This window comes from Asticcacaulis biprosthecium C19 (assembly GCF_000204015.1).
Classification (GTDB): Bacteria; Pseudomonadota; Alphaproteobacteria; order Caulobacterales; family Caulobacteraceae; genus Asticcacaulis; species Asticcacaulis biprosthecius.
Map to the genome: position 1 here is coordinate 1916027 of NZ_GL883077.1, position 46246 is coordinate 1962272.

Sequence of the window (46246 nt, forward strand, 5' to 3'; positions counted from 1 at the left end):
CAAGGCTCCTCGCATAAGCTCGGGCGGGCAGTCGCCCTTTGGTATTAGAACGCTTCCGACAAAATGTCTCCCTCGCCACTGAACCAGGCGCGTTTCATGCCCTGGGAGCGGAAGGGAACACTGACGTGACCGGTGGCATTGACGGCAATTAAGCCGCCTTCGCCGCCCATCCCGGCGATCCGGCCCAGAACCGCATCGGCGGCTTCGTCCAGAGGCTCGCCAGCCATGTGACGGAACGCCAGTTGGGCGGCGGCATTTATACGGATGAAATATTCGCCCTGGCCGGTGCAGGAGACGGCGGTTTGCAAATCCGCCCAGGTGCCGGCGCCGATCAGAGGCGTATCGCCGACCCGGCCGGGCAGTTTGCCAAACACGCCGGCGGTCGAGGTCGCTGCCGCCAGTTCGCCATAAGAATCGAGACAGACGCAGCCGACCGTGCCGTGGCTCAAAGTGCCCGGCGGATGGTTGGACTCAAAACGTCCGGCGCGGGTGAACCAGGTCTCGCCGCCGGGCAGGGGTGTCATGCCCTGGTCGGTTGCGAACTGGGCGGCACCGTCGCCGGTCAGCATGACATGGGGTGTCTTTTCCAGAACGGCGCGGGCAACGAGGATCGGATTCTGGAAGTTCTGCAGGGCCGCGACCGCGCCGCAGGCCTGGTCGGCGCCGCGCATCAGGCTGGCGTCCAGCTCGAACTGTCCGGCGGCGTTGGGAGAGGCACCGCGGCCGGCGACATAGAGTCCCGAATCTTCCAGAGCGACAACGGCCTGGGTGACGACATCAAAGGCGCGGCCACCGGCACGAAGGCTTTCACGCGCGATCGTGGCGACTTCGCGCATGTGGGCGATTTCAGTCGAATAGTCGCGGCCGTGGCGGGCGCCGGCGCCGCCATGCAGGGCAAGGGCAATCATGCGTGACTCCGTTTCGTCCGCAACCAGCTATGCGGCAAGCGGGAGGCGGAAGCAAGCGGTCGTCAGACGGCGCGCAGCGATTTGACCAGGTTGAAGACCATCGTCTTGGCCTGTTCGTCGTGGCCTTCCTGGGACAGGCCGTACAGGGTCTGCATGATCTCGTCGCTGACGGCGTCGACTTGGGCCTGATTGACGACCTCATAGATGCCGGGCTGGACCTGCTCGCGGATCTCGTTGTCGTCGACCAGGGCCTCGGTGATTTTTTCGCCCTCGCGCAGGCCGGTAAAGGTGATCTTGATGTCCTTGTCCGGGCGCAGGCCGTACAGCTTGATCATCCGGGTGGCCAGATCCATGATCTTGATCGGCGTGCCCATCTCCAGGATGTACAGGCCCGATTTGTGGTCCGGCGTCTGGGCATTGTACATGGCCGAGGTCAGGACCAGTTGGACCGCCTCGAAAATGGTCATGAAATAGCGTTCGACGTCCTTGTCGGTCAGGGTGATCGGGCCGCCGCGCTCGATCTGCGACTTGAACAGTGGCACGACCGAGCCGGTCGAGCCCAGGACATTGCCGAAACGGACGACGCAGGCCTGGTGGGTATCGGAGATCTGGGTGCGAATCAGGTGTTCGGCCAGGCGCTTGGTGGCGCCCATCAGCGACGACGGCGCCACGGCCTTGTCCGACGAGATCAGGACCAGTTGCTTGACGCCCGCGGCCTTGGCGGCATCGATGACATACTGCGTCCCAAGGACGTTGGTCAGGACCGACTCGCACGGATTGAGCTCGACCATCGGCACGTGTTTCAGCGCAGCGGCATGGAAGATAAAATCAGGCCGGGCCTCGGCGACGACGGCGGCGAAACGTTCCTTGCGCCGGATCGAGCACAGGACCGGCCGGGCCGTTACGTTGGGAAAGTCGCTGCGGATGGCGCGGTCGATCTCATACAACGCCAGTTCCGAGTGGTCGACCAAGGTAACGTGGCCCGCGCCGAGCGACAGGGCCTGTTTGCAGATTTCCGAACCGATCGACCCGCCGGCACCGGTGACCAGGATACGCTTGCCGCTGTAGAAAGCCTTCAGGGCCTCGGTGTCGAGGTAAACCTGCGGCCGATGCAGCAGCACCTTGAACGACGCCGGATCAGACGGGTCGGGCAGGGGGAGGGGGTTGGATTTCTTGCCGAAAAGCCGGGCCAGGAATCGCAAAAGCCGGTAATTGGAGAGACTCATGGAAATCCGGTGGGCAGGCTTGGCTTGATTGGCGGTTATTGAACCGGTTATGGATCGTTTATCAAGCGCTTATACTGGGTCGGGTGTAGAATTTTGCGGATGATTGACGCAAGGTTCGGGTGTTGTTGTGTTGGGATCGATTTCATGGCGAAGGTTGAGGTTCTGTTTTTTGGCCGAATGGCCGATGTTGCGGGTGCCCGGCGCAAGACGTGTGACGCCGTCAGGCTGTTGACCCTGCGCGAAAGTTTCTTCGGCGCCGATGTCGCTGCCGTGCGGATGAGCGTCAACCAGGTCCAGGTCTTTGCTGACCAGGCTCTGAACGACGGCGACGAGGTGGCGTTTTTCTCGGTATTTTCTGGAGGATAGGATGGGGATACTGCTTTTGGAACAGCCGCTCAATGCCGCGGCCGCCCATGCCGAGTTCCTGGTCGAACATGGCCATCACGGTGCTGTGGCAGCCTTTACTGGCGTTGTGCGCTCCGAGTCGGGCGGGGTCGATTATCTCTATCTCGATTGGTACCCCGGCATGACAGAGGCGTCGATCCGCGCCATTGCCGACGCGGCCAAGGCGCGGTTCGACATTCGGGAGGTGGCCGTGCTGCACCGTTGCGGCCGGGTCGAGGCCGGCGAGCCGGTAGTGTTCGTGGCGGCCGCCTCCGAGCACCGGCGGGCGGCTTTCGAGGCGGTGGACTATATGATGGATCGGCTGAAGTCCGAGGCGGCTCTATGGAAGCGTGAGGTCGGCGATGGCGTCGATCGCTGGGTCGAGCCGCGCGGTGAGGATGCCGTCAGTTTGAAGAGGTGGTCATGAGCGACCTGTCGCATATCGATGCCGCCGGGCGGGCGCGCATGGTCGATGTTTCGGATAAGCCGGTCACGGCACGCACGGCACGGGCTGTGGGTCGGCTGGTGTGTGCGGCGGCAACATTGGACTTGGTCCGTGAAGGCAGGACCCCCAAAGGCGCGGTGGCGTCGACGGCGGAACTGGCCGGGGTGATGGCGGCCAAGAAGACGTCGGACCTGATTCCGCTATGTCATCCGCTGGCTTTGAACAAGGTTAAGGTCGAAATTGTGGAAGATTCGGGTTTGCCGGGTTTTGCCATCTCGGCGGAGGTCAAGACGACGGGGCAGACCGGCGTCGAGATGGAGGCTCTGACCGCGGTCAGTGTCGCCGCGTTGACGCTGTATGACATGCTGAAGGCGGTTGACAAGACGATGCGGATTGAAGGCGTCGAAGTCGTCACCAAGATCGGCGGCAAGGCGGATTTCGGAATTGCCTGAAGCCTGAACCACGAATGGACACGAATAAACACGAACAAATTGAGCGCCAATGGCGCTCATGCCTCGGCTTTTTTCCTGTCGCGGGACTGAACCTCAAACCATTCGTGTTTATTCGTGTCCATACGTGGTTTCAAAAGAACGGAATTGGCCGCTTGGAGATATGTTCCAATCTACCCAAAATTCGAGGTTCATTCGCGGTTCCAAACAAAAAAGACCGCGGAGAGTTGGAGTCTCCGCGGTCCATATCGGGAATGAGCTATCAGGCAATGGCTTAAAAGAACATCTGCACTCTTGCCCCATCGCCTGTCCGGCACAACCCCCTGTTCGCGGGGGTTGCCAGCTTAAAAGACGCGTGCGTTGACGCCAAGCCACACCCGGCGGCCCGGCTGACCGTAGAAACTGGCAGTTTCATAGCGGCTATCGCCGGCATTTTCGATCCGGCCATATAGACGCAGCCGATCATTCACAGTGTAAGACGCGCGCAGGTCAACGAGGTCGTAAGCCTTCAGAAGACGCGTGTTGGCAGCGTTGTCGAAGCTGTCGCCGACGTGGCGCAGGCCAACGCCCAACGACAGGCGCTCGGTGGCGCGGTAGTCGATATCCACTCCGCCGGACTGTTCCGGGGCATGGGCCAGGGCCTTGCCGGGCAAATTGGCCGACTCATTGCGCGTGTTCAGGAAGCTGTAATCACCGCGGATCGTCCAGGCGCCGATGCCATAGGCCCCGGTCAGTTCGACGCCGCTGGCCCTGGAGCGGTCGATACTGCCGTAGCAGCCGTAAACTTGAGTCGGCGTACAATTGTCGTACTGGAAGGCAATCAGGTCGCGCACCGTCCGGGTGAAGACGGTGATGCCGATGCGGCCGTTGGCAGTGATATAGTCGGCGCCGGCATCGATCGTGACGCCATTCTCCGGCACCAGGCCTGCGTGGCCGTAGTCACTATAGAGCTGGTACAGGCTGGGGGCCTTGATCCCTGTGCCGGCACTGGCGTGCAGGCGGAACGGACCGACCGGGGCGGCAACGGAAGCCTGAACGATATCGAGCGCGCCGAAGCTGGAGCTGTCGTCGTGGCGGGCACTGACGGCGATGGTGGCCGGACCGACGTTCTGGGTGATTTGGCCGTAGACGCTTGAGGTCGTCACTGAAACGCTCAGCGGAGTCGGGTTGGGATCCCACGAGGCCGGGCTGGCAATGCGCATGGTGTCGCGCTCATAGGCGACGCCGCCCAGCAGACGGGTGGCGTCGCTGAGGCGATAGAGCAGATGATAGTCGGCCGACTGAATGCCGCCGCGGGCGATGAATTGCGAGCCGTCGTTGAAATAGTCGTGGCGGTTGGCTTGGCTTTCGCTGAGCGACAGGACCTGCTCGCCCTTGGCGAAGCGGTGCTCCAGCGCAACGGCGCTCAGGCGCGTGGCGGTGCGGCCGAATTCGTCGGTATCGGCAAAGGCATAGAGCGGCGCCGGATAGCCGTCATAGTCGTTGCGGCTGCGGCTGTAGGTGGAGAAGGCGCGCACGGTGACGTTGTCGGTCACAGCCAGGCTGCCCTTGGCCGCCAGGTTGGTTTGGGTGAAGGCATCGGCTTCACTGCCGCCGGCAAAGGTCGAGATGCCGTCATCGGTGACGGCGTTGCCGAACAGCCGCCAGGTGAGGCGGCCGGTCTTGCCGCCCACGGCGGCGCGGACGGAACCGTAGTCGTCATAACCTTCGACCGCGACCGTGGCTTCGAGCGGCGCCTGGCTCTCGCGGCTGGTTATGCTGATCACGCCGCCCAGGGCGCCGGAGCCCCACAGGGTCGACAACGGGCCGCGCAGGACTTCGATACGGGCGGCGTCATCGGTGGCGACCAGGCCCAGATTGGTGCCGCCGCCGACCTGGGACGGATCGTTCAGGCGGATCCCGTCCAGCAGGTAGAGGGTGTGGTCGGCGCCGGCGCCGCGAATCGAGGCGCTGGCCGCCGAACCTGGGCCGCCGTTGCGGGTCAGGGTCAGGCTGGGGGTGTGGGTCATGAGGTCGGCGAGATAGACCGACTGATAGGTTTCGATATCCTTGTCGTCGAGGACCGCGACGGCCTGGCCGACCTTGGAGACGGGCAGGGGCTGGCGGGTGACCGTGATGATGACCTCGGTGGTGACAGCGTGGGTCGCGGACGCCAGGGCCGCGAGGGCGGTGGAGAGGAGGAGGGTGCGCTTGATCATGTAAGCGGTCTTTCAGTCAGAAACGAAAGCCGTCGTGCGCAAACACGGCGGCTGACAAACACATCGTCTCTCAAGGGGATTCCCGAGCTCGTCCCGCTGGTCCCGGCGGTAACAAAGGACGACAGCCGCGGGCAGGTCTCCTGACTCGCGCCTCAAACGTCGTCCGCGCCTTCCCGGGTGTGACCGGTGGCGATGCGGAACAACTCGGCGCTTACAGTTGCGGGCACAGTCCAGGATTCTCACCCGGTTCCCTATTCTCTCCCGCCATAACGGGAGCACCTTCGGCACGCCGCCGCCATAGAGGCAAACAACGGCCTGGGTCAAGCGGTACAAAGCAAATCGCGGCTATCGTGCGACTGCGGCAACAAAATGCACTGGTATTGCGGCGGGAACGTGCTATCCCGCGTGCGGCCCAAACTGAAGCAAGGCGTGTAAGATGACAGGCGAGCAGGTCAATCCCATCCCCAATATCCTGACCATGATCCGGCTGGTTGCCGGCGTCGTGATGTTCTGTCTTCTGGCGGCGTCCGCGGGCGGCATACCCTTCCTGGCTGTGAATTCCATGGCGCTGGAACCGTTCCAGCGCTGGGGCTTCTACGTCTTCGTCATCGCCGCCCTGACCGACCTGTTCGACGGTATTCTGGCGCGCAAGCTGAATGCCGAAAGCCAGTGGGGGGCCATTCTCGACCCGATCGCCGACAAGATCCTGGTTTGCGGCACCATCCTGGGCCTGTTCACCATCAATACCGGTGATCCCTATTTCGCCCTTCCAGCCGCCTTCATCCTGTTCCGTGAGTTTGCCGTCAGCGCTTTGCGCGAAACGGCCGCGGGCAAGGGCGTCAAGGTACCGGTGACCTTTCTTGGCAAGGCCAAGACGACGATTCAGCTCGTGGCCCTGGGGGCCATGCTCCTGGCCCAGAGCTGGCCCGCCTTCAACCTGCCGCTGGACTGGACCGATGAGGCCTATGTTCTGTCCTATGCCCTGTTGCTGATTGCCATGGTGGTGACCCTGTGGTCCGGCCTGGCCTATTTCATCGCGGCTAAGAAAGACCTGTAGCCGCGGTAATTTTCAAAATTCACAGTGCTTTATGAAAACCCGCAGTGCCACATTGCGGGTTTTGCCTTTCATGGCTATGGCACGGCGGCCACATTGCCAATTCGTAACGCAAGTTACGATGATTTAATTAGACCTTTGCAAGAAACTCGTAAAAGGTGCCTCGGCACATGCCGTGCAACTTAATGTGATCAAATGTCCCTAGCCCTATCGACACTTCTTTACGAATGGCGCCGCTATTTCGCCGCTGTCATCGCTCTGGCGGTCGCCGGATTGCTGGTCCTGGCCATGACCGGCATGTTCATGGGCATGGCCAAGTCCTTTACTGCCACGGTCGACAAGTCGCCGGCGCACCTGCTGGTGCTGCCGCCGCAGGCCGAAGGCATCTTTGGCGATTCGGGTCAGCCGCGCCGCATGATCCCCATGGTGTATCAACACCCGGAAGTGATCGAGGTGCAGCCGATGCAGATCAACTGGGCTATGTGGTCCAACTTCCCCAAGGACGGTCAACCGCCCAAGGGGGATGGCGTTCGCGTGGTCGTGGTCGACCCGATCAAGGGCGCCGTGACCCTGCCCAGCGATTTTTCGGATCAGATTATCGAGGCGCTGCAGGAACCCTATGCTGTGGTGGTTGATCGCTCCAGCCTTGGCAAGCTGGGGGTTCAGGTGGGCGACAAGGCCAAGATGAACGGCCGTACCGTGACGGTTGCGGGCGTTGTCGATGGTTACCCCAACATGTTCAATACCCAGGTCTTCTCCTCATTCCAGACGGCCAAGCTGCTCTACGTCGCCGATGACGGTCCTCGGGTCGGGCCGTTGCTCGTCAAGCTGCGCGATCCTTCGCGCGCCAAGGAAGTGGCGGCGGAACTCGACGCTATCGGCGCCGGTCAATTCCGGGCCTGGACGCGCGACGAACTGTCGAAAAGCTCCCAGACGGGAATCATGAAGGAGGGCGGAATCGCCATCATGGTCGGCTTCATGGCCTTGGTTGGCGTCTTTATCGGCATCGTCATCACCTGGCAGACCCTGCAAGGTGCCATCATGGCCAATATCAAGGAGTTCGCCTCCCTGCGCGCCTTGGGCGTGTCGATGGGGTCGCTGCGTCTGATCATCATGGAACTCAGTTTCTGGGTCGGTGTCGCCGGTCTGATGCTGACCGTGGTCCTGGTTGCCGGTGTTGCCTTCCTGGCCAAGTGGGGCGGGGTGCCCATGGACTTCCCCCTTTTCATCGATATTCCGGTTGCCATCATGCTCATGGTCATCGCCATCCTGTCGGGCATGTTCTCGCTCGGCGTCCTGAAAAAAAGCCAGCCTGCGGATTTGTTGCGATGAGCGGAAAACTAGCACTGGACGCCAAGGGGCTGTCAAAAAGCTACAAGATCGGCAAGCTGAAACAGTCGGTTCTGAAGTCCGTCGATTTCAATGCCTTTCACGGTCAAGTGACCATGGTCATGGGACCTTCGGGTTCCGGTAAATCGACCCTGATCGCCGCCCTGTCGGGGCTGATGAAGCCCGACGAAGGCGAAGTCATGGCGCTGGGGGAAAACCTGTGGAAGAAGAATCGCGGCAAGGTCGACAAGTTCCGGCTGGATCACTGCGGCTTTATCTTCCAGGGCTTCAACCTGTTCCCGGCGCTGAACGCCACCGAACAGGTCGAGCAGGTGCTTAAGTATTGCAAAGTGCCCAAGGCCGAGGCGCAACGCCGTGCCAAGGCGGTTCTGGAGTCGGTTGGCCTGGGCCATCGTCTGAAGCAGTATCCTTCGGAACTGTCCGGGGGGGAGAAGCAACGCGTGGCCATCGCCCGGGCCCTGTCCAAGCAGCCGCAGCTTCTGTTTGCCGACGAACCGACCTCGGCGCTCGATTCGGTTTCCGGCCAGGTGTGCATCAAGCTGTTGCACCAGGCTGCCAAGGAACGCGGCGCGGCGGTGATCGTCGTGACCCACGATCCGCGACTGGAAGCCTATGCCGATCGCGTCATTCACATGGAAGACGGCAAGATTCTCAGCGACACCATGGTCGCCGAACCGCCCTATCTTGCCTGAGATAAACGTTCCTTGTTTAAGATTTTGAACCAGAGAAAACAGATGTCCCGCAAATTTCTCCGCTCCTCAGCCCTGGCCCTGGCCCTGATCGCCGCCGGCACGCTTGCGGCCTGTAACCCGCAGCCCCGCGGCGGTGCCAAGGGGGATCCCAAGGCCGCCGTCAAGGCGCCTCCCAGTCCTTACGCCGCCCTGGCGGCCGGCAAGGTCGACGTCGAAGGCGGGGTCATCGAAATCGCCGCCCGGCGTGCCGGCATTGTCGAGGAGGTCTATGTCCAGGAAGGTGACATGGTCACCAAGGGACAGATCCTGGCCAAGCAGGAAGACCGCGACTCCATCCTGGCGGTCAACAGTTCGCGGGCGGCTGTCACCCAGGCGGAAAGCCAGTTGGCCCTGACCCAGGTCACCATCACCACCGCCCAGCGCGAATACGACCGCCTGGCCAAGTTGGCGCCCAGCAACTTCGTCGCTCAGCAAAAGCTGGACCAGGCGCGCGACGCCATCGCCACCGCCCAGGCCACCCTGGGCACGCAACAGGCCGCTGTCGCCACCGCCCGGGCGCAACTGGCCCAGTCCCAGTACAATCTGGAACTGACCACGGTGCGCGCGCCGATGGACGGCAAGATCATCCGCCGGTACGCTCAGCCGGGCGTCGGCGCTTCGACCCTGAACGTTTCGAACATGTTCGACCTGGAACCGTCCATTCCGCATATCGTCCGCTCGGAAATCGTCGAAAGCGCCATTCCGCTGGTGGCGGTCGGTCAGGAGGTCGAAATCATCCCCGAAGCCGACCCGACCAAGCTGTATGTCGGCAAGGTTCTGCGTATTGCGGCAACGTTCGGCGCCCGCAAGCTCAAATCGGATGGCGGCAACGAAGCCAGCGATGAACGAGTCGTCGAAGTCGTGGTGTCGGCGGACGGTACGCCGTTCTTGATCGGCCAGCGCGTTCTGGTCAAGTTCATGAAGTCGGGCGAAAAGGCAGGGATCAAGCGCGACGCGCCGGCACCTGCGGCGCCGCCGAAGTAGGTCAAGCCGTCTGCGAGCACCGCCTCAGCCAACCGCCTCCGGCCAGCCGGAGGCGGTTTTTTGTTGGGCTGTTACTGCAATTTAACGCCGCTGCGGTATGCAGGGAGGGTGAAACCTATTTCCATGACCCTGCCGTTCGCCTCCACCGTCACGCCCGCCGATATCCCGGCGCGGCGCGGGGGCGCCAGCCTGGACGTCCTGCGCTTCCTGGCGGCGGCCTTTATTCTGCTGTTCCACTTTGGCCCATCGGCGCCGGTCAATCTGCGCCTCGTCAGCCCGATCTTCGAACAGGGCTGGCTGGCGACGGATTTTTTCTTGATGCTGTCGGGATTTGTGCTGTCGCGGGCCTATGGCGACCGACTGACACAATCTCAGATGCGTCCGACTCACTTCTTCCTGAAGCGGTTTGCCCGGCTGTGGCCGTCGCATCTCGTGGTGCTGCTGACCTTTGCTGCCTTTGTCGTGGCCGCGACTTTGCTGGGCTTTGCACCGAAACACGGCGATCATTACGGACTGAACGCGTTGTTCGCCCAGGCCTTCATGGTCCATGGCTGGGGGATTATCGGGACGCCAACCTGGAATATTCCGACCTGGACCCTGTCAGCCCTCCTGGTCTGTTACGGCCTGTTCGCGGTCTATGCCCGCTGGATCCACAATCGGCCGGTGGTCGTGTTGGCGGGGGTGGCCATTACGGTCCTGGTGATCGGTCATGTCCTGGCCGAGACCCTGGCGAAGCACGCCTTCGCCGATCTGCCGCTGGCCTGGGGGCTGTTGCGGGCCATTCCCTTGTTTATCCTTGGCAATCTGATCGAACGCGCTACGGCCCGATTGCGGCTGGGCCAGGCTGCGTTCTGGCCGTTGCTGACGTTCGCCCTGACCGCTGCCACAGGCCTCGCCCTGTTGCCGCGTCATTTATTGCTGGATACAGTCATCCTGCTACTTCTGGGGACGGTCCTGGCTGTGTCCGGAGCAGCGACGTTCCGCGAAACTGCCGTGACGCAACGCGTCGGGCGGGCGTCATTCGCCCTGTTCCTGACCCATTCCCTGGTCGGCGCCGTGTGGTTCAGCCTGACGCCGAAAGTGGTCGCCGCGCTGGGGCTGGGCCAGCCGGCGCAGTGGGCGCTGTGGGCGACGGCCTTGCTGGCGGCGATGATCACGGCCTTCCTGTTCGATGCCGTTATCGACAAGCCGCTTAGCACCTGGGTGTCAAAACTCAGCTTTGTGCGCGGTGGGGTTTAGGCACGTATGGCGGATGCGAAAAAATCCTGATAAGCCTTGTGTGAACACTTTGGCGAGGGGAAAGTACGTGTTTCGAACAACTATTGCCCTGATTATTCTGACCTTATCCGGCAGTTTGATGGCCTCGGCGTCGGTTGCCGCCACTGAGATCTATGTCACACAAAGTTCTGCCGGCCGATGGTGTGCATATCGCGACAATGCCGCCTTCCGCCATAATGCTGACGACGCGCCCCTCATGGCGGTGATCAGCTTGGACGCGGGGGAGTTGCGACCAGTCGTTGTCAATATCCAGCGTGGACCCGAATCGTCGTTCAAGGATCGATACAGTTTCACCAGCAGCGATGCGTACAAGGTGAAGCGCACTCTCTCGATCATTGGGGAAACGGATACTGACTATGTCTATGAATTTTCTGGCGACACACTTGTGAAAAGTCCAGTGCCGAATCGGGAATCTCCCAATATGCTGAAACCTGACCCGTATCCGCTGAGTTATTTTGAAGGGCTGGAAGATTTCCTGATTCAGGTACTCGCCGGTTCTGACGCGACAGGTTGCCAGTAAGACGGCGCCCGGCAGGGCGCCGTAGTCTCAAACCGCGTCGAGGCCGATATCGAAGTTCGGCGCCGAATGGGTGAGGGCGCCGACCGAGATCACGTCAACCCCGGCTTCGGCGATGGCGCGGACCGTATCGAGATTGACCCCGCCCGAGGCTTCCAGAATGGTCTTGCCGGCCGCCAGCTTCACCGCCTCGGCGTACATGTCGATCGAGAAGTTATCGAGCAGCAATACGTCAGGCGCATAGGGGAGGGCCTGTTTCAGTTGGGCGATCGAGTCGACTTCGATCTCGATCTTCATGGTGTGGCCGACGCCGGCCTTGGCGCGTTCCATCGCCTGGGCGACGCCGCCACAGATGGCGATGTGGTTGTCCTTTATCAGGATGGCGTCGTCCAGGCCATAACGGTGGTTATGGCCGCCGCCGCACTTGACGGCGTGCTTCTGCAGGGCGCGCAAAAGCGGCAGGGTCTTGCGGGTACAGGCGATCTTGGTTTTAAGCCCATCGACCGTCGCGACATATTTCGAGGTCAGAGTGGCGACGCCTGACAGGTGACACAGAAGGTTGAGCGCCACGCGCTCGGCGGCCAGGATGGCGCGGGCCTTGCCTTCAACCCGGGCGATCACCGCGCCAGGGGCGACCTGGCTGCCGTCGGGAAGCAGGATTTCGAAACGGGCCTGCGGGTCCATGAACGACATGGCCAGGCGGGCGCAGTCGATACCGGCGGAGATGCCTTCCTCACGCGCCTTGAACTCGGCCTTGAAGCGGGCATTGGGGGCGATGACCGCCTGGGCGGTGACATCGCCGGCCAGGCCCAGATCCTCCCGCAAAGCGTCCTTGATTACGGGTTCGACGAGCAGATCGGGCAGACCGGTCAGGTACATCAGGCAAGTTCCCCTTGTGGAGCGCGGACGTCAGTCCAGCGCGTAAATGTGCGCTTGGCCGTAGCCGAGGTGTGCGGATAATCGCTGCGGTAATGAGAACCGCGACTCTCGGTCCGTTGCAAGGCCGAAACCGCAATCAGGCGTGCACTGATCAGAGGTAATGCACCGGGATAGCGCGTTTCCAGCGCTTCGATCAGGCTTATCAGTTCGCCGAGGCCTCTGGCGTCGCGGACCAGGCCGGCATGCAGGCTCATGGCTTCGCGCAGGCGCTGGAGGTCGGCGGCGCCCACCAGGGGCGGCACGGCCGGTATGATGGCGTCCTTCGGATCCGGCGTGCGCAGTTCGGTAATCGCGGTTTCGCCCACGCGCTCGCCAAAGGCCGCGGCTTCCAGCAGAGAGTTGGAAGCCAGGCGGTTTGCGCCATGGACTCCCGTCGAGGCGCATTCGCCGGCAGCGTAAAGGCCTTTGAGGGAGGTGTGGCCGGAGATGTCGGTGGCGATACCGCCCATATGATAGTGGGCCGCCGGGGCGACGGGCAGGGGCATGGTGCGCGGGTCGACGCCTTGCGCCATGCACGAGGCGAAGACGGTCGGGAACTCCGCCGGGAAGTGATCTCCGATGGCCTGACGGCAATCGAGAAAGGCACCTCGGCCGGACGCGTTCGCCTTGTGCACGGCGCGGGCGACGATATCGCGCGGGGCCAGTTCGCCGTCGGGGTGGTCTTCGAAGGCAAAGCGGACGCCATCCTTGTCGACGAGCGTGGCGCCTTCGCCGCGTAAGGCTTCGGTGGCCAAAGGCGCCGGGTCGAGGCCAAACTTCAGCCCCGTCGGGTGGAACTGGACGAATTCCGGATCGGCGATAACGGCGCCGGCCAGGGCGGCCATGGCCATGCCTTCGCCGCGCAGATTGGCCGGGTTGGTCGTTACGGCGAACAGCCCGCCCGATCCGCCACTGGCCATGATCACGGCCTGAGCAAACACATGGACGCGCCGTTCGCCGTGCTGCACCACGGCGCCGATCACATCTCCCTCGTGCGATGTGATCAGTCCGAGGGCAAAAGCCGGTTCCCAGATCTCGATATGCGTGGCGCCCTGGGCGGCATTGACCACCGCCTCCAATATCGCCTTGCCGGCCAGGTCGCCGCCGACGCGGGCAACGCGGGCCAGGCCGTGGGCGGCCTCGCGGTTGAGGACGAAGTCGCCATTGGCCGCGTGGTCGAAAGGCGCGCCCATATCGTTGAGCTTGCGCACCGTTTCTGGCCCCATATCGGTCAGGGTCCTGGCGGCCAGTTCGTCGACAATGCCGGCGCCGGCGGCGATGGTGTCCTTAGCATGGGCTTCAGGGGAATCTTCATCCGACAGTGCCGCGGCGATACCGCCCTGGGCCCAGGCAGAGGAACAGGCAACGCCCAGCGCCACAGGGGCCAGGACAAGGGTCTTGTAAGGAGCGGTGTTGAGCGCGACCGAAAGACCGGCCAGACCGGCGCCGATGACCAGGGGACCGTTGTGGATATAGGTTTCAGCGGCCATGATAGGCCTCCTTCCAGCTTCGCGAGGCGAAGGATTAAGAAATCATCTCGACATCGACATGGTGTCTGGCCTTGACCATGTCGTAGCGGGCGGGCTTGGCCAAAGGCGGCATGTCGATCATGCGCTGCACAGCCTGGGCGGCGCGCGGGATCAGCTCAGGATCGACCGTGACCTCATATTGGTGCTTGACCAGGCTGTCATAGATGCCCTGCAGAGTGATCCGCTTCATGTGCGGACACAGGTTGCAAGGTCGCAGGAACTCGACGCCTGGCGCGTCGGCGGTGACATTGTCGGCCATCGAGCATTCGGTGATCAGCACCACCTGCTTTGGCTGGTTCTTCGTCACATAGTCGGCCATGGCCGTGGTCGAACCGGTGAAATCCGAAGCGGCGATAACATCGGGCGGGCATTCCGGGTGGGCCAGGACGACGGCGCCGGGATGGGCGGCGCGGACATCGGCGATGTCGCTGGCGTTGAAGCGCTCATGCACCTCGCAGGCACCGGCCCAGGCGATGATCTTGATATCGGTCTGGCGGGCGACATTCTTGGCCAGGAACTGGTCAGGGATCAGGATGACGCGGTCGGTTCCCCATTGCTTGGCCGCCCATTCGACGACCTGGACGGCATTGGCCGAGGTGCAGCAGATGTCGGTCTCGGCCTTCACGTCGGCTGTGGTGTTGACATAGGTGACGACCGGTACGCCGGGATAACGTTGCTTGATCAGGCGGACATCGGCGCCGGTAATCCCAGAGGCCAGCGAGCAGCCGGCACGCAGATCGGGGATCAGAACCGTCTTTTCCGGCGCCAGGATCTTGGAGGTTTCGGCCATGAAGTGGACGCCGCCCTGGATGATGATGGCGGCTTCCGATTTGGCCGCTTCGCGCGCCAGACCCAAGCTGTCGCCGACATAGTCACCGACCCCGTGGAAAATCTCAGGCGTCATGTAATTATGGGCCAGGACGACCGCGTTCTTTTCTTTTTTCAACCGGTTGATGGCGGCGATCAAAGGCGCATGGAGCTGCCATTCCAGTTCGGAGACCTTGCCGGCCAGACGTGCGCGGATGGCCGCGGTTTCGGCTTCAACCTGAGGGGTGAACTCTAAGGGAAATGCAGTGTCCGGCATCATCTCGATCCTTTTCGACCCTTATGCTCATTTTCAGCATAAGGTGCTTTTAAAATAGCCACATCGGTGCAGGATGCAATATGGACCTCTCACAAACATGATCACGAATTATGACAATTGACGGCATTACATTTAGTCATTAAGCTAAATGACGAATGGAGGGGACCATGACTGAGGACAAGCCGGCCGGCCGTATATACTTTAGAAAGGCCTTGTTGTGGGCTATCCTGGCGGGACTGGGCATCTTCCTTCCCTACTACGCGATCCTGTTCCTGAAGGATCGCACTTTCAACCCGTTCTCGGGCGAAACGCCGTCGTGGCTGTATAACGGCAGTATCCTGCTTTTGCTGCCCCTGGCGCAGGGCTTTGCCGCTGCGCTGGGCCTGGGGCGTGACAAGGTGAGGGGCGGCGAGGGCTTCGGCCTGATCTTCTGTGTGCTGATCGTCGACTGCCTGATTGCCGTTTTGCCACTGCGCGAAGGGGTGATCTGCCTGATCATGGCCTCGCCCCTTCTGCTGGGGCTTATCGCCTTCGGCTATGTCGTCGGCCGCATCGTGGCGCGGAGGGGCAAAAGCCGATCGGCTTCGGTCAGCCTGGCGCCTCTGGCCCTGGTTCTGGTGATTGGAGAAACCCTTGGTCCTGTCCCTGATGTCGCGCGCGAGGTCTCGAGCAGCGTGATGATTGACGCGCCTGCGGACGTGGTCTGGCGCTACGTCGTCAGCTATCCCGAGATCACCGAGACGCCCGACTACTGGGTGTGGCAGATGGGCCTGCCGTCGCCGACACACTCGGTCGCCGAAGCTCCCGCCGTGGGTGCTCGCCGGCAGTGCCGCTTTACCGGCGGCCATGCCTTTGACGAGCGGATCACTGTTCTCGAGCCCAACCGGCGCCTGGTTTTCGCCGTCACCGGCCAGATGCAGCATCCGGAAATCTTCGGCCACCTGACCTTTGACGAGGGCGAGGTCGTGCTGACGCCGCTAAGCGATGGCCGCACCAAGTTGACCATGACCGGCCGCTATCGGTTGAATGTTCGTCCGGCGGCCTATTTCGCCGGCTGGGCCGAGGACGTGACGCGGCAGATCCATCGCCGGACCATGGCGCAGATGAAGCAACTGGCCGAAGCCGACACGTAAAAAAACGTCCGGGTCTTTAAAAAGGTTCTGGCCTGTATTGAATCCTTACGATGCGGGCCATATCTCGTTACCATCATTCTGAGGAGATTTTTCATGGCCGATGCTGCTGTTTCCACTGAAGTCGATCACGACAAGACCGTGGGCAAGGAACTGTCGAAGGTCCTCGCCGACAGCTATAACCTTTACCTGAAGACCCACGGCTATCACTGGAATGTCCGCGGTTTGACCTTCCGTTCGCTGCACCTGCTGTTCATGGATCAGTATACGGAACAGTGGACGGCGCTGGACGAGATTGCCGAGCGCATCCTCGCCCTGGGCCAGACCGCGCCGATGACCGGTACGGCCTTTGCCGGACTGACCTCGGTTCCGGAAGGCGATCCGAAAAAGACTGCCGAGGATATGGTCCGCGATCTGGCGGATGGCCACAAGCAGGTGATCGCGACGTTGAAGTCGCTGGTCGCCGCCGCTGAAAAGGCTGGAGACGGTCCGTCTCAGGACCTGGCCAATACGCGTTTGGCAGCCCATGAGAAGCATTTGTGGATGCTGAACGCCACGCTCGGCTGATCGGGTTTTGACAGTTGGATTTTGAGAAGCCTCCGGTTGGTTCCGGGGGCTTCTTTTTTGTGTTGCCGACCACCTCCGGAAAACCAGTAGAATCAAACGAGACGCGGTAGGGACGATCGGTAACGATCGTCCCTACCGCGTCTCGTTGAATTCTACCGGCCAAACCGAGAAATTCCTGATCAGCTCGATCGCCTCCCATGGACAAACTGATTTGAACGTAGTTCAATGCTCGTTCGGGAGGGATCTCACATGAAACTGGTGTGGCCGCGAAAAGGCTGGATATGGAAAGGGCCGCTGGCCGTTCTCGTCCTGCTGTTCGCCATGACGGTCGTTACTGCGCGTCATGGCAACCAGGCGCTCTATCCAGCGGCCAATGACACCGTCACTGTCTATATCCTGAACAACGGCTTCCATACCGACATCGTCTTGCCGGCCAAAGAGGTCTGGGCCCGTGGCGGTGTTCTGGCCAAGGCCGGGCAGGCGGCGGGTGATAAATCCTGGCTTATCTACGGCTGGGGGGATGCCGGCTTTTACAGCGCCTCAGGTACATCCATCGAACGCGCCTTCGACGGTATGCGCGCGCTGTTTGCGCCCAACAATCCGTCGGTCATCCGGGTGTGGGGAATTGATAGTGACCCCGGCCAGGCTTGGAAGGCGCCCGATGTCGTGGCGATCCGCATGTCACGCGCCGGTTTCAACGCCATGGCTGACAGTATGGATGCCTCTTTCGTTACCAAAGATGGCGCGCCGGTGACGGACAAGGTCACCACCCCCGGAAATCCGTTCTTCACCAGCCATCAACATTTCTCGATCATCCGGTTGTGCAACAACTGGACGGGGGATCAATTGCATGCGGCCGGTCTGCCGACTACGCCGATGATTGACGGGTTGGCGCCGCTTCTGGCGCTCGACCTGTCTCTGCGCGCCAAGGTCCGCTAGACATCCGCCACGGTCTCGGTCAAAAGGCGGCATGGTCTTCATCACGCCCAAAATTTCGGTTCCGGACGACGAACTGCACGAAAGCTTCGTGCGGGCGTCGGGGGCTGGCGGGCAGAATGTCAACAAGGTATCGACGGCCGTCGAACTGCGCTTCTCGATCGTCAACAACTGGACCATCCCCTATGACGTCAAGGAGCGCCTGACCAAACTCGGCGGACGCAGGGTCACCAACGACGGCGAGTTGGTATTATTCGTCCAGGTCCATCGCACCCAGGAGATGAACCGCAAGGCAGCGCTGGAGCGTTTCGTCGAACTGGTCAGTAAGGCTGCAGAACCGCCGCCGCCGCCGCGCATCCGCACCAAGCCGACCCGTGGCTCCGTGCAACGTCGCCTTGTCGGCAAGTCCATCCGCGCAGGTATCAAAGCCGGTCGTGCCAAGCCGGGAGACGATGATGACACCTGATATTCGCCGTTCGACTGCGGACGACCTGGAGGCGGTCATGGTCCTGTATCGGGCTGCCGCGGCCTCGGGCGGGTTGTCGCGCAAGCCCGACGAAATTACGCACGCCTATGTCGCTGGCTTTCTCCATCAAGCGGTTGAGGCCGGTATCAGCCTGATGGCCGTGCGCGACGGACAGGTCCTTGGCGAGATTCACGGTTGGCCGATGCCGCAATCGCAGTTCGCCCATGTCTTCGGCGACATCACCATCGCCGTCCGCCCGGAGGCGCAAGGGCAGGGCGTTGGTCGGGCTCTGTTTCAAGGCCTGATCGCAGATATCACCACAATGCTACCCCAGATCCGACGCATCGAACTGGGCTGCCGCGAAAGCAATGCACGCGCCATAGCGCTGTACGAAAGCCTGGGATTTGTTGTCGAAGGCCGACTGAAGCAGCGGGTCTTTGACGAAGGTGGTTTTTACGAGGACGACTTGGCTATGGCGCTTCTGGTGCGGTGATGCGCACCGGCGACGGCGTGGAAATTGGATCAGACTGCAGCAGTTCACGGCGGACACGGCCCCACATCAGGCTGTAGAGCAGGATCACCGCCGCCAGGCAGACGAAGCGGATATCGGTTTGATACACAAGGTCAATGGCGCGGGCCACCAGACCGACGCCGCTGCTGATCGCGCACAGGGCCCAGATCCGCACCGAAAGCCGGATATGGCTGGAGTCGCGGCGTTGCAGCCACAACTGATACAGATGTTCTTTATGCGGCCGCATGACGTCCTTGCCCTGGCGCAGACGGGTAATCAGGGTCAGGACGACGTCGACGATCAGCGGCGCCAACAGGAAGCCGCCGAACCACACCGAACCGACACCATAGGCCTTCACGACGAGGCTGGTCCCCGTGATCAAGGCTCCGCCAAACAGAGCGCCGGCATCGCCCTGGAAGGCCTTGCCGGCCAGGTTGAACGGCAGAAATCCCAGATTTGCTCCGGCGGCGCAGGCGCAAATCAGAAGAATGACGCCGAGGTCACTGCCCAGGGGCACGACCGGTGCCAGCAGCATGATCAGGCCCGCCAACACCAGGAGCGCCAGGGTCTGGGTGCCCGAAGCCAGGCCGTTCGCGCCGTCCATGAAGTTGATGGTGTTGATGCCCAGGACCAGCCACAGTGCGCAGCCCAGAGTGCTTGTGAACGGATCCAGCCGCACCACCAGGCCGGGACCGAAGGTCAGGGTGTCGACATGGAATAGCCAGGCGAACAGCAAGCACAGCCCAACCTGGAAGCCCAGGCGAAGGGTTGGCGGCATGTCGATCAGGTCGTCCAGGGCGCCGGACAAACCCATCAGGCTGGCAAAACCGAACAACAGGGCGCCGTCGCGCCATTGGCCGGGAATGGCGTCGCCGGCGAACCACAGGATGATAGCGCAGACCACGCCGCAGGCCGCCATGATGGCCAGGCCGCCGCTGGTTGGGGTAGGGACGGTATGGGCGCCGCGTTCCCGCGGCCGGTCGACCGGTCCGCCCTTGAGCACCAGCAAGCTCAAAAGGGCGGCTGCAATGGCAGAACCGGCCAGTCCGAGGAGGACCAGGGCAGACGGAATCAGCCAGGAATGCGACGACAGGTTCATATCGTGGAAGTCTTGCCCGGTTTTGTCCCGCGGGACAAGAGCCGGCGCTCCGCAGTCAAGCGAAAAGCGCCGGTGCGTGTCCAAATCGCCGCCCGGTAAGGAATTACTTCAGCGAGGCGCAGAAGCGCTGGATGCGCGAGCAGGCCTCGGTCAGCACGATCTCCGACGTGGCATAGGAAATGCGGAAGAACGGCGACAAACCGAAGGCGGCGCCATGGACGACGGCGACCTCTTCCTGTTGCAGCAACTCGCCGGCAAACTCCTCGTCCGAGGTGATGATCTTACCCGAAGGGGCCTGTTTGCCGATGCAGCCGGCGACCGATGGATAGACGTAGAAGGCGCCTTCCGGCGTCGGGCAGTGGATGCCCTTGGCGCCATTCAGCATGGCCACAACCAGGTCGCGGCGCTTCTGGAAGATGGCCGAACGTTGCGGGATGAAGTCCTGCGGCCCGTTCAGCGCTTCGACGGCGGCCCACTGGGCGATCGAGCACGGGTTGGAGGTCGACTGCGAGATGATCTTGGACATGGCCTTGATCAGGGGCTCCGGGCCCGCGCAGTAGCCGATGCGCCAACCGGTCATCGAATAGGCCTTCGACACGCCGTTCATCGTCAGGGTGCGCTCGTACAGCTCCGGCACGACCTGAGCGATCGTGGCATAGGTCATGCCATCGAACAGAATGTGCTCGTACATGTCGTCGGTCAGGATCCAGACGTGCGGATGGCGCTTCAGAACTTCGCCCAGGCCGCGCAGTTCATCGGCGGTATAGACGGCGCCCGACGGGTTGGACGGCGAGTTGAGGATCAGCCACTTGGTCTTGGGCGTAATGGCCGCTTCCAGGGTCTCGGGCTTCAGCTTAAAGCCGGTTTCCATCTCGCCGATGGCGAAGACGGGGGTGCCGCCGGCCAGCAGCACCATGTCGGGATAGCTGACCCAGTAGGGCGCCGGGACGATGACTTCGTCGCCGGGGTTCAGAGATGCCATCATGGCGTTGTAGATGACCGGCTTGCCACCGGGCGACACCGACACCTGGGTCGTCTTGTACTCCAGGCCGTTTTCGCGCTTGAACTTGTCGACGATGGCCGATTTCAGCTCGGGGATGCCGTCAACGTCGGTATAACGGGTCTCGCCGCGCTTGATCGCCTTGATGGCGGCATCGCAGATATTTTCCGGGGTGTCGAAGTCGGGCTCGCCGGCCGACAGGCTGATGACCTTCTTGCCCTGACGTGTCAGTTCGCGCGCCTTGGCCGAGACGGCCAGGGTGGGCGACGGCTTTACGCGCTTGAGGGTATCGGATTCGGAAAACACGGCCATGACGGGTCCTCTGGGGTCGGCTGCGGAGGCGGAAAAATGCAGGCCTTTCTTTACCCGGTGGCGCTCGTTTGTCCATGGTTCATCGTGCATCTGTGTCAATTTCTCTTGCTTGGATGTAAGACTTGTCGGAAGTGTAGTTTCTAGGCCATAAGCGTGTGCGATGCACAATAAACTACACCAGACATGGGAAAAGGTTTCCGGATTTTTTCTCAACCTTGATGCCAAAATGGTACGCGCCATATGGGTCAGCCTGTTGCTGCTGGCCCTGGTGGCGGGTGTCATTGTGATCGGCCGTTCGCCGTGGGGCCAGGAGATGATGGCCGGCCTGGAACACTGGATGGCCCAGTATGCCCGCTCTCCGCTGGCCATTCTCATCGTCACCGTCGTCTTTTGTCTGTCCGGCCTGGTTGGGGCGCCGCAGTTTGTGCTGATCGCCGCCAGCGTGGTCGCCTTCGGGCCGGTTTGGGGCGGGTTCTACAGTTGGTTCGCCACCCAGATCGCGGCGGCCATGCAGTTCTATATCGGCCGCTTCGCCGGTTCCGGCCTGTTACAGAAACTGGGCGGCGATCGGCTGAATAAGCTGTCGACCTATGTCGGCAAGAATGCCTTTTCCGCCTCCTTCATTGTGCGCAACATTCCGACCGCACCACCGATCGTGGTCAATATGGCGTTCGGTGCGTCGCACGCGTCCTTCTGGGGTTTCATCGCCGGCTGCGCTCTGGGCAGCCTGCCGAAAATTGTCCTGGTTGCGCTGATGGGGGGCTCGCTGACAGCATTTACCGGTCAGGGACACTGGAAACTGGCACTGTCGATGGCGGCGCTTGCGGCCGTCTGGCTGGCCCTTATGCTGCTGGCGCGGACCATGTATCTGCGGGCCAAGAACAAGGGCTGAATCGGGCGGGTACAGGGGGATGACAATTTGTGTGATCGTTTGTTATCTCAGCCCGGTTTCATAAGGGAAAACAAGCTGTTAACCATTTCCCCCGTGGGTTGAATACAACTTTTTTTTTGCAAGCCTGACAACCCTCTTGAAATTGGGGTCCATTAAGGGCAAGTGAAGCCATTCCGGCAGCTTCGACCCGTTGATTCAAGGTGAAAACCTTGGGAAGGCGGGAGGTGTATCCGGAATATCCCAGGCATCGAATACTGACGCGGCATAATCGCGTCCCAAGGCAGTTTCCTCCATGTTCAAATCCTTCTTCGGCGGATTTTCCAATGACATCGCCATCGATCTCGGTACGGCCAATACCCTGATCTATATGAAGGGCAGGGGCATCGTCCTGAACGAACCGTCCGTCGTTGCGCTGCGCAATATCGGCGGGCGCAAGGTGGTCCACGCTGTCGGCATCGAGGCCAAGCAGATGCTGGGCCGTACGCCGGGCCACATGGAGGCCATCCGGCCGATGAAGGACGGCGTCATCGCCGACTTCGAAGTCGCCGAAGAGATGATCAAGCACTTCATCCGCAAGGTTCACAACCGCCAAGGTTTCGTGAACCCCAAGGTGATCGTGTGCGTGCCCTCGGGCGCCACCGCGGTCGAACGCCGCGCCATCAACGATAGCTGCCTCAATGCCTCGGCGCGCCGGGTCGGCCTGCTGGACGAGCCCATGGCTGCGGCCATCGGCGCCGGCCTGCCGATCCATGAGCCGACCGGTTCCATGGTCGTCGACATCGGTGGCGGTACCACCGAAGTGGCCGTTCTGTCGCTGTCGGGTATCGTCTATTCCAAGTCGGTGCGCGTCGGCGGCGACAAGATGGACGAAGCCATCACCAACTTCATGCGCCGTAACCACAATCTTCTGATCGGCGAAACGACCGCCGAGCGCATCAAGAAGGACATCGGCACCGCCCGCGTCCCGCACGATGGCGAAGGCATGGCGATCGACGTCAAGGGGCGCGACCTGATGCAGGGCGTGCCGCGCGAGGTCCGCATGTCGGAACGTCAGGCGGCGGAAGCTCTGGCCGAGCCGGTCGCGCAGATCATTGACGCCGTAAAGGTGGCGCTGGAAGCGACCCCGCCCGAACTGGCGGCCGATATTGCCGACAAGGGCATCATGCTGACCGGAGGTGGCGCCCTTCTGCGCGGGCTCGACATCGAGATTCGCGACCAGACCGGTCTGCCCGTGTCGGTCGCCGAAGATCCCCTTAGCTGCGTTGCTATCGGCTGCGGCAGGGTGCTGGAACATCCGCGGTGGATGAAAGGCATTCTCGACGCCACCATGTCATAGAATCGCACTATTCCTTGATTACAGAGGCGGCGGGCCTGACTAACATATAGTTCTCCGGCATTAGGGGATGAGTAGCGTGTCGTACGGAGACAACAAGCATTTCGAACATTTGAAGCTGCCCATGACCTGGGCCGTGATGGGTGTTGTCGGTCTGGTTTGCATCGTTGCAGCCCTGATGTTGCTCGGTGACCGCAGCGAGCAGGTCGAGGCGGACGCCTATGCCCGCCGCCAGGGCTTCGACAGTGCGGCCGGGCCGGTGAACAACGTCCTGTCCTGGCCGGTGCATAAGGTCGGTGACGGTACCAACTGGCTGGATGACTATCTCTTTGCTGTCAGCGAGAACCGTATCCTGCGCAAGAAGGTCGCCGAACTGTCGCAGTACGAAAACATGTACAAGCAGGAACGCGACCTCAATTCCCGCTACGAAAAGCTGCTCAACCTGCGCACCGAGCCGGAGCTGCAAATGGTTGCAGCGCGATCGGTGTCGGTATCGCGCGGTCCCTTCGCCAATAACCGCCTGATCGATGCCGGTTCGAAGAAGGGAATCACCTTCGGTAATCCGGTGATCACGGACCAGGGTCTGGTCGGCCGCATCGTCGGCGTGTCGTCCGACGTTTCGCGCGTGTTGATGGTGACCGACGTCACCTCGCACGTTCCGGTCATGGTCATGCGTTCCGACGCTCGCGCCATGATGAATGGCGACGGCAATACCGGCTATACCAAGCTCGACTTTGTTCGCGGCAAGGACAGTGTGCGCGAAGGCGACCAGGTCCTGACCTCGGGTGACGGCGGCATCTTCCCGCGTGGCCTGCCCGTCGGTGAGGCGGTCAAGGGCGTCGACGGCGTGTGGCGCGTGCGGCTCTATTCCAACCGGGCGCCGATCGACTTCGTCAAGGTCGTCAAGTTCCAAGACTTCTCGCAACTGCCCGACGCATCGACCCTGTTGCGCAGCCCGCCGGTCAGCGACATTCTGCCGCCGCCCGCCATGCCCAAGGTCGACCCGCAATCTCAAATTTCGCCCCAGACTTCGGCCCAGATTTCGGCCTCGGCGGTCGCCACCTCGGCATCCGCCAGCAGCAGCGCGGCACCGGCTTCCGTGACACAGCCTGCGAGCCGCGCGCCGTCTTCGTCCGCGTCCTCTCGGGCGTCTTCCGCCGCGCCGCGTCCGCGCCCGGCGGCACCGGCTTCGGCGTCAGCCTCAAGTTCGTCGGCGCCTGCGCTCAGGCCGTTCACGCCGGAAGCGACTCCGGCGGCGGCTTCGTCCTCAACACCGGCGGGGACGCAACCATGAAACCCCTGATGAAGCGCGGCCTGTTCGAACGCAGCCCGCTGAACCGGGGGATGCGCGGCGGCATGGCCGCCAAGATCGTCGGCCCGTGGGACTGGATCATCGCTCCCGCCCTTCTCAGCGTGGCGGCGACCATCGTCCTGGCGACGGCCTTCCAGCCGTTCGGCTGGTATTTGCCTGAACCCGTGACGCCGTTTCTGCTGGCCTTTGCCTGGCCGCTGATCCGACCGTCCTATATCGCGCCCTTTGTCCTGGGGGCGCTTGGGATGTTCCTGGACTTCTTCTGGGGGGCGCCGCTCGGCTTCTGGACGCTGAGCCTGATGCTGGTCTATGCCGTCCTGGTGTTTGCCCGTACCTATCTGATCGGTCAGGAATGGATTATCGTGTTCGGCGTCTTCGTCCTGACCGAGATCGTCTTCTTCAGCATCTGTACCGTCTTCATGACCCTGGATACGGGCAGTGTGCCGCGGATTTTCGGTGTCATCGAACAAGCCATTGCCACCGGCGTCTGTTTCCCGGCGGTGTGGTACCTCATGGAGAAATATCTCCATGCCGATGTCCGGTTCCAGTAGGAGCGCGCGGTCATGGCGGAAATGTCGATCGTCTTCAACGATATCAACAAGAGCCAGGGGGTGTTCACCCGGCGTGCCTTCCTGATGGGCGGCCTGGTGGCGTTTGGCCTGTTTGCTCTGGGTGGACGGCTGGCGCAGCTGCAGATCCTGCAGGGCGGCAAGTACACCAAGATGTCGGCGGGCAACCAGTTTAATTTCCGGGTCATCCCGCCGCCGCGCGGCGATATCCTCGACCGTAATGGCAAGATGATCGCCGGTAACCGGCCGTCCTTTCGCGTGATGATCGAGACCAATGAGGTCAAGGATATCAACTCGACCCTGGATCAGGTCTCCTACATCCTGCCCCAGACGGTCGCCATGCGTCGCCGCATCCTGCGCGATATCAACCAGAACAAGCGGTCGGTCCCGACCCTGATCGCCGGCGATCTGAGCTGGGAGGACTTCTCCAAGGTCAGCCTGTACGCTGCCGACATACCGGGCGTCGTCGCCGACATGGATCAGTTGCGGGCCTATTATCACGGCGGCGCCTTCAGCCATGTCGTCGGCTACGTCTCCAAGATCAATGCCACCGACATGAAGATCGAGGAGATCAAGCCGGACGCCGACATCAATCTGCTGCACCATCCCAGCTTCCGGATGGGCAAGCAGGGCATCGAAAAGTCCTACGACAACATCCTGCGCGGCACGGCCGGTGGCAGCAAGATGGAGGTCGACGCCGGCGGCAAGGTGGTTGGCGAAGACGGCGATGGTTCGATCCCGCCCAAGCCCGGCACCGACGTCACCCTGACGCTGGATCTCGATATCCAAAACCGCGCTATGGAGGCCTTCGGCACCGATTCCGGCTCGGCTGTGATGATGAACATCCACACCGGCGAAGTCATCTGCATGGTGTCGGCGCCCAGTTTCGACCCCAACCTGTTCGTGTCCGGGATTCCGACCAAGGCCTACCGCCTGCTGGCCGACTATGAGCGCAAGCCGCTGCTCGACAAGTCAGTGGGCTCGACCTTTGCGCCGGGTTCGACCTTCAAGATGGCGACCGCCCTGGCCATTCTGGATGCGGGTATCGATCCTGAGGAACAGGTCTTCTGCCGCGGCGGCTACCAGTCGGGGAACCGTTTCTTCCGCTGTCACGGCGTCCATGGCTCGGTCAATATGCGCAACGCGCACAAGTTCTCGTGCGATACCTATTTCTACGCCATGTGTAACCGCGCCGGCGTCGACCGCATCGCCAAGTTTTCGCGCAAGCTGGGGCTGGGTCAAGCATTCGAAGGGTTCGAAATCGCCGGCCAAAAGAAGGGCCTGATCCCGGACGAACAATGGAAACGTGAGTGGTTCAATGGCTCGAGCCGGGCCCGCCACCTGGATCCCAAATGGCACCCCGGTGAAACTCTGTCGGTCGCCATCGGTCAGGGCTATGTCAACGTCTCGCCGTTGCAGTTGGCCGTCTATGCCGCCCGCATCGCCAACGGCATGAAGGCGGTCGAACCGCACCTGGTGCGCAAGGTCGGTGACAAGGTCATCGACCACACCCGCGAATATGCCGATCTCGGTATTCCCAAGGCGCACCTGGACATTGTGCGCGGCGGCATGTGGGCCGTTTCCAACGAACCGGGCGGTACCGGCCGGACCAATTCTCAGCTCGACCTTGGGCCCAATATCCAGATTTCCGGCAAGACCGGCACCGCTCAGGTGCGTGGCTACGACAAGGCCGGGACACGCAAGGCGGCCGAGTGGAAGAACAAGGACCACGGCCTGTTCGTCTGTTTCGGCCCGTCGGATGCGCCCAAATATGCCTGTGCCGTCGTGGTGGAACACGGTGTCGCCGGCGGCCGTTTCGCCGCACCCAAGGCACGTGAGATCATGCGCCTGGCCATGATCAAGGATCCCGAAATCCAAAAACGTATCGTCGGTCCCGTCAGCACTGCGCTCGACAAGGCGGCACTGGAGCGCGGCGAAGCGGCCGGCGCCAGCGATATGCCCAATGAAGGCCTACCGGCCGAAACCCCGCCGGGGGATTAGAGAGTACAATGGTCCAGAGCGCCCTTTCACGCCCCGGTCAGCGGGAACGTTACGACAGCAAGATCGGCCAGATCGACTGGGTTTTCGTCGCCCTGCTGATCATGCTGGCCGGCATCGGCGCGCTGATCCAGTATAGTGTCGGCGGGATGAGCTGGGAGCCGTGGGCCTATACCCAACTGCGCAACTTTGCCCTGTTCCTGGCCATGGCGTTGATCCTTGCCGTGGTCGACCTGCGTTTTTGGCTGTGGATGGCCTATCCGGCCTACGCTGTGTCGCTGATCCTGCTGGTTCTGGTTGAGCTGATCGGGGACACCCGCATGGGTGCCCAGCGCTGGCTGGAGTTCGGGCCGGTGTCGTTCCAGCCGTCGGAGTTCATGAAATTGGCCATCGTTCTGGCGCTGGCGCGGTTCTACCACGAACGCAGGCCCGAGGACGCCAACTGGTCGTGGTGGCTGCTGGTGCCGGCGCTGATGATCGCGGTGCCGTCGGGCCTGGTCATGCACCAGCCGGACCTGGGCACGGCCATGTTGATCCTGCTAACCGGCGGGGGGGTGATGATCCTTGCGGGGTTGAACTGGAAGGCTATTGCCGCGGCGGCCGCAGGCGCGGTGGCTTCGATCCCGCTGGCCTTCTTCTTTGTGCTGCACGAGTACCAGCGCAACCGCATCCTGACCTTCCTCAATCCGGAAGGCGATCCGTCGGGCGATGGTTATCACATCCTGCAGTCCAAGATCGCCATGGGCTCGGGTGGGCTGCTGGGCAAGGGGCTGGGCCTGGGGTCGCAGTCGCAGCTTAACTTCCTTCCGGAAAAGCACACCGACTTCATCATGGCGGCGGTGTGCGAAGAACTGGGTTTGGTCGGTGGTGCCATGGTGCTGCTGCTCAGCGGCCTGATTATCATCATGGCCCTGCGCATGGCGGCCTTGTCACACTCGCACTTCGGCCGTCTGGCAGCGTCGGGCGCTATCGCCACCTATGCCTGTTATGTCCTGATCAACGGCGCCATGGTGATGGGGCTGTTCCCCGTGGTGGGGATTCCGATGCCGCTCGTGTCCTATGGCGGCTCGGTCATGCTGACGGTGATGGCCGGCTTCGGGCTGATCCTGGGCGTGAAGGTGCACCGATATCAGGAACTGCCGAAGCAGTCGTCTATGCTTGCCAACCTGATGGAGTAAGGGAAAATCCCCATCCTTGGGCCTTTGGGGGCGTCGGCGGCGCTTGCCACCTGTCACTGACCTCAAGGCTGCGAATTTTCCTTGCGCGAAACTTTGGTGCGGTTGGCACCAAGGTTCAGAAAGCGGAAACTTACGTCCCCAGCGCTACCAACGCCTCATCTGCAGCCGCCACCAGGCCTTCCAGGATACCCTGGTCGCTGGACGAGTGGCCAGCCTTCTTGACCAGGTTGAACTTCGCTTCCGGCCAGGCCTGATGCAGTTCCCACGCCGTCGTCATCGGCGTCACCACGTCGTACCGCCCTTGGACGATCCACGCCGGAACATCCTTTAACGTGCGGATATTCTCCAGCACCCAGTTGTCGGTCTCGAAGAAGCCGCCGTTCTTGAAGTACCAGCTCTCGATACGGGCAAAGGCCAGGGCGAATTCGGGGTCGGAGAATTTCGATGCCGCCTCGGACGGGCCTTCGATCGACAGGGTATCGCCCTCCCAACCGCTCCAGGCGAGGGCGCAGCGCGTCGCCAAAGCCCGGTCGGCACCGTTCAAACGCCGGACATAGGCGTTCAGCATGTCGCCGCGTTCGTCCGCCGGGATCGGCGCGATGAATTTCTGCCAGATGTCGGGAAAGAGGTGCGACGCTCCCGCCTGATAGAACCAGTCCAGCTCGGATTTGCGCACCAGGAAGATGCCGCGCAGGATCAGCGCCGACACCCGGTCGGTATGTTTCAAGGCATAGGCCAGCGACAGGGTCGATCCCCATGAGCCACCAAACACCACCCACTTGTCGATGCCCAGCTTTTCGCGCAGGCGCTCGATATCGGCGACCAGGTGCCAGGTGGTGTTGTCGTCCAGCGAGATGTCCTGCGAGGCATGCGGCGTCGACTTGCCGCAACCGCGCTGGTCCAGCATGATGATGCGATAGCCGTCGGGATTGAAGTAGCAGCGCAGGTTTGGTGAGGTGCCGCCACCCGGGCCGCCATGCAGAACCACTACGGGAAGGCCGGCAGGATTGCCGCTTTGTTCGTAATAGATACGGTGCTTGCCTTCCGTCGCCATATGACCGCTGTCGAACGGCTCGATATCGGGATAGAGGCCGCGCGGCGCGGACCTGGGCTTGGAATTGGCAGAATCGGTCATGAGCTCTAAGAGAGGAGGGCGGTACGTTCCGGTAACACTCTAAAGCCCAAATGGCGCAGCCCACAACCTTTTTCACGATCCAGACGCGGCAGGCGCTGTTTTACGTTCTGCTGTTTTCGATGACGGGCGCCAATCTGCCCTTCATGCCGGTGTGGCTCGATCACCATGGCATGACGGGGGAGCAGATTGGTATGATCCTGGCTGTGCCATTGCTGTTGCGCGCTGTTTCCGGACCGGTCAGCGGTCTGTGGGCCGACCGGTTTACGCTGTATCGCACGCCGATGATGGGGCTGGCCGCGGTCGCCGCCCTGTTCTACGCCCTGATGGCGCTGTCGGAGGTGTACGGGCCGTGGCGGTTCGCCGCTTTTCTGATCCTGTACACGTGCGCCTATACATGTTCGACCAGCCTGTCGCCGATGCTCGATTCCATGACGTGGCAATTGTCGCGCAGCCAGGGCTTCAACTACGCGGTGCCTCGCGCGATCGGCTCGTTTGCCTTCGTGGCCGCCGAGGTTCTGCTGGGGCTGTTGCTGGTCTGGGCGTCGCCGGAGCTGATCCTGTGGTGGGTGGTGGCGTCGGTGGCCATCATGGCGGTGTCGGGCCGCTTCATCCTGCCGCCTGAGCCGCGCCAGGACCTGCGCCATCTGCAGGGCACCGAGTCAGGCTGGCAGAGGCTGCGGGTGCTGCTGGGCAACCGTGGCCTGTTCTGGCTGCTGCTGGCGGTGGGCTGCCTTCAGGCGTCGCACAGCTTCTACTATGCCTTTTCGACCCTGATCTGGAAAGGTAGCGGCCTGTCGACGGCGACTTGCGGTTATCTGTGGGCGGTGGGCGTGGTGGGGGAGATTGCCTTCATGATGTTCGGCGATCGTTTTCGTCGCCGGGTCGGGCCGTGGCGGATGCTGATCCTGGCGGCTGTTCTGGCGGTGGCGCGTTGGGGCGTGATGGCGTTCGGACCGCCGCTATGGCTGTTGTGGCCGTTGCAACTGCTGCATATTTTCAGCTTTGCCGCGGTGTATTTTGCCGGATTGGAACTGATCTACCGCCTGACGCCGAAGGGCTATGAGGGCCTGGCGCAAACCGTGAATGCGGCCTATGCGAACGGGGTGATGATGGGGATAGGTACTATGGCGTCAGGGGCGGTGTTCGCGGCCTTTGGCGTCGGTGGCTATGGTCTGATGGCGGGTCTGGCCGGCATCGGGCTGCTCAGCGCGTCGTGGCTGTATCTGAAACGCGAGCGATTTGTGGTGCCGTAAATTCGGATGAGCGCGCTGAAGCGAAGCAAGATTTACCACGGAAGGCACCGAAACGCCGCTGCGCGGCGACACGGAAAGACACGGAATTCCGGTAGCTGAATCTCCGGCGCGAAGCGCCTTTAAAAATTATGCAGACGGGTTCCGATCTCGCGCGTTAACACGACCGGCATTGCACCGGAACCTCGGCAAGACTTTAGTCCACAGATAAGACAGATGAACACAGATGGACGGTGTTAACGCGGAACTTTCTACAAGACGTAAAACGAATTGAGGCGCTTCGCGCGGGAGACGGCTTAACCGGAATTCGGTGTCTTTCCGTGTCGTCGCGCAGCGGCGTTTCAGTGCCTTCCGTGGTTCCCTCTTAAAGTACTTGGCCCCACACCCTGACTTTGGCGGCCGAGCCTAGAACATGCCCGCAATCATCGCCCAGCCTTTGTCCGCAACAACAGAAAGTTCGTGGCGGATAACTGCGAATTTTTCCAGGATTATAGCGGGCATACACTCAAAAGACCTGGGATCGAATTCAGGACGAATCCTATCAATCGCCGCCACAAGCGCGTCCGACGTGACATGGCTGTAAGCTTCGGCCATGATGCGCAGAACTTCTGCTGAATAAAAGTACTGGATCCCCATACCGGCTTCCGCCACGGGTTGCGAACCGTGAACAATCGTGCCTAACGCGACGAGTTCGGGGTTTCCTTCCGCAAGAACCTCAAGCACGCGATGCATCTCGTAATTGTCCTCGCGCCATAAATCAAAATCCGGCTGAGAGCGAATGCAATCTATATCACCTACGTCGCTTTCATCGTCATTTAGCATGGCTACGACTTTGGCTTGATCGGCTGGATCGAAAGCCAAGGCAAGATGTGCGGTCTGTCCCAAGATTCCCCCTTAACTCGTCAGCCCCACAAAGCCGGCTTCGGTGGGTGCAGCACCGAACCCGTGATCTCCAGCCCGTTCTCGCGGTCCTGGGCCAGTAGCAACGGCCCGTCCAGGTCGACGAAGTCCACGCCTTGCGCCACGATCATGGCCGGCGCCATGCTCAACGAGGTCGCGACCATGCAGCCGACCATGACGCCCATGCCGGCTTCCTTCGCTCGTTCTTTCAAGGCCAGCGCTTCGGTCAGCCCGCCGGTCTTGTCGAGCTTGATATTGGCCACCGCATACAGCCGAGACACTCGGTCCAACTCGCCGCGCGTATGCAGGCTTTCATCGGCGCACAGAGGGACAGGGCACTCATAGTTCAGAAGCTGCTCGTCTTCCGATGCCTTCAAAGGCTGTTCGATCAGCTTGACGCCCAGACGTTTCAGTTCCGGCGCTACCCGCTGCAGGTCGTCGAACGACAGGCCCTCATTGCCATCAACGATCAGCCGGGCATTGGGCGCATTGCGGCGTACAGCCGCGACCCGGTCGATGTCGTCAGCGCCACCGATCTTCAGCTTCAACAGCGGCCTTCGGGCATTGGCCTTGGCCTGCTGTCCCATGGCTTCCGGGGTGTCGAGGCTTAGGGTATAGGCTGTCTTCAGCGGGTCGAGTCGGCGCAGACCAGCCGTCTTCCACGCCGGGATGCCGGTCTTCTTGGCGTTCAAATCCCACAGAGCGCAGTCGATGGCGTTGCGCGCCGCACCGGCCGGCAGGATGTTGTAAAGCTCGCCGAAGGTCAGCGAGGTTTCGATACGATGCCGCGCGCCTTCCAGTTGTTCCAGGCAGGTTTCCAGGCTTTCGCCATAGCGGGCATAGGGCACGGCCTCGCCGCGTCCGATCTGATCACCACCATGCAGTTCGACATAGATGACCTTAGCTTCGGTCTTCGAGCCACGTGCGATGGTAAAGGTCCCGGCAATGGGAAAGGTTTCGTCGCGTACAATAAGCCGCATCAGATCAGGTCACTGATCGCCGCGTCCAGCAGCAGGTAGGCGCGGCCGGGTTCGGTCGCCAGCACATCATTCAACGCGCGCGACGGCTCCTTGGTCATCAGCGCCATATTGATCTGCTGGTCATAATAGGTCGCGAAATCATTCGCCTGTTGACGCAGGTTGGCATCGGTCAGCAACCGCCGGCTCAGGCGGCGGATTGCGGCCGGGGCAACACGGCGGACGACCATGCGCGCGCCCTCATTGTCCTCGGCCATGATGGCGGAGATGGTTTCTTCGATGCGCGAACGCGACAGCAGGGCGGCGGCGTCGACACCCATGGAAGCGACCTCATTGATCATGATGTCATCAAGGCTGTCGAATTCCGGATCATGCGGCGGCTGCGGCGCCAACGGTGCCGGTTCATAGGTCTGGACCGAGGCTTCGGCGCGGCTTTCGGTGGTGCTGTCCATGCCGTTCAGCAGGTCGCGCCACGACCAGCCGTCGACGCCGGCCTTGTTGGCGGACAAGGGAAGTCCCTGCGGTTGCGCGGTCGGTTGGGGCGCCGGCCGCGGCGCAGTCCTTGCTGTGTCCTGGGGCTGCGGGCCAGGGGAGGGACGCGTTTCGCTAATCGGCGACAATCGTAGCCGCTGGGCCGCTTGCCCCACCGGCGTCGGCGGTGTCTGGCGCAGGACGGGGGCTGGCTGAGGCGCTACCGGCGGTTCGGCGGGTCGTCGGGCCGGCAGGTTGCGACCATAGTCACGGTCGCGCACCTGGGTGTCGACAGTGTTCTGCGGCAGGGGCTGTTCCCCCGAAATCACGCCCATCAGACGGACGGCCTCGTTCAGCATGTCGTAATTGCGCTTGACCCTGTCCTGGAAAGCCTGATCGACGGCTTCGGTCTCAACGGCCGCGCGCTTGGCGGCGGCGGTCATGGCCGAGATACCGTCCTCGACGGCACGCCGGATTTCGTCCAGCCGGTCGCGCGCCATGATCGGCAGTTGGTCGGCCGAATTGGTCAATTCGTTCAAGGCCGCGGCGACCTCGGTAATGGCCTCGCGGGCGTGGGAGAAGCTCTGGTCCAGCTTCTCGGCCGTCTGGTCGCCTGCCTCGGCGATGAGTTCGGCCGAGTTCTCGATCAGTCGGCGGGCGGCATTGAAGCGCGTGTCGAAAACCTCATCGGCCTTCTTGCTGGCTTCGAAAATGGTCTCGTTGAGCCGGTCGACGCGCGACTGGGCGGTCTGGGCGGCCTGGTCGGCAGCCTTGCGCGCTTCGGTTGCCGACGAGGTCAACTGATCCAGGGCGCGGCGGGTTTCCGAGACCAGGTCGTCGCGGGCGTCGGCGGCCATGATCGAAATGTTGGACAAGGTGGCGTGAATCCGCGTTTCGAACGCTGTACGCTCGTTTTCGGCGGCGCCCATCACGGCGCGGAAGTTCTCCTGGGCCGTCAGCACGATGTCGCGCAGGACGTCGATGCCGCGAGCCGAGGTCTCGCCCAGGTCGACCGTGGCGACACGAGTGATCGACAGTGCCTCGGTCAGTTGGGCGCGCTGGTTTTCGATATGGACGGCGAAGTCTTCCTGATCGGCGCGCAGCGACAGGGCAGCCGAGACCAGGCCGGCACGCTGCTGCGACAGGCCTTCCTCGACGCTGCGGATCTGGTCGGCGACGCCGGAGCCGGCGGTTTCCAGGCGCTGGGTCTGGCGATCCAGGTCTTCGGAGATGCGGCGGGCGGTGTCGGAGACATCGGAGGCTGCCCCCATCATGTCGGAAGCGGTCGAGGCCAGGGAGGCCTCGGCTTCGCGCAGCTGGGTCTGGGCCAGGTCGGAGGCGTCGGCGACCATGCGCGCCTGACGATCGACGGCCTCGATGATGCCGCTGGACTGGGCGCCCAGCGACTGGCTCATCAGGTTGACGGCGTCGCGCTCATGCTCCAGCGACCGGGTGATGCTGGCCGTGGCGGCGCGGGCGATCTGGGCGGCGTCCTGCAGCCGGTCGGTTTCGCTTTTCAGGCGGGCGCTGAGTTCGGCGATGTCGGCATGGGCCAGGCGGACGGCGCGGACGGCGTGGTCAACCTGGTTGCGCAGGGCATCGACCAGGTCGGTCGTCTGCGAGGCGGCCGAAGCGGCGGGCGCCAGCATGGCGTCGGCAAGGGCGGCCGTGCGCTGGGTTTGGCGCGACAGGGCGGCGGCGTTGCGCAGGGCAAAGGCCGAGGCGAAGATCAGTCCGACCGGGAACAGGGCCAGGAATCCCAGTATGGCCAGGCGCACCGGCACTGAGGCAAAGGCGCTGAGCGAGCCTTCTGCGCCCAGGACGAAGGCGGCCAGGCCACAGGCCCACAAAAGGCTTACGAAGGCGGTCGCGCCCCAGAAGATGAAGGGCGAGGCGCCCGTGGCCTTCATTACGCCTTCGGGCTGAACCTTCAGGGTCGACAGGTCGCGGCGAACGGGCTCGTCGTCCGGCTTCTTGGCTGCGGGGCGTGCCGGCGGGGTGGGCTCGGGCGGTGGAGTCAGCCGGGCGATGGTTTCGGGAATGTCGAAATCGCTGGTTTCGGCGACCGGTGCCTCCGGCGCGGCGTCTAACGGAGCTTCCAGGATATCTTCAGCGCCATCCGCGGTTTCGATGGCGTCCTCGCTGACAAGCTCTCCGCGCGGCGTGCGGCGGCGGATGCCCTTCGGTTCGGTCAGGTTCAGCGGGGGGCGGCGTGATTTCATTAAAGTATCCTGTGGCCCGACTCAGGTCTGCGTCAACGGCCTTTGCGCGAAGCGGACAGGGCAGGTTTCTCCCAACGCGGGAAAGCTAGCCGCAAAGGGCTAATTTTGCAAAGGTTTTCGTCAGTTGACGGAGAGGAATCTGGTCCCGACGGCCGGCTGGTTTCAAGGCCGTGCGGCGGTGGTTTTCATGGCGCGAGGCGCCTCGTGGTCGGTCGGCCCAAAGCGATCGTCGTTCTCCGGCATCGGCGCACGGACCCCTTTGGGCTTTTCGACACTGCGCTGGACAGGAGGTGGCTGCCTTTTCGGCTTGTCGGCCCCTTCGCTGGCACCGAAATGCACCAATGCTGCGGACAGAAGTCCGGCAAGGGCAGCGCTCATCATGTCCGACAGGGACGACATGGCAAGGGGTTCCGATCAGGGTCGGAGACGGCAAAGTAGCACGTCCGCCATGATCATGACGCAAATTCGTCACGGTTGCAATTGAGACGGAGGAGAACGGCGGAAAATGACGGCCGTGTGGCGGATATGCCTATTCCGCCGGCCCATAACGGTTATCGACGGGTCTGCCGTCGGCGCTGAGATTGTAGGCGATAAACAGGTTGTAGAGCATCAGGACGATGGCTGCGGTCAGCCCGATACCGTTGAACAGCACCAGTTGGAAAAACGGCGTGATCAGTTCGAAAAGCGCCCCGATAAAACTCCAGAATTCGCCAGCATACATGGCCTTTACCAGGACCCAGGCGCCGAAGCCCAGCACACCAAGCCCTACCAGCAGAACCGGCCAGAGCAGGTAGCCCGGCAGGCCGCGATCGTGCAGCCGGCGGATCGAAAGCTGGGCGGCGCGGTACTGGACGTAAAGGATCACCGCGATGATGATGGCGACAGCGGCGATCGACAGCGGCATGTTGTGCTGGGTGAAGGTCAGGGCAACGACCGAGGCCAGGATGATGCCGAAGACCGTCATCCAGTCCAGCTTGCCGGCGGCGTCCTTGTAGGCGCGGCGGCCGATACGGCCCTGGGTATTCCATGCCAGATTGATCATCGGACCCTCCACAAAACCCCGTTAACCAAGTTTACGCGACGAGGCTGTGGTCTGTACAGAGTTATTCTAATGCGACCTGGACGAGCCGTTCTTCTCCTCCCTACGAAGTGGGGAGGGGCGCAGCGGAGCGGTGGAGGGGTATCTCTCAGTCAGTCGAAAATCAGCTAGGCATTGATTTATTTGCATTTAATAAATTTGCAAAGTCGTCTGACAACCGCGCCTGCCGATGCCCCTCCACCGCTCTGCGGTTCCCCTCCCCATGAAATGGGGAGTAGGGCGCTTGTGACGCCGATTGCGATAACCCTGTAGCGATAGCGGGTATATTGTCCTCGCAAACACAATAGGTTATCGCTGTCCTATGCCCCCTTTTCTTGCCGTTGCCACCCGTTCCGACGTCACCTTGGCTACCTTGGCACAAGCGGTGGCCGACGCCCGCGAACCGGTCGTTTTCAAAGGGGCAGTCCGGGACTGGCCGGCGGTAAAAGCTTCACAGACCTCGGCCGACGCCCTGATCGACTACCTGAAAGCCTGCGACAACGGAACGCCGGCAGCAACTTTTCGGCAACCGACCGGCGACGGCAAATACTTTTACAATTCAACCATTGATGGGTTCACCTTTCAGCGTGGCAATTTGCCAGTCTCGGTGACCCTGGAACGCTTACGAAAAATCCAGAACCAAACCGATGCCGAACACATCTACATTCAGTCGGCGCCGGTCAAGGACCACCTGCCGCGGATGAAGGCCGAAAACCAGTTGCCGGCCGTCGAGGCCGAGCCGCGTATCTGGATCGGGAATACCTCGATCACCCAGATTCATTTCGACCTGTCGGAAAACCTGGTCTGCATGATCGGCGGGGAGAAACGCTTTATCCTGTTTCCGCCTGATCAGTTACCCAATCTGTATTTGGGACCGTTCGAACGGACAGTGTCGAACGTACCGACCTCGATGGCGAGCCTGGAAAATCCGGACTTTGCCACCCATCCGCGCTTTGCCGACGCACTCAGGGCGGCGAGGGTGGCCGACCTTGAGCCGGGCGATGTGCTCTACATCCCCTATATGTGGTGGCACCATGTGGTGTCGTCGGGGGGCTTCAATGTCCAGATGAACTACTGGTGGAACCCGGCGCTCGACATCCAGGCGGCCGGCGGGCAGCCGATGCAGGCTTTGGTCCTGGCCATGCTGGCGGTGCGCGATTTGCCCGAGGACCAGCGTGATGCCTGGAAAGGTATGTTCGACCATTTTGTGTTTCAAAAGAACGGCCCGCCGGCCGACCACCTGCCGCCTGACCGCCGCGGCCTGATGGGGGATATGACGTTCGAACAACGGTTGGGCCTGCGCAAGCACCTGGGCAAGAATCTGGCTGAAGACTAAAACACCGAAGTGTCCGTTTGCGGCGGCTGCAATGGATCAGGACCGTACCTGTTGGGACCCCGCTGACCACGCCGGAAGGTCAGGATCAACCCCATGATCATCGCCGTCACGTTTCCGATGGTACTGAGGCCATTACTAAAATTCCACGCTGTCTCGTACACCGGCGTCACAAGGCTGACGAGATTAAGCACAATATCCACGGGGAGATCAAACAAAGCGACAACGCACCATATCGCCGACCAGCCCAGATCGTGCAAGCGCTTGGCGTATAGGCAGACTAGCGCCCATAAAAACGCAGACATGACGACGACATAGATCATGGTCTGAACAGCGGGATTAGCTGAGAGTCCGTTCCCGGCCATTGCGACCACAGTCCCAAAACCAAGCAGCAATATTGCGGCGATGATCAGGCCGTACACAAAATACTGAAGGCGGCTGATTCGGCCGTTCAACGCCAGCAATGCTGGAATTGTAAGGAAGAATTTTGGTTTCGTCATATCGCCCCCTATTGTTAGATCATCCCTTGTGGCGCTCTCTCAGGATGTCCAGCACGGGGCCAAGACCGGTCTCGCGCGCCATCAACAGTACGCTGAGATGATACAGCAGGTCGGCGGCTTCGTTGTGTAGTTCGTCCAGATCACCGGCGCGGCCGGCCAAGGCCGTTTCCAGCCCTTCTTCGCCAACCTTCTGGGCGATCTTGGCGATCCCCTTGTGCATCAGGCGGGCGGTGTAACTATCGGCTGGTGACACGTGGGCACGCTCAGTGACCACCTTGGCGAGGTGAGCCATGAAGCCGATACCCGGCGCGTTCTCCATGCCGAAGCACGAGGTCGTCTTGGTGTGGCAGGTCGGGCCTTCCGGCCGTGCCAGCACCAGCACGGCATCCTCGTCGCAGTCGGCCAGGACGTGGTCCAGAACCAGCACATCGCCTGAAGTTTCGCCCTTGCGCCACAGCCGGTCTTTCGAACGGGAATAAAACACGACCTGACCACGGGTCAGGGTTTCGCGCAAGGCGTCGGCGTTCATATAGCCGAGCATCAGGACCTGAAGGGTATCGGCATGCTGGACGATAGCCGGCACCAGCCCACCGGACTTGGCGAAGTCGATGCGGGTGATGTCGTCGACGGTGAGGGGATTGGGCAGGGTGTGCTGTTCGGCCATGGTTACAGTCTCACAGCTATCCCGGCCTGACGCAAGTCGCGCTTGAGGTCAGGGATGTGGATGATCTTTTTGTGAAAGACGCTGGCGGCCAGAGCGCCCGACACATCGGCCTGGTCGAACACTTCGACGAAGTGCTCTGTAGACCCGGCGCCGCCTGATGCCACCAGCGGAATGTCCAGCAGGTCGCGCACCAGTCGCAATTGCTTCAGGTCGTAACCCTTGCGCACCCCGTCCTGGTTCATGCAGTTCAGAACGATCTCGCCGGCTCCGCGGTCGCGAGCCTCGACGACCCAATCCAAAGTCCTGCGGCCCGCCTGGCGGATCTTGTCGGGATCGCCGGAATATTGGTGGACGTAATAGTCGACATTTTTGCTTGGCTGCCCCTCCTTATCCGAAAAGTGCTCAACACTTTTCGGGAGGGGCAGCGCCATTTCGCGACTATCAATACCGACCACGACGCATTGCGAACCAGCCATTTCAGCCAGTTCGTTGATCAGGTCGGGCCGTTCCAAAGCTGGCGAGTTGATCGACACCTTGTCGGCGCCGCTGTTCAGGCATTTCACTGCCTGCTCCGCCGAACGAATGCCGCCGGCGACGCAGAACGGAATGTCCAAAGCGCGGGCAATGTCGCGCACCCAGTTGTAGTCGACCGTGCGGCCTTCCGACGAGGCGGTGATGTCGTAGAGCACCAGTTCGTCGGCGCCTTCATCGCGATAGCGCAAAGCCATGTCGACGGCGTCGCCCAGGACTTCGTGTCCGACGAACTGCACGCCCTTGACGACCTTGCCGTCCTTGACGTCGAGACAGGGGATGATGCGTCTAGCCAACATGAGCGCTTTCCAAAAAGTGTGACGCACTTTTTGGATAAAAAAGCGCGTTAAAAACAAAAAATGAATGTCGGCTTAACCGACATTCAAGGCCGCTTTCAGGTCGATCAGACCCTCATAGATCGCCTTGCCGACAATGGCGCCATGCACGCCCAGGGTCTTGAGTTCATACAGGTCCTCGATCGAGCGCACGCCGCCAGAGGCCTGGATGTCCAGGTCCGGACGCTTGCGGCGCAGGGCTGTCATCAGCGCCATGTTCGGGCCCATCAGCATGCCGTCACGCGACACGTCGGTGACCAGGATGCGCTGAGCCGAGCCGACCGGATAGTAGTCCAGAACGTCCCACAGCGAGATGCCCGAGCCTTCGACCCAACCATGCAGGGCGGCGTCGAAATCGCCGTCGGCGGTCGGCAAAACATCCAGTGCCAGGGTGATCCGGTCCTTGCCAAAATCGGCCAGCCAGCCGCGGACCTCTTCCGGGTTCTTGACCGCGGCGGAACCGACGACAACGGCGGAAATGCCTTCGTCGAGCAGGGTCTGGACGTGGGCGCGTGTGCGGACGCCACCGCCGGTCTGGATCTTGGCCAGGGAGGCCTTGGCCAGCCGGCCGATCAGGTCGTGCTGCTGCGGCGAGCCGGCCTTGGCGCCGTCTAGGTCGACGATGTGCACCCACTGGGCGTTTTCGCCGTTGAACAGGCCCAGCCGCTTGAACGGATCGGAGTCGTACTTGGTGACGGCGTCGAAGCGGCCCTGCGACAGGCGCACACATTCACCGTTGATCAGGTCGATAGCGGGGTAAAGGATCATAGTTTCACAAAGTTTTCGAGGATTCTGGCGCCGGTGGAAGAAGACCGTTCGGGGTGGAACTGGCAGCCCCAGACCTGGCCCTTGCGGACCATGGCAGCGAAGGGTTCACCATAGGTCGCGGTCGCCAAGGTGCAATCATTGACCGGACAGACGAAGGAGTGGACGAAATAGGCATAATCGCCATCATTGACGCCCGCCGTTAGCGCATCGTCGCGTGAGACCTCAAGCTGGTTCCAGCCCATGTGCGGCACGACGAAATCCTTCGATGCCTCCATGCGGGTCACCCGGCCGGGGATCAGCCCGAGACATTGAACATCACCTTCGTCGGAACCTTCGAACAGCAGTTGCTGGCCCAGGCATACCCCCAGCAGCGGCACATCAAGACCGCGAATGACGTCGAACAGCCCCAACTCGTGGATACGGTTCATGGCGAAACCCGCAGCGCCGACACCCGGCAGGACGACCTTTTGGGCGGCGGCGATTTCCGCCGCGTCTGACGACAGGTGCGCGTCAACACCCAGCCGTTCCAGGGCAAACAGCACCGATGCCGTGTTGGCGCAGCCCAGTTCAATGACCGTGATCATGCCAGCATGCCTTTGGTGGAGGGGAGGGCGTCGCCTTCGATCCGCGTAGCCTGGCGCAGGGCCCGGCCCAGTGCCTTGTAGCAGGCCTCGGTCTTGTGGTGATCGTTGCCGCCCTCGACCTCGACATGGATCGATGCGCCCAGGGTTTCTGACAGCGAACGGAAGGCGTGGCCGGTCATTTCGGTCTGATAGTCGCCGATGTGTGTCGACTGGAAGTCGCCTTTGAAAACACAGAAGGGCCGGCCGCCAAGGTCGATACTGACCTTGGCCTCGGTCTCGTCCATCGGCAGGACGAAGCCGAACCGCGCCATGCCCATGCGATCGCCCAGGGCCTGTTTCAGTGCCGACCCGAAGGCCAGCATGCAGTCCTCGACCGTGTGGTGGCCGTCGATATGCAGGTCGCCCTCGCAGGCCAGTTGCAGCGAGAAGCCGCCGTGGGTGGCGACCTGGTCCAGCATGTGATCGAAGAAGCCGATGCCGGTCTCGACGTTGACGGGTTTCGGCTGATCGAGATTGACCAAGACTGAGATGCGCGTCTCCTTGGTGTCGCGCGTGACTTCGCCGACGCGGGGTGGCTTGGCGTCGTCGGCGACGTCCAGCGCCTTGAGGATGCGGTTGTTGGTGGCGACATCTCCCAAGGCCAGCAGCAAGCCGGTTGGGGTGACCTGAGGCGACAGCCCCAGGCGCTTCAGGGCGGTCTGGGTGGCGATCAGGTTCTTGGGGCGCAAAAGCAGGAAAGGGCCTTCGTTCAGGTCGAACGATTCCAGTAAATTGGAAGTTTTCAGGCGTTCGCGCAACCGAGCCTGTTCACTGCGGATCAGGTCGATACGGGCTTGTACGGAAAGGGCCCGCGAAGGCGACAGGGCGCTTTCCGCGGCCCGCACTGACGGGGTCGGCAGCGGGTGCGGCTCGCAATACTTCAGCAATCCCTGAAGTGTCTTGGTGTTGGCGATCAGGGCGCCAACTCTGGCGCCGGACATGCCGAACAGGAAGGACATGCTCTTCAGCACGATGACATTGGGCTCGCTGGTCGCCAGTTCGATCAGCGACCCGTCCGAGGCGTCGGCGTAGCTTTCGTCGATGACCAGCAGGGTCGGGAAGATGTCGACCGCCAGGGTGCGGGCGGCGATCAGGTCCAGCGCGTGGCCATCCGACTGACTGGGGTTGTCAATCAGGTAGAAGCCCCCACCGCGTGTCAGGGTACCGGTTTCCAGCGGCTTGCGGATGGTCAGGTTATAAACGCTGCACAGGTCCTCGATATAGTGGTCCTGGCCGGCCCAGACGAACTCATGGCCATGGACGCGCAGGCGGCGCATCAGGATTTCCATGCCGTGCGACGCGCCGCGGGTGACGATCAACTGATGTGGCTCGACACCGTAGAAGGCGGCCATGCGCTCACGCAGGGGCTCGAGCGAGGGCGGGATGGATTCGAGGCCGGCGCCACCTAGAGATGAGAAAGGGGAGTTGAACATCTCTACACTTCCAATCTGAAGTCGGCCGCCAGTGCGTGCGCCTCAAGCCCCTCCAGCCGGGCCAGGCGGGCGGCGGCGGGGGCAATGGCGGCCGCACCTTCGCGCGTGGCCTTCTGCACGACGAAGCTGGTCAGGAAGGACCGCACGGTGATGCCGTCATAGGACCGGGCAGCGCCGTCGGTCGGCAGGACGTGGCTGGGGCCTGCGGCATAGTCGCCGAAGGTTTCGGCGGCATAGGTGCCGGCAAAAATCGTCCCGGCGGCGGTCAGCAGGGGCACGAGGGCGTCGACGTCTTCGATCTGGATGGCCAGGTGCTCCGGACCGTACAGGTTTGAGACTTCGGCAGCTTCCGATGTCCCGGAGACGATGAAGACGCGCGCCTGATCCAGTGACGCCTTGGCGATCGTCGCACGCGGCAGGCGCTCGACCTGAATGGCGACTTCGGCGGCAATGCGTTGCGCGATATCGGCGGACAGGGCGACCAGGATGACCTGAGCGTCGGAGTCGTGTTCGGCCTGGCTGAGCAGGTCGGCGGCGACCAGTTTCACATTGGCGGTGCCGTCGGCGATGACCAGCAATTCCGACGGACCCGCCGGCATGTCGATGGCCAGGCCCGAGATGCGCTCGGTGGCGTACTTCTTGGCTTCGGTGACGTACTTGTTGCCGGGGCCGAACAGCTTGTCGGCGGCGGGGACGCCTTCCAGGATCCCCAGCGCCATGGCGGCGATGCCGTGGGCGCCGCCGACTCTCCAGATGGCGTCCAGTCTCGAGGTCGCCGCGCAGGCGATCATCATCGGGTGGAGGGAGCCGTCTTTGGCCGGGGGCGTGATGCAGACGCGGTTGGGTACGCCTGCCACAGCGGCGGGTACCGCGGTCATAATCAGGGTTGAAAACAGTGGCGCCAGGCCGCCAGGGATATACAGGCCGGCTGTGGTGATCGGGCGATAGAGGCGTTGCAGCGACAATCCCGGTTTCGGGGAAATGACTGGGCCGTCGCCGGGCAGTTCTGCCTGCTGGAAGGCGCGCACGTTCTCGGCGGCCAGTTCCATGGCGGCGAGATCCTCGGGCGACATTTGCGCCCGGGCGGCGTCAACCGTTGCCGCATTAAGCTCCAGGCGGTCGGGGGCATGGCCATCCAGCTTGACGGCCCAGTCGCTCAAACCGTCAAAGCCGCGGGCCTCGATGTCGTCGAAGATGGTGCGCACACGCGCCAGCACCGTCGGATCGCGGCGGTTCTCCGGGCGGGCCAGGGCGGCCTTGCGGCCGGCCCGGTCCAGCTCTTTCCAAATGAATGTCCGCATCACGGCATCATCTTTTCGATCGGCAGGACCAGAATGGCCGAGGCACCGGCGGCTTTCAGGCGGTCCAGGGTTTCCCAGAAGACGCTTTCGTCACAGACGGCATGGATGGCGACCATGGACGGATCGACCAGATTCATGATGGTCGGGCTGCCGGAGCCGGGGATCAGGTTGATGATCTCGTCGAGATGATCGCGCGGCGCGTTCATCATGACGTATTTGGCGCCGGTCGACTTGGTGACGCCGTCGAAGCGGCGCACGACCATGTCGTAGATGTGTGCCAGGTCAGGCTGGGGCGCGTGGGGCGCCTTGATCAGCACGGCTTCGGATTTGAGTACCAGTTCGACCGGCTTGAGGTTGTTGACCTCCAGGGTGGTGCCGGTGGAGACCAGGTCGCAGATGGCGTCGGCAATGTGCATGCGTGGCGCGACTTCGACGCCGCCACGCATTTCGACGATATCGGCGGTGATGCCGTTATCGGACAGCCAGGCTTTCAGGATGTTCGGATAGGAGGTGGCGATGCGCTTGCCGGCGACGCTTTGCGGGCCCTGGTAGTCGAACCCGATCGGTACGGCCAGCTTCAGGGTGCACTTGCCGAAGCCCAGGCGCATTACGATGATCTCCTCCAGGTCCTTGTCCGGGAAGTGCTCCTTCAGAACGTTGTAACCGACGATGCCCAGTTCAGCGACATTGTCGTCGACGAAGGTGGGGATATCGTCGTCGCGTACCCGCAGCAGATCGATTGGATGATTTTCGATCCGGTACAGCAGTTCGTTGGCGCCGCGGATGGCGCGCAGGCCGGCGCCAGTGATCAGCTCCAGTGAGCGTTCGGCCAGGCGGCCCGACTTTTGTACGGCAATGCGGAGGCGGGGTTCGGTCATCTTCAGATCTTCTTATCGGGTTTCATGCGGTCGAGTACCGCGCGGTAGCCCTGGTGGGGCATGTTGTTCAAAAAATTGGCGACGCGGGTGACGGTGGTGGTCGACACGCCGGTCTGGTCGGAAATCTGGCGGTAGGAGAGTTCGCCGTCATCCAGCAGCCAGGCGACCCGGAACCGTTCCGCCAAAGCCCGGATCTCCTGCGGGGTGCACAGGTCGGTCAGGAAGTCCTTGACCTCGTCCTGGCTTTTCAACTGCAGGAAGGCTTGATGGAGGAGGGTGATATCGTCCTTGAGGCTGGGATGGTCGGCTGCCATGCGCGTGTCTCCGGTTGTATCAGCGGGCTGATACGCCAGGCGGCATCCCTGCGCAAGGAAAACTATCCGGTAAGGCCGCCGGAAAACGCCACGGCATGTGTGCAGACGTCGGTCATGACAGCTTTACTCCTCTCCGGGCGGCGTGTCAGCGTGTTATCGTGCTGATACAGTCGGGCGGTGGGGAAGGCAAGAGGATTATTCAAAAATTTTTATCCTCCACCGCTTGCGGGGGAGGTGTCGAGCAAGTGAGGCCCCCTATGGGCCGAAACGCGTCGAGACGGAGGGGGCGTGACAAGCCCCGAGCTTCCGGCTCCCCCTCCGCTTCGACGTGCTGCGCTTTCAGCTTCGCTTGCTCAGCACCTCCCTCGCAAGCGGTGGAGGATAAGCAGCTCATATCTCAATCAGCACGTCGGGCAGTTCGTTGGGATTGTCATCTGTCGGCGGGAAGTGCTGCGCCAAAGCGGCGCCGCAGACGGTGATGGCCTCTTCGAAGCCGCCGGTCGCATCGCCGGCCTTGATGTGCTTCAGCAGGATGGCGACCGTATCGTTCCAGAAGCTCTTGTCGACCTTGTCATAGATGCCACCGTCGGCAATGACCTCGACCACATGCTCTTCAACCGCCAGGAAGATCAGCACGCCGGTGCGGGCCGCGGTCAGGTGCATGCCGCGGGCATAGAACTGTTCCAAAGCCTTTTGATGGACCTTGGCGCGGCGCGTCGCCAGCGGCGTCAGCCACAGTTTCAGCCCTGTAAAGCGGATCACGACGTAGGCGATGGCAAAGACCGCAAGCTGGAAAAAGGCGTAGGTCAGGATGGCTTCCCAGGTCAGCAAGTTGCCGTCGACGCCAATGCTGCGCCAGCCGAGGAGGGAACTCAATATGCCTTCCAGCCAGTCGTGTGGCAGAAGGCCCATGACGGCCAGGACCAGGGGCAGGATCATGGCGGCCGCTGCCGCCCAGCCCAGGGGTGTTTCACCGTAATCCAGCGCCTTGGCTTTGACGACGCAGGTGATTTCGCCGGAGGTGCCGGCTTCTGCCCGGGCAATGGCCGCATTGATGCGGCTGTGGTCGATCTTCAGAGTGCTCATGTCACCAACTCCCGCTCGCACCGCCGCCACCGAACGACCCGCCGCCGCCCGAGAAACCGCCGCCTCCACCGCCGCCGGACCAGCCTCCG

General features: G+C 62.1%; 46 protein-coding genes and 1 riboswitch. Of the genes, 22 read left to right on the forward strand and 24 right to left on the reverse strand.

Annotated features, from left to right (window positions below):
* Positions 1-44: 44 nt before the first annotated feature.
* Both ABI_RS08885 and ABI_RS08890 read right to left on the reverse strand, forming a co-directional pair.
* Positions 45-908 (reverse strand): isoaspartyl peptidase/L-asparaginase family protein, encoded by an 864-nt coding sequence (locus tag ABI_RS08885; RefSeq protein WP_006272592.1) that lies wholly within the window; start codon positions 906-908, stop codon positions 45-47.
* 62 nt (positions 909-970) lie between these two features.
* Positions 971-2134: a polysaccharide biosynthesis protein gene (locus tag ABI_RS08890; protein ID WP_006272593.1), complete on the reverse strand. Its 1164-nt coding sequence runs from the start codon at positions 2132-2134 to the stop codon at positions 971-973.
* A 144-nt stretch (positions 2135-2278) separates the two neighbouring features.
* Between ABI_RS08890 and ABI_RS08895 the strand changes: the two genes are divergently transcribed.
* Genes ABI_RS08895 through moaC form a run of 3 tightly spaced genes read left to right on the forward strand, consistent with a single transcriptional unit; the run spans position 2279 to position 3415 of the window.
* Positions 2279-2500, forward strand: coding sequence for a MoaD/ThiS family protein (locus ABI_RS08895; protein WP_006272594.1), 222 nt, complete (start codon positions 2279-2281; stop codon positions 2498-2500).
* A 1-nt stretch (position 2501) separates the two neighbouring features.
* Positions 2502-2945 (forward strand): molybdenum cofactor biosynthesis protein MoaE, encoded by a 444-nt coding sequence (locus ABI_RS08900; RefSeq protein ID WP_006272595.1) that lies wholly within the window; start codon positions 2502-2504, stop codon positions 2943-2945.
* A complete protein-coding gene (moaC, locus tag ABI_RS08905; protein WP_006272596.1) occupies positions 2942-3415 on the forward strand; it encodes a cyclic pyranopterin monophosphate synthase MoaC in 474 nt (157 codons plus the stop codon). The genes ABI_RS08900 and moaC overlap by 4 nt, the downstream gene beginning before the upstream one ends.
* Positions 3416-3756: 341 nt before the next feature.
* Here the strand turns inward: moaC and ABI_RS08910 are convergent, their stop codons facing one another.
* Entirely contained in the window at positions 3757-5610 is a 1854-nt protein-coding gene (locus ABI_RS08910; protein ID WP_006272597.1) for a TonB-dependent receptor domain-containing protein, read from the reverse strand.
* Between the two features lie 113 nt (positions 5611-5723).
* Positions 5724-5908, reverse strand: a riboswitch (cobalamin riboswitch).
* Between the two features lie 138 nt (positions 5909-6046).
* On the opposite strand from ABI_RS08910, the gene pgsA reads away from it, so the two are divergent.
* The 6 genes from pgsA (at position 6047) to ABI_RS08940 (ending at position 11527) form a co-directional block, all read left to right on the forward strand.
* A complete protein-coding gene (gene pgsA, locus ABI_RS08915) occupies positions 6047-6667 on the forward strand; it encodes a CDP-diacylglycerol--glycerol-3-phosphate 3-phosphatidyltransferase (RefSeq protein WP_006272598.1) in 621 nt (206 codons plus the stop codon).
* A gap of 192 nt (positions 6668-6859) precedes the next feature.
* On the forward strand, positions 6860-7996 hold the full coding sequence (locus tag ABI_RS08920; protein ID WP_006272599.1) for an ABC transporter permease: 1137 nt from the start codon (positions 6860-6862) through the stop codon (positions 7994-7996).
* On the forward strand, positions 7993-8706 hold the full coding sequence (locus tag ABI_RS08925) for an ABC transporter ATP-binding protein (RefSeq protein WP_006272600.1): 714 nt from the start codon (positions 7993-7995) through the stop codon (positions 8704-8706). Before ABI_RS08920 ends, ABI_RS08925 begins: the two co-directional genes overlap by 4 nt.
* 42 nt (positions 8707-8748) lie before the next feature.
* Positions 8749-9729: an HlyD family secretion protein gene (locus ABI_RS08930; protein WP_040308736.1), complete on the forward strand. Its 981-nt coding sequence runs from the start codon at positions 8749-8751 to the stop codon at positions 9727-9729.
* A gap of 123 nt (positions 9730-9852) precedes the next feature.
* Positions 9853-10968 (forward strand): acyltransferase family protein, encoded by a 1116-nt coding sequence (locus ABI_RS08935; RefSeq protein WP_040308737.1) that lies wholly within the window; start codon positions 9853-9855, stop codon positions 10966-10968.
* 67 nt (positions 10969-11035) lie between these two features.
* Positions 11036-11527: a hypothetical protein gene (locus ABI_RS08940; RefSeq protein ID WP_006272603.1), complete on the forward strand. Its 492-nt coding sequence runs from the start codon at positions 11036-11038 to the stop codon at positions 11525-11527.
* Between the two features lie 27 nt (positions 11528-11554).
* On the opposite strand, the gene nadC is transcribed toward ABI_RS08940, so the two are convergent.
* Genes nadC through nadA form a run of 3 tightly spaced genes read right to left on the reverse strand, consistent with a single transcriptional unit; the run spans position 11555 to position 15058 of the window.
* The gene (gene nadC, locus ABI_RS08945) at positions 11555-12403 is read right to left on the reverse strand and encodes a carboxylating nicotinate-nucleotide diphosphorylase (RefSeq protein ID WP_006272604.1); all 849 of its coding nucleotides are present in this window, start codon (positions 12401-12403) and stop codon (positions 11555-11557) included.
* Positions 12403-13932 carry an L-aspartate oxidase gene (locus ABI_RS08950; RefSeq protein WP_006272605.1) on the reverse strand — a complete coding sequence of 510 codons (1530 nt, stop codon included), beginning with the start codon at positions 13930-13932 and terminating at the stop codon, positions 12403-12405. Before ABI_RS08950 ends, nadC begins: the two co-directional genes overlap by 1 nt.
* A gap of 34 nt (positions 13933-13966) precedes the next feature.
* Positions 13967-15058: a quinolinate synthase NadA gene (gene nadA / locus ABI_RS08955; protein WP_006272606.1), complete on the reverse strand. Its 1092-nt coding sequence runs from the start codon at positions 15056-15058 to the stop codon at positions 13967-13969.
* Between the two features lie 164 nt (positions 15059-15222).
* On the opposite strand from nadA, the gene ABI_RS08960 reads away from it, so the two are divergent.
* The 5 genes from ABI_RS08960 (at position 15223) to ABI_RS08980 (ending at position 18647) form a co-directional block, all read left to right on the forward strand.
* A complete protein-coding gene (locus ABI_RS08960) occupies positions 15223-16188 on the forward strand; it encodes an SRPBCC family protein (protein WP_006272607.1) in 966 nt (321 codons plus the stop codon).
* A gap of 93 nt (positions 16189-16281) precedes the next feature.
* Positions 16282-16752: a Dps family protein gene (locus ABI_RS08965; protein WP_006272608.1), complete on the forward strand. Its 471-nt coding sequence runs from the start codon at positions 16282-16284 to the stop codon at positions 16750-16752.
* A gap of 249 nt (positions 16753-17001) precedes the next feature.
* Positions 17002-17691, forward strand: a complete 690-nt coding sequence (locus ABI_RS08970) for a DUF2459 domain-containing protein (protein WP_006272609.1) — start codon at positions 17002-17004, stop codon at positions 17689-17691.
* A gap of 31 nt (positions 17692-17722) precedes the next feature.
* Positions 17723-18154: an alternative ribosome rescue aminoacyl-tRNA hydrolase ArfB gene (arfB, locus tag ABI_RS08975; protein ID WP_006272610.1), complete on the forward strand. Its 432-nt coding sequence runs from the start codon at positions 17723-17725 to the stop codon at positions 18152-18154.
* The gene (locus ABI_RS08980; protein WP_040308740.1) at positions 18144-18647 is read left to right on the forward strand and encodes a GNAT family N-acetyltransferase; all 504 of its coding nucleotides are present in this window, start codon (positions 18144-18146) and stop codon (positions 18645-18647) included. The genes arfB and ABI_RS08980 overlap by 11 nt, the downstream gene beginning before the upstream one ends.
* On the opposite strand, the gene ABI_RS08985 is transcribed toward ABI_RS08980, so the two are convergent.
* Together ABI_RS08985 and ABI_RS08990 are read right to left on the reverse strand one after the other, a co-directional pair.
* Positions 18625-19764, reverse strand: a complete 1140-nt coding sequence (locus ABI_RS08985) for a glycosyltransferase family 4 protein (protein WP_006272612.1) — start codon at positions 19762-19764, stop codon at positions 18625-18627. The genes ABI_RS08980 and ABI_RS08985 overlap by 23 nt on opposite strands.
* Before the next feature lie 103 nt (positions 19765-19867).
* Positions 19868-21076, reverse strand: coding sequence for a pyridoxal phosphate-dependent aminotransferase (locus ABI_RS08990; protein WP_006272613.1), 1209 nt, complete (start codon positions 21074-21076; stop codon positions 19868-19870).
* A 226-nt stretch (positions 21077-21302) separates the two neighbouring features.
* On the opposite strand from ABI_RS08990, the gene ABI_RS08995 reads away from it, so the two are divergent.
* The 6 genes from ABI_RS08995 to rodA all read left to right on the forward strand — a co-directional run bounded on the left by ABI_RS08995 (position 21303) and on the right by rodA (position 28358).
* Positions 21303-21968 carry a TVP38/TMEM64 family protein gene (locus ABI_RS08995; RefSeq protein WP_006272614.1) on the forward strand — a complete coding sequence of 222 codons (666 nt, stop codon included), beginning with the start codon at positions 21303-21305 and terminating at the stop codon, positions 21966-21968.
* Between the two features lie 292 nt (positions 21969-22260).
* Positions 22261-23304, forward strand: a complete 1044-nt coding sequence (locus ABI_RS09000; protein ID WP_006272616.1) for a rod shape-determining protein — start codon at positions 22261-22263, stop codon at positions 23302-23304.
* Positions 23305-23425: 121 nt separating this feature from the next.
* Positions 23426-24595: a rod shape-determining protein MreC gene (gene mreC / locus ABI_RS09005; RefSeq protein WP_245531316.1), complete on the forward strand. Its 1170-nt coding sequence runs from the start codon at positions 23426-23428 to the stop codon at positions 24593-24595.
* Positions 24592-25164: a hypothetical protein gene (locus tag ABI_RS09010; RefSeq protein ID WP_006272618.1), complete on the forward strand. Its 573-nt coding sequence runs from the start codon at positions 24592-24594 to the stop codon at positions 25162-25164. The genes mreC and ABI_RS09010 overlap by 4 nt, the downstream gene beginning before the upstream one ends.
* A 12-nt stretch (positions 25165-25176) precedes the next feature.
* A complete protein-coding gene (gene mrdA / locus ABI_RS09015; protein ID WP_040308741.1) occupies positions 25177-27183 on the forward strand; it encodes a penicillin-binding protein 2 in 2007 nt (668 codons plus the stop codon).
* Positions 27184-27191: 8 nt separating this feature from the next.
* Positions 27192-28358: a rod shape-determining protein RodA gene (gene rodA / locus ABI_RS09020; protein WP_006272620.1), complete on the forward strand. Its 1167-nt coding sequence runs from the start codon at positions 27192-27194 to the stop codon at positions 28356-28358.
* Positions 28359-28488: 130 nt separating this feature from the next.
* Here rodA and pip read toward each other — a convergent pair whose 3' ends face one another.
* Positions 28489-29493 carry a prolyl aminopeptidase gene (pip, locus tag ABI_RS09025; protein WP_006272621.1) on the reverse strand — a complete coding sequence of 335 codons (1005 nt, stop codon included), beginning with the start codon at positions 29491-29493 and terminating at the stop codon, positions 28489-28491.
* Between the two features lie 50 nt (positions 29494-29543).
* Here pip and ABI_RS09030 point away from each other — a divergent pair, with 50 nt between their 5' ends.
* Positions 29544-30746 (forward strand): MFS transporter, encoded by a 1203-nt coding sequence (locus ABI_RS09030; RefSeq protein WP_006272622.1) that lies wholly within the window; start codon positions 29544-29546, stop codon positions 30744-30746.
* Positions 30747-31148: 402 nt separating this feature from the next.
* On the opposite strand, the gene ABI_RS09035 is transcribed toward ABI_RS09030, so the two are convergent.
* From ABI_RS09035 to ABI_RS09055, 5 genes are all read right to left on the reverse strand, one after another.
* On the reverse strand, positions 31149-31628 hold the full coding sequence (locus ABI_RS09035) for a hypothetical protein (protein ID WP_040308742.1): 480 nt from the start codon (positions 31626-31628) through the stop codon (positions 31149-31151).
* A 17-nt stretch (positions 31629-31645) separates the two neighbouring features.
* Positions 31646-32623: an N-acetyl-D-Glu racemase DgcA gene (gene dgcA, locus ABI_RS09040; RefSeq protein WP_006272624.1), complete on the reverse strand. Its 978-nt coding sequence runs from the start codon at positions 32621-32623 to the stop codon at positions 31646-31648.
* Positions 32623-35313 carry a coiled-coil domain-containing protein gene (locus tag ABI_RS09045; protein ID WP_006272625.1) on the reverse strand — a complete coding sequence of 897 codons (2691 nt, stop codon included), beginning with the start codon at positions 35311-35313 and terminating at the stop codon, positions 32623-32625. The genes dgcA and ABI_RS09045 overlap by 1 nt, the downstream gene beginning before the upstream one ends.
* A 162-nt stretch (positions 35314-35475) precedes the next feature.
* Positions 35476-35712: a hypothetical protein gene (locus ABI_RS09050; RefSeq protein WP_006272626.1), complete on the reverse strand. Its 237-nt coding sequence runs from the start codon at positions 35710-35712 to the stop codon at positions 35476-35478.
* A 130-nt stretch (positions 35713-35842) separates the two neighbouring features.
* A complete protein-coding gene (locus ABI_RS09055; protein ID WP_006272627.1) occupies positions 35843-36355 on the reverse strand; it encodes a DUF805 domain-containing protein in 513 nt (170 codons plus the stop codon).
* A 358-nt stretch (positions 36356-36713) separates the two neighbouring features.
* Here ABI_RS09055 and ABI_RS09060 point away from each other — a divergent pair, with 358 nt between their 5' ends.
* Positions 36714-37727, forward strand: coding sequence for a cupin-like domain-containing protein (locus ABI_RS09060; RefSeq protein WP_006272628.1), 1014 nt, complete (start codon positions 36714-36716; stop codon positions 37725-37727).
* On the opposite strand, the gene ABI_RS09065 is transcribed toward ABI_RS09060, so the two are convergent.
* The 10 genes from ABI_RS09065 to ABI_RS09110 all read right to left on the reverse strand — a co-directional run bounded on the left by ABI_RS09065 (position 37724) and on the right by ABI_RS09110 (position 46157).
* Entirely contained in the window at positions 37724-38224 is a 501-nt protein-coding gene (locus ABI_RS09065; protein WP_040308743.1) for a DUF805 domain-containing protein, read from the reverse strand. The two genes, ABI_RS09060 and ABI_RS09065, sit on opposite strands and share 4 nt — an antisense overlap.
* 19 nt (positions 38225-38243) lie before the next feature.
* Positions 38244-38888 carry a bifunctional phosphoribosyl-AMP cyclohydrolase/phosphoribosyl-ATP diphosphatase HisIE gene (gene hisIE, locus ABI_RS09070; RefSeq protein ID WP_006272630.1) on the reverse strand — a complete coding sequence of 215 codons (645 nt, stop codon included), beginning with the start codon at positions 38886-38888 and terminating at the stop codon, positions 38244-38246.
* 2 nt (positions 38889-38890) lie between these two features.
* Positions 38891-39718, reverse strand: coding sequence for an imidazole glycerol phosphate synthase subunit HisF (gene hisF / locus ABI_RS09075; protein ID WP_006272631.1), 828 nt, complete (start codon positions 39716-39718; stop codon positions 38891-38893).
* Positions 39719-39790: 72 nt separating this feature from the next.
* Entirely contained in the window at positions 39791-40522 is a 732-nt protein-coding gene (gene hisA / locus ABI_RS09080; protein ID WP_006272632.1) for a 1-(5-phosphoribosyl)-5-[(5-phosphoribosylamino)methylideneamino]imidazole-4-carboxamide isomerase, read from the reverse strand.
* The gene (gene hisH / locus ABI_RS09085; RefSeq protein WP_006272633.1) at positions 40519-41106 is read right to left on the reverse strand and encodes an imidazole glycerol phosphate synthase subunit HisH; all 588 of its coding nucleotides are present in this window, start codon (positions 41104-41106) and stop codon (positions 40519-40521) included. The genes hisA and hisH overlap by 4 nt, the downstream gene beginning before the upstream one ends.
* Entirely contained in the window at positions 41103-42578 is a 1476-nt protein-coding gene (gene hisB / locus ABI_RS09090; protein ID WP_006272634.1) for an imidazoleglycerol-phosphate dehydratase HisB, read from the reverse strand. The genes hisH and hisB overlap by 4 nt, the downstream gene beginning before the upstream one ends.
* Positions 42579-42580: 2 nt before the next feature.
* The gene (gene hisD, locus ABI_RS09095; RefSeq protein ID WP_006272635.1) at positions 42581-43879 is read right to left on the reverse strand and encodes a histidinol dehydrogenase; all 1299 of its coding nucleotides are present in this window, start codon (positions 43877-43879) and stop codon (positions 42581-42583) included.
* Positions 43879-44757 carry an ATP phosphoribosyltransferase gene (hisG, locus tag ABI_RS09100; protein ID WP_006272636.1) on the reverse strand — a complete coding sequence of 293 codons (879 nt, stop codon included), beginning with the start codon at positions 44755-44757 and terminating at the stop codon, positions 43879-43881. The genes hisD and hisG overlap by 1 nt, the downstream gene beginning before the upstream one ends.
* Before the next feature lie 2 nt (positions 44758-44759).
* On the reverse strand, positions 44760-45071 hold the full coding sequence (locus ABI_RS09105; RefSeq protein WP_006272637.1) for a YerC/YecD family TrpR-related protein: 312 nt from the start codon (positions 45069-45071) through the stop codon (positions 44760-44762).
* Between the two features lie 390 nt (positions 45072-45461).
* Positions 45462-46157, reverse strand: coding sequence for a TPM domain-containing protein (locus ABI_RS09110; RefSeq protein ID WP_006272638.1), 696 nt, complete (start codon positions 46155-46157; stop codon positions 45462-45464).
* Between the last annotated feature and the right edge of the window lie 89 nt (positions 46158-46246).

Bases quoted from the DNA above. Each gene is read 5' to 3' on its own strand.
- ABI_RS08885 (WP_006272592.1), bottom strand. From the start codon at position 908: ATGATTGCCCTTGCCCTGCATGGCGGCGCCGGCGCCCGCCACGGCCGC.
- ABI_RS08890 (WP_006272593.1), bottom strand. From the start codon at position 2,134: ATGAGTCTCTCCAATTACCGGCTTTTGCGATTCCTGGCCCGGCTTTTC.
- ABI_RS08895 (WP_006272594.1), top strand. From the start codon at position 2,279: ATGGCGAAGGTTGAGGTTCTGTTTTTTGGCCGAATGGCCGATGTTGCG.
- ABI_RS08900 (WP_006272595.1), top strand. From the start codon at position 2,502: ATGGGGATACTGCTTTTGGAACAGCCGCTCAATGCCGCGGCCGCCCAT.
- moaC (WP_006272596.1), top strand. From the start codon at position 2,942: ATGAGCGACCTGTCGCATATCGATGCCGCCGGGCGGGCGCGCATGGTC.
- ABI_RS08910 (WP_006272597.1), bottom strand. From the start codon at position 5,610: ATGATCAAGCGCACCCTCCTCCTCTCCACCGCCCTCGCGGCCCTGGCG.
- pgsA (WP_006272598.1), top strand. From the start codon at position 6,047: ATGACAGGCGAGCAGGTCAATCCCATCCCCAATATCCTGACCATGATC.
- ABI_RS08920 (WP_006272599.1), top strand. From the start codon at position 6,860: ATGTCCCTAGCCCTATCGACACTTCTTTACGAATGGCGCCGCTATTTC.
- ABI_RS08925 (WP_006272600.1), top strand. From the start codon at position 7,993: ATGAGCGGAAAACTAGCACTGGACGCCAAGGGGCTGTCAAAAAGCTAC.
- ABI_RS08930 (WP_040308736.1), top strand. From the start codon at position 8,749: ATGTCCCGCAAATTTCTCCGCTCCTCAGCCCTGGCCCTGGCCCTGATC.
- ABI_RS08935 (WP_040308737.1), top strand. From the start codon at position 9,853: ATGACCCTGCCGTTCGCCTCCACCGTCACGCCCGCCGATATCCCGGCG.
- nadC (WP_006272604.1), bottom strand. From the start codon at position 12,403: ATGTACCTGACCGGTCTGCCCGATCTGCTCGTCGAACCCGTAATCAAG.
- ABI_RS08950 (WP_006272605.1), bottom strand. From the start codon at position 13,932: ATGGCCGCTGAAACCTATATCCACAACGGTCCCCTGGTCATCGGCGCC.
- nadA (WP_006272606.1), bottom strand. From the start codon at position 15,058: ATGATGCCGGACACTGCATTTCCCTTAGAGTTCACCCCTCAGGTTGAA.
- ABI_RS08960 (WP_006272607.1), top strand. From the start codon at position 15,223: ATGACTGAGGACAAGCCGGCCGGCCGTATATACTTTAGAAAGGCCTTG.
- ABI_RS08965 (WP_006272608.1), top strand. From the start codon at position 16,282: ATGGCCGATGCTGCTGTTTCCACTGAAGTCGATCACGACAAGACCGTG.
- ABI_RS08970 (WP_006272609.1), top strand. From the start codon at position 17,002: ATGAAACTGGTGTGGCCGCGAAAAGGCTGGATATGGAAAGGGCCGCTG.
- arfB (WP_006272610.1), top strand. From the start codon at position 17,723: ATGGTCTTCATCACGCCCAAAATTTCGGTTCCGGACGACGAACTGCAC.
- ABI_RS08980 (WP_040308740.1), top strand. From the start codon at position 18,144: ATGACACCTGATATTCGCCGTTCGACTGCGGACGACCTGGAGGCGGTC.
- ABI_RS08985 (WP_006272612.1), bottom strand. From the start codon at position 19,764: ATGAACCTGTCGTCGCATTCCTGGCTGATTCCGTCTGCCCTGGTCCTC.
- ABI_RS08990 (WP_006272613.1), bottom strand. From the start codon at position 21,076: ATGGCCGTGTTTTCCGAATCCGATACCCTCAAGCGCGTAAAGCCGTCG.
- ABI_RS08995 (WP_006272614.1), top strand. From the start codon at position 21,303: ATGGTACGCGCCATATGGGTCAGCCTGTTGCTGCTGGCCCTGGTGGCG.
- ABI_RS09000 (WP_006272616.1), top strand. From the start codon at position 22,261: ATGTTCAAATCCTTCTTCGGCGGATTTTCCAATGACATCGCCATCGAT.
- mreC (WP_245531316.1), top strand. From the start codon at position 23,426: ATGACCTGGGCCGTGATGGGTGTTGTCGGTCTGGTTTGCATCGTTGCA.
- ABI_RS09010 (WP_006272618.1), top strand. From the start codon at position 24,592: ATGAAACCCCTGATGAAGCGCGGCCTGTTCGAACGCAGCCCGCTGAAC.
- mrdA (WP_040308741.1), top strand. From the start codon at position 25,177: ATGGCGGAAATGTCGATCGTCTTCAACGATATCAACAAGAGCCAGGGG.
- rodA (WP_006272620.1), top strand. From the start codon at position 27,192: ATGGTCCAGAGCGCCCTTTCACGCCCCGGTCAGCGGGAACGTTACGAC.
- pip (WP_006272621.1), bottom strand. From the start codon at position 29,493: ATGACCGATTCTGCCAATTCCAAGCCCAGGTCCGCGCCGCGCGGCCTC.
- ABI_RS09030 (WP_006272622.1), top strand. From the start codon at position 29,544: ATGGCGCAGCCCACAACCTTTTTCACGATCCAGACGCGGCAGGCGCTG.
- dgcA (WP_006272624.1), bottom strand. From the start codon at position 32,623: ATGCGGCTTATTGTACGCGACGAAACCTTTCCCATTGCCGGGACCTTT.
- ABI_RS09045 (WP_006272625.1), bottom strand. From the start codon at position 35,313: ATGAAATCACGCCGCCCCCCGCTGAACCTGACCGAACCGAAGGGCATC.
- ABI_RS09050 (WP_006272626.1), bottom strand. From the start codon at position 35,712: ATGTCGTCCCTGTCGGACATGATGAGCGCTGCCCTTGCCGGACTTCTG.
- ABI_RS09055 (WP_006272627.1), bottom strand. From the start codon at position 36,355: ATGATCAATCTGGCATGGAATACCCAGGGCCGTATCGGCCGCCGCGCC.
- ABI_RS09060 (WP_006272628.1), top strand. From the start codon at position 36,714: ATGCCCCCTTTTCTTGCCGTTGCCACCCGTTCCGACGTCACCTTGGCT.
- ABI_RS09065 (WP_040308743.1), bottom strand. From the start codon at position 38,224: ATGACGAAACCAAAATTCTTCCTTACAATTCCAGCATTGCTGGCGTTG.
- hisIE (WP_006272630.1), bottom strand. From the start codon at position 38,888: ATGGCCGAACAGCACACCCTGCCCAATCCCCTCACCGTCGACGACATC.
- hisF (WP_006272631.1), bottom strand. From the start codon at position 39,718: ATGTTGGCTAGACGCATCATCCCCTGTCTCGACGTCAAGGACGGCAAG.
- hisA (WP_006272632.1), bottom strand. From the start codon at position 40,522: ATGATCCTTTACCCCGCTATCGACCTGATCAACGGTGAATGTGTGCGC.
- hisH (WP_006272633.1), bottom strand. From the start codon at position 41,106: ATGATCACGGTCATTGAACTGGGCTGCGCCAACACGGCATCGGTGCTG.
- hisB (WP_006272634.1), bottom strand. From the start codon at position 42,578: ATGTTCAACTCCCCTTTCTCATCTCTAGGTGGCGCCGGCCTCGAATCC.
- hisD (WP_006272635.1), bottom strand. From the start codon at position 43,879: ATGCGGACATTCATTTGGAAAGAGCTGGACCGGGCCGGCCGCAAGGCC.
- hisG (WP_006272636.1), bottom strand. From the start codon at position 44,757: ATGACCGAACCCCGCCTCCGCATTGCCGTACAAAAGTCGGGCCGCCTG.
- ABI_RS09105 (WP_006272637.1), bottom strand. From the start codon at position 45,071: ATGGCAGCCGACCATCCCAGCCTCAAGGACGATATCACCCTCCTCCAT.
- ABI_RS09110 (WP_006272638.1), bottom strand. From the start codon at position 46,157: ATGAGCACTCTGAAGATCGACCACAGCCGCATCAATGCGGCCATTGCC.